The organism is Actinotalea sp. Marseille-Q4924, from assembly GCF_916618755.1.
Classification (GTDB): Bacteria; Actinomycetota; Actinomycetes; order Actinomycetales; family Cellulomonadaceae; genus Actinotalea.
On record NZ_CAKAKB010000004.1, the window covers coordinates 1 to 54,735 of the forward strand.

A 54,735-nucleotide genomic window follows, 5' to 3' on the forward strand; every position below is an offset into this window, starting at 1 on the left:
GGCGGGGAGCGCCGAGGGACGACGGCGGGCCGGGTGGTGAGGGCTCCCGCCGCCACCACCCGGCCGTCGCGTTACTCCGCGTCCTCGAGGAAGGCCTGGAAGGCCTCGTGCGCCGCCTCGGCGGAGCTGTCGACGTCCTCACCGGTGATGGCGTCGACGATCGGCTGGCCCACGATCTCGCGGGCCTCCGCGACCTTCACCACGAGGGGACGGTCGTGACCGATGCCCTCCTTGGTGCTGATCGCGATCGCCTCGACGAGGTCGGCGGGGTAGTCGGCGGTGCCCTCGGGGTCCTCCCACACGGACACGCGCGCCCCCGGGACGCCGGCCTTCTGGTTCTCCAGCGTCTGCTCCTGGCTCGTCGCCCACTCGATGAAGCGCCAGGCGTTCTCCTGGTTCTCCGACGCCTCGTTCACGCCGAGGGCCCAGGACGGGATGTTGTACGGCTTGGAGCCGGCGGGGCCGGCGGGGAAGGGCGCGAAGCCGACCGTGTCGGAGACCTTCGAGCTGGCCGGGTCGGTCGCGTTCTTGTAGAGCGAGTTGGCCTCCGTGTAGAAGGCCGCCTGGCCCTGCGTGAAGATGGCCATCGCCTCGGGCCAGCCCATGTCGGTGCTGACGTTCTCGGGGCCGTGCTCGCGGATGAGGCCGCCGTAGAACGCGTAGGCCTCCTTCGCCTCCGGCGAGCCGATCGCCGAGTTGCCCTCGTCGTCGATGAACTCGCCGCCGAAGCTGTAGAGGAAGCTCGAGAACTGGGTGACGGCCGCCGACTTGGCGGTGCGGGCGACGAAGCCCGCGATGCCGGGGTTCTCCTCCGCGATCTTCGCCGCGGCCTCCTCGAGCTCCTCGAGCGTGGCGGGCGGGGCCGAGTAGCCGGCCGCCTCGAGCAGGTCGGTCCGGTAGTAGAGGACCTCCTGCTCGGTGATGATCGGCACGCCGACGACGGCGTCCTCGTAGGTGGTCGCCTCGGCGGGGCCGGCCTGGAAGTCCTCCCAGTCCCACTCGGCGTTCTCGCTGACCTCGTCCGTGAGGTCGGCGAGGTAGCCGTTGTCCGCGAAGAGCTTCCCCTCCTGGAGCGGCCGGTACATCATCACGTCGATGTCGCCGGTCCCGGCGTTGAGCTTGACGTTGTACTGGTCGGAGAGCTGGTCCTCGCCGAGCTGGGTGAGCTCGACGGTGAGGCCGGTCTCCTCCTCGAACTCCGGGATGGCTTCCTTGATGTTGTCGGTCCACACGTGGTTGGCGAGCGTCACCTTGACGGTGGACGAGCCCTCGCCGCCGCTCTCCTCGCCGTCACCTCCGCCGCACGCGGAGAGGCCGATGGCCGAGACGACCGCCAAGGAGGTCGCGATTGCTGACTGACGCATCACGTCGGTCTCCGTTCGTCGCGGACGGCCCGTCGTTGGACCGCCTCTGGTGCGGACCACTACGTCCGCTGATTCCACGGAAGTTAACCATATTCATCTGACGTATGCAACACATGGCACCTGTCGCGTATGCTTTGATCATCACGACGGGCGACCCGACCTGCGGGAAGACGTCACCGAAGGGAGGCCGGTCGCGTGGCCACCACAGCGCCGTCGGGCCTGCACGGGCGGGTGCTCGACTCTCTCGGCCTGGCCGTGTGCGGCGGCGCCCTGCCCACCGGCACCGTCGTGTCGATCGACGAGTTCGTGGAACAGCACGGGGTCAGCCGGTCGGTCGTGCGCGAGGCCGTGCGGGTGCTGTCGTCCATGGGTCTCGTCGAGTCCCGCCGCAAGGTCGGCACGCTCGTCCTGCCGAGCTCGGACTGGAACGTCTACGACCCCCAGGTCATCCGCTGGCGGCTCGCGTCCCAGGGCAGGCTCGCCCAGCTGCGGTCGATCACCGAGCTGCGTGGCGCCGTCGAGCCGGAGGCGGCGCGCCTCGCGGCGGAGCGGGCCACCCCGGACGAGGCCAGCGACATCGTCGGCACGGCCGCGAAGATGTGGGCCGCCGGCCAGGGTGACGACGACGCCGAGTTCCTCCGCCTCGACGTCCAGTTCCACCGCCTCGTGCTCGCGGCGTCGGGCAACGAGATGTTCCTCAAGCTGCACGATCCCATCGCCGAGGTGCTCACCGGCCGTCACCAGCACGGGCTCATGCCCCACCACCCCCACGTCGAGGCGCTCCAGCTGCACGCCGACGTCGCGCACGCCATCCAGCGCCAGGACGGCGAGCACGCCCGCACCGCCATGCGGCGGATCATGGACCGGGCGATGGAGGAGATGAAGAGCATCTGGGCGCAGGACCCGGCGCCCCTCTGACCGACGCGTCCGCTACACCGGCAGCGCGGCCGAGGACGGCACCCACGCGTTCCACGGCGCCCGGTCCGCCAGGTCCTGCTGCACGCATACCCACCCCGGGGCGGTGGCGATGACGTAGAGCTGGACGCGCACCGTCCAGCCGCCGTACGTCCGCGTCCGGACGACGGCGCGCCGGGGCCGGTCCAGCATCCTCGTGGCACCCGGCGGGTCGCCGTGGTTGACGACCCACGAGGCGTAGGGCGCCGCGCTGCTCTGCATGGCGTCCAGCATGCGCCCGGGCACCGACACCCGGCACCCCCGGGCACGGCGTCCCGGCGGTCGGCCTGCCGCCGTCAGGGGTTGAGATAGCTGCCCGGGTCGTCCTCGGTCGGGTTCGGCTGGGCGGGCATCGACCGCATCTCGTACGGGTCCTCCGCGTCGCCGGCCACGTCGTCGTCGGCCGCGGCGCGCGCCTCGTCGACCTCGGGGTCTCCCAGCGGGTCCGGGCTGTCGTCCGGGACGTCCTCGGGGACGCCGGTCTGCTCGGTCATCAGGTCCTCCTCGGCTCGTGGCGTCGTCGTCGGCGCCCGTGCTCCCGACCGTAGGTCGACCGCTCCGACCCTGCACCCGCAGGCGTTGCAGCGGCGTTGCGACGCCGTGCGCGGCGCCCCGCGAGGTCCCTCCGGCCGGGACGCTCGACACGTCACCCGGTCCCCCTCGCACAGGAGCAGCTCGCCATGACCCTCAGCCCCGCCACCCTCAGCCGCCCCCGCACCGTCGGCACCGTCGGACGCACCGACGTCGTGACGGCAGTGGCAGCCCTCCGCGGCGCGCTGCCCGGCGCCGTGCACGCCCCCGGCGACGCCGCCTACGACGCCCTCGTCACACCGTGGAACCTGGCCGTCACCCTGGCCCCGGCCGTCGTGGTCGCCCCGACCACCGGGCAGGAGGTGGCGCTCGTCGTCCGCACGGCGGCCGCGTACGGACTGAGCGTGGGCGTGCAGTGCACCGGTCACGGTGCGGACGGTGCCGCCCGGCCCGACGTCCTCGTCTCGACCCGCCGGCTCGACGAGCTCGCGGTCGACCCGGCAGCGGCGACGGCGCGCGTCGGCGCCGGCCTCACCTGGGCGCCCGTCGTGCAGGCGGCCGCGGCGCACGGCCTCCTCCCGGTGACCGGCTCGTCGACGGGCGTCGGCGTCGTCGGCTTCCTCACCGGGGGCGGGGTCGGTCCGTTCGCCCGCACGGACGGGCTCGCGGCGGACCGGGTGCGTGCCCTCGAGGTCGTCACCGGTGACGGCGAGCTGCGTCGCGTGACGCCCACGCAGCACCCGGATCTCTTCCGGGTGCTCCGCGGGGGCAAGGGCGCGGCCGGCATCGTCACCGCGGTCGAGCTGGACCTGGTCCGCCGCTCCCACTTCTACGGTGGCGCCCTCTACCTGGACGGTGCGCACGCGGCCCAGGTCGTGCACGCGTGGCGACGGTGGGCGGCCGGGCTGCCGGAGGAGGCGACGACCTCCGTCGCCCTCCTGCAGCTGCCCGAGCTGCCGACCGTGCCACCGCCGCTGGCCGGGCGCCTGTCGGTGTCCCTGCGGTTCGCGTGGACCGGGACCCCGGCCGACGGCGAGAGGTGGCTGCGGCCGATGCGCGAGGTGGCGACCGTGCTCCTCGACGACGTCGCGCTCAAGCCGGTGACCGCTCTCGACTCGATCCACGCGGACCCGCAGGACCCGATGCCGGGGCTCGAGCGCGGGCTCCTCCTCCGTGAGCTGACCGCCGAGGCCGTGGACGCGCTCCTGGCGGTCGCCGGCCCCGGCTCCGGCTCGCCGCAGGTGGTCGTGGAGCTGCGGCACCTCGGCGGGGCGCTCGCCAGGGAGGGAGCCCACCCGTCGGCCTTCGACCACCGCCACGCGGTCTGCAGCGTCCTGACCGTCGGGATCGCGATGGACCCGGCCGTCGCCGGGCACGCCGAGACGGTCCGCGGCGCGCTCGCACCGTGGGAGGACGGCGGGGTGTGGCCGAACTTCGGGCCCGCTCACGACGACGCCTCGGCTCGCCGCGCGTACACCCCGAGCACCCTGCGTGCTCTCGCTGCCGCCGTCGCGGACCACGACCCCGACGGGGTGCTGGCCGGCGGGCGGTACCTGCGTGCGCTCCCCGCCGTGCCGTGAGCGGACCCGGCCCCCGCCTGCGCACGGCCGACGGCGCACGCGACGGCGCGACCGCCGTGGTGGCGCTCCTCGTCGAGTGCCTCGACGCGGCGCGCGCGGCTGCCCGGCAGGAGCCCCGTTCCGCCGACCGCCTCCGGGCGGCCGGCGAGCGGCTCGACGGGGCCCTCGCGGCGCTGCCCGCGCTGGCCGCCGACGCGCGCGACCGGGCCGCCGACCTCGTCGTCGGCCTGTCCGCCGCGGGGGTCGCGCCGGCGGAGCGGGACGGCATGGCCGTGGAGCTGCTGGGGGTGCTCGGGGAGGTGTCCGCGGCCCTGCGGGCCCCGGCCGTGCGCGGGCCGGCTCCGAAACCGCCGCCCGGGTCGGCGTCCGGGGCGCCGCCGGGGTCTTGGCAGCGGGGTGGGGCAGCGCCACACTGAGCCCGTCGCACCGTGTCCAGCGCGGAGGGCGCGCGGCCGGGGCCCGGGCAGGAGTGGGCGTGAGCAGCACCGTCAGCACCGTCGGGATCGACCTGCTGGGCCCTGTCCGCGTCGTCGTCGACGGCCGACCGGTGGAGCTCGGCGGCCCCAAGCCGCGCGCCGTCGTCGCGGCGCTCGCCCTGGCCGCCGGTCGACCCGTGAGCGGTGAGGAGCTGGAGCGCGCGGTCTGGGGGGAGGACCCGCCGCCGAGCGCCGGCGGCACCCTGCGGGCCTACCTCTCCCGCCTCCGCGCGGTGCTGCCCGACGGGACGATCCTGCGCGCCGGCCCCGGTTGGTGCCTCGCGGTGCCACGGGTCCAGGTCGACGCGGTGCGCGTCGAGGAGCTGCTGAGCCTGGCCGCGCGGTCCGACGACGGCGAACGCCGGGGGCTGCTCGAGGACGCCGCGGCCCTGGTGACGGGCGAGCCGCTCACCGGGCTCGGCGACCTGCCGGTCGTGCACCAGCACCGCGACCGCCTCGCCGGCCTCGCGGCCGACGTGCAGGAGGCGCTCCTGGACCTGCGGCTGACGGCGGGGGAGCACCGCGAGGTGGTCTCACCGGCGACGGCCCTGGTGGACGACCACCCCCACCGCGAGGGTCCCGTGCGGCTCCTGGCGCTCGCCCTGGCTCGGAGCGGGCGGCACGGCGAGGCGCTCGCCGCCCTCGACGCGTTCCGGGTCCGCCTGGCAGACGACCTGGGCCTGGACCCGTCTCCGGAGCTCGCGGACCTGCGGCAGGGCCTCGTCGTGCACGACCCTTCGGTGCTGCGCACGACGCGAGGGCCCGCCACCGAGGACGGCCCTCGTCGCCCCGCCGTCCCCCTGCCGCTCACCTCGTTCGTGGGGCGCGAGCAGGACGTCGCCGCCGTCCACGCCGCCCTCGGGACGTCGCGAGCCGTGACGCTGGTCGGCCCGGGCGGGTGCGGGAAGACGCGCCTCGCGCTGGAGGCGCTGCGCCGGCTCGGCCGTGAGGACCTGGACGGGCCGTGGACGGTCGAGCTGGGCCACGTCGCCGAGCCCGGGCGGGTCGTCGACACGGTCGCCCAGGTGCTGTCCGTCTCTACGGCCGAGCGCGGCGACGCGCGGGCCGTCGCGGACGCCGTCCGCGGTCGCCGGATCCTGCTGGTGCTCGACAACTGCGAGCACGTCGTCGCCGAGGTCGCGGACCTCGTCGCCTTCCTCCTGCGGTCCTGCGCAGGGCTGCAGGTGCTCTCCACGAGCCGGGAGGCGCTCGGCATCGACGGCGAGTGCGTGCTGCCCGTCCAGCCGCTGCGCTGCGGGCGGCCGGGGCGCCCGGACGAGGCCGAGGCCCTGTTCGCCGAGCGCGCCTCGAGCACCGAGCCGAGCTTCGTCCTCGACGGGAGCACGACGGGCACGGTGAGCCGCCTGGTGCGTGCGCTGGACGGGATCCCGCTGGCCCTCGAGCTGGCGGCCGCCCGGCTGGCGGTCATGGGGCTGGACGACCTCGTCGCGGTGCTCGACGACCGGTTCGCCGTCCTGGAGGGCGGCTCGCGCTCGGCCCTGCCCCACCAGCGCACGCTCGCCACGGCGGTGGAGTGGAGCTACGACCTGCTCGACGAGGAGGAGCGCCGCCTGTTCACGGTCGCGTCCTTCTTCGACGGTCCCTTCACCCTGCCCGCGCTGCGCGGGCTCGCCGAGGCCGAGGTGAGCCGGCCGGTCCTGGGTGTGCTCGCGTCGCTCACCGCGAAGTCGATGGTGCAGGTGGACCGGTCCACCGACGCGAGGGCCAGCAGGTCCTACCGGCTGCTGGAGACCCTCCGTGTCTTCGGCCGGCAGCGGACGGAGGCGGCACTGGCACAGCGCCTGGCGGTGCGCCACGTCGAGCTCTTCGCGAGCGACGCGGCCGACGCGTACCACGGGCTGCGCGGGCCGGAGGCGAAGAGCTGGCTCGCACGCCTCGACCTGGTGCAGCCGGACATGCGCGCGGCGCTGCGGGCCGCGGTGGACCACGGTGACCGGTCCTCGGCCCTGCGGCTCGTCGGCGGGCTGTCGATGTACTGGTTCCACCGCGGGCACCTCCAGGAGGGGCTGTCCTGGGCGGAGGCGGTGCGTGCGCTGCCGGGGGAGTCCGACGAGGTGACGGAGGCGCGGGCCGCGCTCGGCTCGGCGCTGCTGGCGTACGGGCGTGGCGAGGCGTCGAACGTGGACTCACGGTTCCTGTCCGACCTCGGTCGCGCCGCCGCGAGCACGGACGACCCGAGCACGGCCGCCGTCGCCGCCGTCTACGCCGGCTACTTCCTGGCCGCGTTCGGCGACCTGGAGCAGGCGGGCGGGCACTTCCACCACGCCGGTGAGCTGCTCGCCACGGGAGCCGTGGAGCCGTGGGCCGCCACGGAGGTCCTCTTCGCGCAAGGACAGCTCCTGCGGGCGCAGGGCCGGCCGGCCGAGGCGCTCGCGGCGCTCGACGCCGCGTCGTCCGCCGGCGCAGCGTGCGGGCACGCGTGGGCGGCGGGCAGTGCCCGGTACATCGCCGCCAAGCTGCGCGTGGACCAGGCGCAGGGCGGTCATGCGCTGCTGCTCATCGCGCAGACGCTGCCCTCCACCCTCGACCTCGGGATCCACACGTCGACGCTCGCCCTGCTGCACGTGGCCGCGGCAGCGACCGCGCTGCTGGAACGGCACGTCGAGGCGGCGGCGCTGCTGGGCACGGTGGACGCCTGGGGGGAGCGGCTCGGCTACCACCCCTCGCGGATGGACCCCGTCGACGCCGCGCGGCACCGGACCCTCGTCCAGCAGGCCCTCACGGCGGAGGAGTTCGACGAGGCGTGGCGGAGCGGGCGCAGCACGACGCTCGCCGCGGCAGCACGGGGCGTCATGGCGCTCGCTGAGGGCGCGAGCGCGTCCGGGCCGGCCAGGCGCCGGGCCGTCCGCGGGTCGGCGCCTCCCGCCTGACCGGTGCCCTGACCGCGGCGGCACCAGGCCCGCTGCCAGGGGGCGTTGCAGGGGCGTTGCACCGCGTCGCGCGTCGCTCCGCGGCCCGGGTGACACGGGGATCGTCGTGCCGTACCGCAGGACCGACATCCCAGGAGAGATCACCATGACCGCACGACTCGTCCCGTCCGCCGTCCTCGCCGTCGCCCTCGCCGCCACCGGCGCCGGTGCGGCGTCCGCCCACGGCCCGTCCGAGGGTGGGGCGCACACGGCCGACTTCCCCGGCCGGGTCGCCGCCCAGGCCCGCGCGGCGACCGCCGCCTTCCACGACCCGCAGGCCGCCATCGCGGCCGGCTACCTGCCCAGCTCGCACTGCCTGCCGGGCATGGGCCAGCACTGGGTGAACCCGGCGAACCTCATGGACGGCGTCAACGACATCGCCAAGCCGGACGTCCTGCTGTACGAGCCCACGCCGGACGGCCCCCGCCTCGTGGGCGTCGAGTGGCTGCAGGTGGACGCCGACCAGGACACGACGACCGACGACGACCGCCCCTCCCTCGGCGGCGTCCCGTTCGACGGTCCGATGCTCGGGCACGAGCCCGGCATGCCCGTCCACTACGACCTGCACCTGTACGTCTGGGAGCACAACCCGCTGGGTCTGGCGGCGGTGCTCAACCCCAACGTCACCTGCTGACGCGCGAGGCGCCCCCGGGGCGTCCGGCCGGTGCTCCGCACCGCCGGGCGCCCCGACGCGTCGGTGGGGGCCGACGCGGCTGGGCGAGCCGGCCCGGCGTCCTGCGACGCTGGGCGCCCTCAGCCGCGGACCGAGGTCGGCTCCCCGGGCCCCATGTCGAGGCGGAACGGCGGGTACTGGTCCGTCATGAGCGAGACGTAGACGCCCACCCGGTACAGCCAGCGGTTCAGCCCGACCAGGAGGTCGTGCAGCCCGCCGGGGTACCGCCCGCTGAAGAGCAGCACGACGCCCACGACGAGCACGAGGACGCCGATGAGTCCGGTCTGGTTCTGGTGCTGGACGACGCCCTCGGCGTCCTCCCACCGCACCTGCGGGCCGGTGAGCAGGGCGACCACGACGTAGTGGGGGATCGCCAGCAGCCACCACTTGACCAGGGCCAGCCCACGCGAGAGCTGCTCGGGGTAGGCGACGTCGAGACGTGCGGGGTACTCGGGCACGTCCTGGAGCGTGAAGGGCGGGTACACGTCGGTGCCGAGCGCGCCGTACCCGTAGTACGCCACCCGCCACGTCCACCGCAGGACGCCCACCTGGTACTCGAAGATGCCCCGCGGGTACCGCCCCGTCACCACGACGGTGACGAGGACGACGGGCCACAGCAGGACGTAGCCCAGCCACAGGAACGCCAGCACGACGGCGTGCGGGATGAGCAGGAACCACTTGACGAGCCACATCCACCGCGACACCGCCGGCGGGGGGAACCCCTCGAGCCGGAGGGGGTGGGCCGGCCCGGCCGGTGGTGGCGGAGGTGGGGCCGATGGGGGTCTGGGCTGTGGCGCTGGTCATGAGGTCCTCCGCACCTCGGCCGGCGGTCCTGCGGCGCAGGGCGCTCGTCGTCGGGTCCACCGACCAGGCTGGCACCGCGCCGCGGTGGACGGACGAGACCAACGGCCCAACCGCCCGCCGCCCCCCGCCCCGAGCGACAACGGGGAAGGTCGGTGGCGCATGCCGCAACCGACCTTCCCCGTTGACTCGCGTGGGGAGGGCGAGGGCGGGGACGCCGGCGCGCGCCCTGGCTGCGTGCCGGGTCAGGAGTCTGCGGCGTGCCCGTCCGTTGCGGGCGGCGCGTCGTGGCGGCGGTAGACGTCGCTCATCCGGCCGGTGGGGTCCAGGCGCTGGAGCACCGCGTCCGTGATCGCCGTCAGCTGCTGGATCTGCTCGGGTGTCAGCGCGTCCACGACGTGCTCGCGCACCGTGGCCACGTGGCCCGGTGCCGACGCCTGCACCGTGCGCCACCCCTCCGCGGTGAGGCGCGCGTTGGTGGCGCGCGCGTCCTCCGGGCAGGGGAACCGCTCCACCAGCCCGCGCTCCTCGAGCCGGCGCACCACGTGGGACAGGCGCGGCAGGGTCGCGTTGGTCTGCGCGGCCAGCGCGGTCATGCGCAGCGTGTGCTCGGGGGCCTCGGACAGCATGGCGAGCACGTAGTACTCGAAGTTCGTCAGCTGTGCGTCGCGGCGCAGCTGCTGGTCCAGCCGGCCCGGGAGCAGCTCGAGCACCGCCGCCAGCCGCACCCATGCCGCGAGCTCCTCGCGCGTCAGCCACCTCGTCTCCATGGCCCCAGTGTGCCCCAAGGTTGTCGGAACAACCAACACGGTGGTACGGTTCAGTTGTAGCAACAACCAATTCGGCGCAGCAGCGCCCGACAGAAGGAGAACCGCCATGACGAACGTGAGCATCCTCGGGACCGGCAACATGGGCTCGGCCATCGCGGGCATCGCCGAGAAGGGCGGGCACACCGTCCAGCTCCTCGGCAGCGCCGACGCCGCCACCCCCGTCACCGGCGACGTCGTCGTCCTCGCGGTCCCCTACCCCGCCGTGGAGCACGTCCTGGCGCAGCGCGCGGCCCAGCTCGCCGGCAAGGTCGTCGTCGACATCACCAACCCGCTCAACTTCGAGACCTTCGACTCCCTCACCGTCCCCGCCGACTCGTCCGCCGCGGCGGAGATCGCCGCCGCCCTGCCGACCGCCCGCGTGGTCAAGGGCTTCAACACGAACTTCGCCGCCACCCTGGCCAGCGGTGTCGCGGGCGACACGCCCACCACCGTCTCGCTCGCGGGCGACGACGCCGAGGCCAAGTCCCTCGTCGCCGAGATCGTGACCTCCGGTGGCCTGCGTGCGGTCGACGCCGGATCCCTCCGCCGTGCGCGTGAGCTGGAGGCCCTCGGCTTCCTGCAGATCACGCTCGCCGCGGCCGAGAAGACGTCGTGGACCGGCGGGTTCGCCCTGCAGTCCTGAGCCTCCCGGCTCGACGCACGACACGCCCCGCCCTCACCCCGGAGGATCCTGTGACCGCCTTCCCCCAGCCCACGGTCGCGTGGGCCCACGCCGACGAGCCGGACCGGCCGCTGGTCGTGCTGCTCCACGGTCGGGGTGCCGACGAGGCGGGGATCGTCGGGCTGGCGGGACACCTGCCGCCGACGGCGTCCTACGCGGCGGTCCGGGCACCGATCGGTGAGGGCGGGGCCTACGCGTGGTTCGCCAACCGGGGGATCGGCCGGCCCGTCCCGGAGTCGCTGGCCGCGACCATGGCGTGGTTCCGCGGATGGCTCGACGAGGTGGCGCCGGCCGGCCGGCCGGTGCTCCTCGTCGGGTTCAGCGGCGGCGCCGCCTTCGCCGGAGGGCTGCTGCTCGACGAGCCGTCACGGTTCGCCGGGGCCGCCGTCCTGCACGGCACGCTCCCCTTCGACGCGGGAGTGCCCGCGACGCCGGGCCGGCTGGAGGGCGTCCCCGTCTTCCTGGCCCGCGGCGACGCCGATCGTGTCATTCCCGCGGAGCTGCTGGACCGCACGTGGGCGTACGTCACCGGGGACTCCGGGGCGGCCGCGCGCACCCACCGGGACCCCGGCGGCCACGGCCTCACCGCGCCCGCCGTCAACGCGCTCGCCGCCTGGGTCGAGGAGCGCCTGGCCCGGCAGGTCCTCCGGGAGGAACGGACGGCGCACCAGCGCAGGTGAGCCTCCAGGCGGTCCGCCGCGGCGCGGGTGCCGCCCAGGGAGCGCAGCTCGGCGGCGAGCCGCGCTGCAGCACCCCGGTACGACCGGGTCCGAGGCGGCCGCCCGGTGGGCCCGCGCGACCGCGTCCGGCCGCGGCGTACCGGTGCGCAGGTCGACACCGGCACCGTGCCAGCCGATGCGCGCCGCGTCGCGGCTCCTGAGCCGTACCCCGTGGCTAGCCTGCGACCATGCCCGCCAGCCGCAGCCGCCAGGTCCGCTACGCCCGGCGGCGCCGTCGGCGGATGGCGGCCGTCGAGCACGACCTGCACCCGGAGCAGTGGGCTGCGCTGGTCGTGGCGTGGGGCGGCTGCGCGTACTGCGGCGCGACAGGCGTGCCGCTCCAGCGCGATTGCGTGCTGCCGATCTCCCGCGGCGGGCGGTACACCCTGGAGAACATCGCGCCCGCCTGCGCGTCGTGCAATGCCAGCAAGTGCAACGACGAGGTCACCGGGTGGCTACGGCGAAAGCGCCTTGACGAGCGCGCGTTCCTCGAACGGCACGGACGGATCCAGGCGGAGCTGCGGACGCGGTCGTCCGGCTGAGACCCGGCGTGGGCGGTGCCAGCGAGCCGTCGACGCCGACCCGCCGGGGCCATCGGCACCGAGGCGGGCCCAGCGTCCCCTTCGACGACGGCACGGGGAGCAAGGACCGTCCTGTGCTCGTGCTGTCCGTCGGCGCTCGGAGGTGCACCGTGGCGCGCTGCACGTCGACGGACCGCGGGGCGCGGCGCGACCACGTCCGGATGCCCGACGGCATGCCGGGCCTGTCCCGGGCGACCTGGGTCAGCCTGCGTCCGCTGCGGCTCCGCCGGTCCGCCCTGCGGCGGCGTGCCGGACGGCCCGGCCACGGCCTCGTGACCTGGTACGAGGAGGTGTCGGCCGGCGCTGCCGGCGGTCCGGGCCGATGACTTCGAGCCGCGACCCCGGTCTGTCCCACCATGGAAGGCGGGCGACGTCGTCGCGTGGCTGGCCGAGGACTACGGCCTCGGCCGTGGTCACGCGATGGCGATATGGCACGTCATCACCAAGGGCCCGGGGATCGGCACCAAGCACGTCGGCACGGACGGGGCCCATCGCGACGCCACCGACACCCTGTGGCTCGACGGCAAGGCGTCGCGGCCCGCGACCTGACCGTCCGCGGCTGCGGAGCGGGGCCGGCACAGGACGCGCACCCCCGTCCCCGCGCGTACCGTCCGGGACATGAGCTCCGACGAGCAGCGCAGCGGCCACATCGTCGACGTCCTCTCCGACGCCTTCCGTGACCTCATCGACGCGGACCCGCGGGCGTTCCGGCGCAAGTTCCGCGCCATGGCCGCCGACCCGTTCGCCTTCTTCCGGGGGACCGCGTGCCTGTTCTACGCCGACGTCGCCGGCGAGGAGGACCGCTGGGCCGATGAGCGCACCGGCCGCGTCTGGATCCAGGGTGACCTGCATGCGGAGAACTTCGGCACCTCCATGGACGGTCACGGGGTCCTGATCTTCGACGTGAACGACTACGACGAGGCGTACCTCGGCCCCTTCACGTGGGACCTGCGGCGCATGGCGGCGAGCCTGGCGGTCCTGGGCTGGACCAAGGCGCTGCCGGACGCCGTGATCCGCCGGCTGATCGAGGTCTACCTGCGGGCCTACCTGGACCAGGTCCACCACTTCGTCGACAGCGACCGGGACCACGAGTGGTCCCTGCGGCTCGGCACCGCCCGGGGGGCCGTCCACGAGGCGCTGCTCGACGCGCAGCTGCGGACACGGGTGGGGCTGCTCGACTCGATCACCGTCGTCGAGGACTACCGCCGCCGGTTCCGCGAGTCGCCGCACCTGCGCGTCCTCGAGGACGAGGAGAAGGACGCCGTCGTGCGCGCGTACGAGGCGTACGTCGAGACGCTGCCCGGCTCCAAGCGCCTGGGCAGCATCACCTACGAGCTCAAGGACGTCGTCGGCGCCTCCGGCTTCGGGATCGGCAGCGCCGGGCTGCAGGCCTACAACCTCCTCGTCGAGGGTCACACGCAGGCGCTCGAGAACGACGTCGTCCTGAGCATGAAGCAGGGCGCCGTCCCCGCTGCCGGGCGGGTGGCCCCGGACGAGGAGGCGGAGCGGTACTTCGAGCACCAGGGCCACCGCACGGCCGTGTCCCAGCGGACGCTCCAGGCGCACCCCGACCCGTGGCTCGGCTGGACGCGCATGGCGGGCGGCCCGCTCGACGGCGCCGGGTTCGTGGTGAAGGAGCTCTCCCCGTACGAGGCGGATCTCGACTGGGAGGCCCTGTCCGAGCCCGACGAGCTCGCGGAGGTGCTGGAGCAGCTGGGTCGCGCGACAGCCAAGGTGCACTGCGTCTCCGACGTCGACAGCCCCGACGTGCCGCTCGTCGACTTCCAGACCGAGGACGCCATCGCCGAGGTCGTGTCCGGCGCCGAGGACGAGCTCGTCGAGGACGTCGTCGAGTTCGGCCTCGCCTACGGCGAGCGGGCCCGCGCGGACCACGCGCTCTTCGTCGACGCGTTCCGCAACGGCCGGTTCGAGCACGTGGACCCGCAGGCGGGCTGACGCCGGTCGCGCGTCGCAGCCCGTCCTCGCCCACCTCGCACGTCGGGGCGCCAGCCCGCATGCTGGACGGAAGGGGGCTGCACGCCGGCCCCGGCACCCGACGAGAGGAGTGGACCGTGACGACCCAGGTCGAGAAGTCCGTGATCGTGAACGTGCCCGTGTCCGTGGCGTACAACCAGTGGACGCAGTTCGAGGAGTTCCCCCACTTCATGAGCGGGGTCCAGAGCGTCGAGCAGCTCAGCGACACCCGCCTGCGGTGGGTCGCCGAGATCGGCGGCGTCAAGCGCGAGTGGGAGGCGGACATCCTCGAGCAGGTCCCCGACCAGAAGGTCGCCTGGGCTGCCAGCGAGGGCGCGACGAACGCGGGTGCGGTCCGGTTCGAGGACATCGGTGGCGGGCAGACACGGGTCCACCTGTCGCTCGAGTTCGAGCCCGAGGGCCTGGTCGAGAAGGCCGGTGACGCGCTCGGCGTCGTGGAGCGCACCGCGCAGAACGACCTCGACCGCTTCAAGGCGTTCATCGAGGACGAGGGCTACGCGAGCGGCGCGTGGCGGGGCACCGTCGTGACGCCCGGCCAGGTGGGCGGGACGCCCGACGTCGACGACGCCGCGGCCTCCCGGGGCGACTCGGGCAAGGCGGGCATCTCGAAGAAGGCCGCCGCCGCCGGTCTGGGTCTTGCCGCCGCCGGGATCGCCGCCGTCGCCTCGGCGACCGGCTCGTCCGACAAGGGCAGCGGCACGACCACCGGGACGACGGCCGGACCGGACGACGACCTGCCCTACGACCCCGCGACGCCGATCGGGGTCGCGGCCGGTGACCTGCACCCCGGTGACCCGAGCACCCCGGTGGCGCCCGAGGACCGCCCGGGTGTCGTGGACCCGGACGAGGGTCAGGACTCCACCGAGTCGCGCCTCTGAGGCGACCTCCGGGCAGCGGTGAGCGACGAGGGCCGGGGCGACGCCCCGGCCCTCGTGGCGTCCGGCCTCGGTCGTCGGTGCGCCGTCAGTCGACCGTGGCGAGCTGAACGACGCCCATGTTCAGCCGGTCGAGACGGCTGAGGTAGGCGACGAACTCCTCGGTCGCCGAGAGGGGCGGAGGCGAGTCCAGGCCCACCGTGAGCACGGCCCAGCCGCGATCCTCCGCGGCGTCGCACCAGTCCCGCTCGCACCCGGTCGTCGCGACGGGGATGCCCCAGAGGGTCAGGTGTGCGACGTCGCCGTCGACGACGATGCCCGCCCGCACGACGTCGACCGGCTCGAGTCGTGGCGCGGTGGCAGGCGGGAGCCGGAGCGCAGCGGCGAGCTGGTGGGCCTGCCCCCGGTGCTCGGGATGATCGGGATGGACCGCCAAGCAGGCGACCGGCGCGCCGTCGCTCGGGAGGGTGCCCACCCACGTCACGGACGCGAGCCCTTCCGCACCACGCAAGCCCGCTCGGGAGGCCATCTCCTGAGGATAGGTCCGCGGAGCCCGATATGCCCGGGTTCCCCCCGTCCAGCGGATGCGTCCGATCTGGCGAGACGGCACGCTGCGGAGACACCCGACTCGAGGAGCACCGTGCCCGCGCCGCGCTACCACGCCCCCCGCCTGAGCCTCTGGCATCGGCTGTGGCGGCCGTTCTGGGTCCTTCCGGTCACCCTCACGGTGGCGTCCGGCGTGCTCGGGGTCGCGCTGCCGGCGCTCGACCGGACGCTGAGCGAGTCGGTGCCCTGGCTGTTCCAGGGCGGGCCCGACGGGGCGCGCTCGCTGCTGAGCACGATCGCCACCGCCATGATCTCGGTGACGGGCCTCGTCTTCTCGATCACCATGGTCGTCCTGCAGCTCGCGAGCAGTCAGTTCACGCCCCGCGTCCTCGGGTCGTTCCTCGAGAGCCGTGTCACCCAGTCGACCCTCGGCGTCTTCGCGGGGACCTTCGTCTACGCCCTGACCGTGCTGCGGTCCGTCCGGGGGGAGAGCGACGAGCTCGCCGCGTTCGTCCCGCAGACGTCGATCACCGTGGCGTTCCTCTTCGTCCTCGCCAGCGTCGGGTGGTTCCTCGCCTTCATCCAGCACATCACGGCCTCCATCCGTGTCTCCGAGGTGGTGCTCGGAACGGCCGACGAGACCCGGCACGTCGTGGACCGGCTCTACCCTGCGGAGCCCCCGGGGGCAGCCGCCGACGACGGGCCGTCGCGCGCTGCGTCCCGCACCGTCACCTGCGGGGACCGCTCCGGCCACGTGCGCGAGATGGACCTGGCCGGGCTCGTGCGACTGGCCGCGGACCACGACGTCCTCGTCGAGGTGACCGTCCAGCTCGGCGAGTTCCTGCCCGAGGGCGGCCGCATCGCCGTCGTGCGCGCGGCCACGGGCGAGGCCCTCACGGACGACCTCCTGGAAGACGTCGGACGCACCGTGAGCATCGCGAAGGAGCGGGGCGTCGACCAGGACCCCGCGTTCGGGCTCCGCAAGCTGGTCGACATCGCCGAGCGGGCGCTGTCGCCGGCGGTCAACGACCCGACGACGGCGAGCCAGGTGGTCGACGGTGAGCACCGCGCGCTGCGACTCGCCGTGCAGCGCCACGACCCGCCGGCGCGCCTCACGGACGACCAGGGCCACCTGCGCGTCGTCCACCGGCCGCAGACGGTGGCCGTCCTGCTGAGCCTCGCCGTGCGCGAGATCGCCCACTGGGGCCGGGACTCGCTCCAGATCCCCGTCCGGCTGAGGTCGATGCTCGACGACCTCGAGGGCGTGGCGCTGCCGCAGCACCGGGCGGCGATCGCCGACGTGCGTCGAGAGATCCCGCCGGACCCGCCGGGGCAGACGGCATCCACCGACTGACCGGCGTGCGTGACGCACGCCACATTGCGCCGGATGACCCCGTGACAAAGGTCTCAGGCGGACAGCACACCGGGTCCCTAGCGTGAAGTCAGGAAACGCGACGCAGGAAGCGCGATTCCGGGGACGAGGACGTGCGGTGCAGCGGAGCTCCGTACGCGACGCACAGGAGGCGATGATGTCCACCACGACCGCCCGCCCCGCGGGCACCATGAGCACCACGGTCTTCCAGGAGGAGATCGTCACCCGGCCCGGCGCGCGCTACGCGCTCGCCTTCGGCCGCATCGTCATCGGCTGGATCTTCCTCTGGGCCTTCGTCGACAAGCTCTTCGGCCTGGGCTACGCGACGCCGGCCGAGCGGGCCTGGCTCAACGGGGGCACCCCGGCCCAGGGCTACATCGGCGGTGCCGAAGGTCCCTTCGCCGGCTTCTTCCAGTCGGTGTTCCAGAACTCGTTCGGCGACATCCTCTTCATGGTCGGCCTGCTCGGCATCGGCCTTGCCATGATCCTCGGCATCGGGCTCAAGGTCGCTGCCGTCTCCGGCACGCTCCTGATGATCTTCATGTGGATGACGCAGATCCCCTGGGTGATCGGCGGCAACAACCCGGTCACGACCTCGCACTGGGTCGAGGCGGCTCTGCTGATCATCGCCGCCACGACGCTCGCCGGTGACACGGCAGGCCTCGGCAAGAGGTGGGGCGGCATCGTCGGCAACAGCTGGCTGCGCTGACCCCGCACGCACCACCCCGCACCACGACGGCGGGGCTCGGGACGGTCCCGGGCCCCGCCGTCGTCCGTGCTGTTCGCGGCCCACGGCGTCCACGCGACGCCGATCGAGGGATCGCCGATGCGGCGGGTTTCACGTGCGGGGGCGTTCTCCTCCAGCTTCGAGAGCAAGACGGAGCTGTCTTCGCACTGGCCGAGCGGGAGTGGCGGCTCCGGCTGGACCACCCCCGTGCGACGTTCGACCGCCTGCTGTCGGCCGACGCCATCGACGGCGACCGCCTGGAACCCGATGTCGTGTGGCTGATGCCGGAGATCTTCGAGAACCCGCCCGACGACCGGCTCTGGCACCTCGTCCACGCGGAGTTCGCGCTGCTCGCGATGCGCGACCCCGAGGTCGCGCCGCGCTTCCTCGCGAGCACCGAGACGGCCCAGCGTGAGCTCGCGGCGCTCCTGGACACCACCGTCCGCTCCCTCGGCCTGCGCTTCGTCCTGGACCCGGCGGACCTCACGCGCCTCACGGAGCCCCTGGAGGGCTGAGTGCCGCCGTCTGCCACGGTCGGGCGAGGAGGCGCCGACCCCGCGCCGCAGCCGAGGATGGGTCGGTGACCGACCCCGACTGGAACCCTCGTGGCCCGCGCGTCCGCCGGGACGCCCGCTCCGCCTACGACGAGCTGCGGGCGCGGTGCCCCGTCGCGCACGGCGCGGACGGCTCCTGGACGTTCCTGTCCCACGCCGACGTCGCGCGCGCAGCGCTCGACCACGAGACGTTCAGCAACGCCGTGTCACGCCACCTCCAGGTGCCGAACGGCCTCGACGGGCCGACGCACACCGCGTACCGGGCCGTCGTCGAGCGCTACTTCACGCCGCAGCGCATGGCGGCCCTCGAGCCGCGGCTCCACGAGGTCGCCGTCGCGCTCGTCGAGGAGGTGGACGTGCCCGGACGTGTCGACGTCGTCCGGCTCGGCTCCCTCTTCGCCGTCCGCGCGCAGAGCGCCTGGCTGGGGTGGCCGGCCGCGCTCGAGCCGGTCCTGCTCGCGTGGATGGCCGATCACCGCGCGGCGGCCCGGTCGGGCGACCGCGCGCGCACGGGGGAGGTGGCCGGGAGGTTCACCGCGATCATCCGCGGCCTCACCGACGCCCGACGTGCCGCCGGCGACGACGCCCCCGACGACGTGACGACCGAGCTCGTCCGCGACCGCGTCGACGGCCGTCCGCTGACCGACGACGAGATCGTCTCGGTCCTGCGGAACTGGACGGGGGGCGACCTCGGGTCGATGGCCCTCGCGGCGGGCGTCGTGGTGACCTACCTCGCCGACCACCCGGACCTGCAGGGCCGGGTGCGTGAGGGCGTGTCGGACCGTGAGCTCGACGCGGTGCTCGACGAGGTCCTGCGCATCGACGACCCGTTCGTCAGCAACCGGCGCGTCACGACCCGGCCCGTCACGGTCGGTGGGCGCGAGATCGGGCCCGGTGCCCGGGTGGTCCTGCACTGGACCGCCGCGAACCGTGACCCGCGCGCGTTCGGCGACCCCGACGCGTTCGCCCCGGAGGCCAACGCGCCGTACAACCTCGTGTGGGGCATCGGGAAGCACGTCTGCCCCGGCCGGCCGCTCGCGACGCTCGAGCTGCGCGTGCTCGTCAGGGCCCTCCTCGTGGCGACCAGGGCCATCGAGCCCGACCCCGATCGACCCCGCTTGCGTGAGCTGCCGCCCGTCGGCGGGTTCTCCGCGGCTCCGGTCGTCCTCCGGTGACGCGCCCGGTCGGGCGACCCACCGCGCCGGGGTGAGGTCGACCGTCAACCCTGGGTGGGTGCCGGCGACGCGCCGTCGTCCTCCGTCCGGCCGGCGGCGAGCGTCTCGGGGTGCTCGTCCCTCGCCTCCTGGGCGTGCAGGTACCGCCACGCGAGCAGCGCGCACACCCCACCGTTGAGGGCGCCGACCACCACGTCCGACAGGTGGTGCATGCCGCGGTACAGCCGTGCGTACGCCACGAGGACCGGGACGAGGAGGAACAGCGCCATGAGTGCCGTGCGCAGCGCGGCCGACCGGATGCGCGAGGCGAGGAGCGCCAGCGTCAGGTAGAAGGCGGTCGAGGCACCCACGTGCCCGCTGGGGAACCCCGACGTCGGCGGTGCCTCGTCGAGGAGCTCGACGTCGGGCCGCTCGCGTCCGACGACCGCGGCCGCGGTGACGAAGACCGTGGCCTGCACCGAGATGGCGATCGCCGGCACGAAGGCGCGACGCCACTGGCGCGTGCGCCACCACAGGGCAGCGACCACCACGACGCACCCTCCGACGATGAAGGCCGTGGCGCCGATGTTCGACCACACCGACGTGACGCCGTCCATCACCGGGGTCCGCTGGTCCACCAGCGCCTCGTTCAGCGCCACCTCCGCGGGGAGCGAGTCGAGCGGGCCGACGACGAGCAGGCCAACGGCCACGACGCCGAGCCACAGCACCAGCACCGGGACGGCGGCGCGCCGCACCATGTCCCGCCGGGTCCGCGCGCTCAGCGGACGGGTCCGCCCCTCCTCGGGGGTCGTCGGGTAGGACACCGTGCCTCCTCAGCCGGGAGCACGGGGGGCGGTGGTCGCCTCCGCCCCGGTCGCCGGGTCGGCGGGCACCTCCCGGGGCAGCGCACGGTCTCCCCAGCCGCGGTACCCGAGGTAGGAGGCCCCGGCCATCGCACCGCCGAGCGCGATCCCGGCCACCACGTCCGAGGGGTAGTGCGCGCCCAGCAGGACGCGGTCGGCGGCGGTCGCCACGACGGCGACGGTGGCCAGGCCGACGGCGGCCGCCCGCCCTCGGCGCCCCAGCAGGGGCCACAGGAGCAGGACGACGACGACGCCCGTCGCCGCGGTGTTCATCGCGTGGCCGGACGGGAAGCTGTACCCGGGGGCGCGCGTGAGCGCGTCCTCGAGAGCGGGGCGTGAGCGCGCGACCAGCACCTTGAGGGCGTTGCCGAGCCCCCACGTGAGGAGCACCGTGGCGAGCGCCCACAGCACCCGACCGCGCAGCCCCCGGCGCGTCCACACCCAGACGCACAGGGCCGCCGCCGCGAGGTTGACCCATCGGGCCTGGAAGGCGTCCTGCCACAGGAGCAGGCCGCGGTGGAGCTCGGGGTCCGCGCCCGTGAGGCGGGTGGCCGCTCTGACGACGGCGACGTCCGCCCGGTGCACGCCCGACGCCTCGGAGCGCACGACGACGGCGAGCACGGCGACCGGCAGCGCGGCGGCGGCCGCGAGCGCAGCGGCCCCCGCGAGGCGCCCTCGGCGCAGCCACCGGCCCATGAGCGGAGCGTAGGACTGCCGGCACCCGGCCGCCCCGTGGGGGTCGGGGCCGGGCGCCGCTGCTCGCCGTCGTGGCGGACGGGTGCGGTCCGGCTCCTGCCCTGGTGGTAGGCAGGACCCGTGGACGTCGACCTCGACACGGGCTGGCTGCTCAGCGAGCTCATCCCCGGGTCCCTGCGCGCCCTGGACCTGGTCGGCGTCTTCCTCAACGGCGTCCTCGGCGGCACCATCGCACGGCAGCGGCGGTTCGACCTCGTCGGCTTCGCCATCCTCGCGATCGTCTCGGCGCTCGGCGGCGGCATCCTGCGCGACACGTTGCTCCAGCAGGGCCCGCCGGTGGCGCTGACCGACCCCTGGTACCTCACGACGGCCCTCGTCGGTGCGCTCGTCGCGTTCGTCGTGCGGCTGGAGGGCCGCTGGTGGAACCGGTCCTTCCTGGTGGGCGACTCCCTCGTGCTCGGCTGCTGGGCCGCGGTGGGCGCCGGCCGCGCCCTCGAGGCCGAGCTGGGCGTGCTCCCGGCGGTGCTCCTCGGCGTCACGACGGCCGTCGGGGGCGGGATGATCCGCGACGTCGTCGTCGGGCAGGTCCCGGCCGTCTTCGGCGGGAACACGCTCTACGCGACCTCGGCCGTGTTCGCGTGCCTCGTCCTCATCCCGCTGCACGAGGCAGGGCTCGAGACGGCCGGCGTCTACGCGGCGATCCTGGTCGGCTCGGGTCTCAGCCTCGTCGCCCGGTGGCGCCGGTGGATGCTGCCCGACGCGGACACGCTGCGGCTGCGCCCTCCGTCGCGGCTGCTGCCGCGGCACCGGCGCAAGGGCGACCCGCAGTAGCGCGGGCCGGCCTCGTCAGCCGGCGACCGCGACCGTGCGGGCGACGGAGAGAGCGGCGTCCAGGCCCTCGGGCGTGGGGGGCGTCTGCAGGACGATGCGCGTGACCTGGTCCCCGACGCCGACGAGGACGTGCGCGGTCGTGACCGGCGCCTGCCAGACACGGCGGCCCTCGCGGTCCCTGCTGCTGTGCCCCTCGGTGTCCGTGACGACGTGGACGACGGCCGCGTCGGCGCCCGGGACGTCCAGGGTGTAGACGGTGGAGGTCACGCCGTCCAGGGCGGGTGAGAGCGACTCGCTGAGTCGCTGGGCCCAGGCCGCGTCGGTGACCGGCGGGTAGACCTGTGCGCCGGAGGTCGCGGACCGGGTGCCCCGGATGACGGGGCCCGCGAAGAGCTGGACGCCGTCGAAGGCGCCGGCGGACCGGTACTGGGCGGGGACCGTCAGCGAGACCGTCCCCGACGTCACGACGGTTCCGGCGGCAGGGGCGATGTCAGGGAGGGGCTCCGCGGGGAGCGCGGCGACGACGTCGGCCACCTGCTGCGGGGCGTCCGGAGCGATCTCCTCGGTGGGGGTCTCGGCCTCGGCCTCGCCCGCGACCGTCCCGGCGCCGCCCTCCGCGTCCTCGCCCGTCGGGGCGGTGACCTCCGGGCTGCTCGTCGGTGCGGCGGTCGGCTCCCGGTCCTGCCCCACGGCGCAGCCGGCCAGCAGGCCGACCGTCATCGTGACCACGACCAGGCGCGTGGCGGTGCTCATGACGCTCTCCTTGCGGTGCCCGGTGGAGGCACTGTGCGCGCCCCCACCGGGACTATCGGCACCCGTACGGGGCCTCACAAGGTGTAGGGCGACTCGGATGCTGTGGCGCTGGGCACTTCGGGTGACGGGCGGGCTTAGTTCAGCGTCTATACAAACCACCGTCGGCCGCCTACCGTGTCGACCGTCCGCCCAGCCCCGAGCCGGCACAGGAGCACGACGTGATCACCCCGCGACCCGCCGCACCCCCCTCGTCCTCCACCTCGTCCGTCGTCTCGGTCGCCGACCCCGGCGCGGACCTCCGGCACCGCGTCACCGGGACGACGATCACCGTCACCGGCGCGGACGGCGCGCCGCTGCGGGAGGCGGAGGTGACCGTCGAGCAGCTCCGCCCAGCGCTCGCCATCGGCAACATCGGCTTCGACCTCATCCCGCTCGCCAACGGTGAGACGGAGCTCGACCCGGCGGAGGTCGAGACCTTCGGCGGCGCGTCCGTGGAGCAGCTCGAGCACCTCGGTGCCCTCTTCGTCCAGGTCTTCGACACCGCGACGCTGCCCTTCTACTGGGGCCGGTTCGAGCCGGTGCGCGGCGCGCCGGACACCGACCGCCTGCGCCGGACCGCGCAGTGGTTCGCGGACCGCGGTGTGCGGCTCAAGGGCCACCCGCTCGTGTGGCACACCGTCACGGCGCCGTGGCTGCGCGACCTGCCCGTGGACGAGGTGGAGCGCGTGCAGCGCGAGCGGATCCGGCGCGACGTCGGCGACTTCGCCGGGCTGATCGACACCTGGGACGCCATCAACGAGGTCGTGATCATGCCGGTCTTCGACAAGGAGGAGAACGGCATCACGCGCCTGTGCCGCGAGCGCGGCCGCAGCGCGACGGTCCGGATGGCGTTCGAGGAGGCCCGTGCGGCCAACCCCGACGCGACCCTCCTGCTCAACGACTTCGACATGTCCACCGCGTACGAGTGCCTCCTCGAGGGCGTGCTCGCCGCCGGCATCCAGGTCGACGTCCTCGGGCTGCAGAGCCACATGCACCAGGGCTACTGGGGCGAGGAGAAGACGCACGCGATCCTGGAGCGGTTCTCCCGCTACGGGCTGCCGATCCACATGACGGAGTCCACGCTGCTGTCGGGTGACCTCATGCCGCCGCACATCGAGGACCTCAACGACTGGCAGGTCGACCACTGGCCCTCCACGCCGGAGGGGGAGGAGCGGCAGGCCGACGAGGCCGTGCGCCACTACCGGACCCTGGCGTCGCACCCGGCCGTCCAGGCGATCACCTACTGGGGCATCACCGACGACGGCGCGTGGCTCGGCGCACCGGCCGGCCTGGTCCGCTCGGACGGCACGCCCAAGCCCGCGTTCGAGGCGCTGCGGGACCTCGTCCGCCGCGACTGGTGGCTGCCGCAGACGACGACGCGCACCGACGCCGACGGTCGGCTCACCGTGCGGGCGTGGGCGGGGGACTACCGGGTCAGCGCCGTGGGCTCTGCCGCTGAGGCCACCCTCGGTGCGACCGACGGCGTGACGGTGCGGCTCGCCGGCGACTGACCGCCGACGGCGGCGATGGCGTCCCGGAGCATCCGGGCGAGCAGGGCGTCGGCGTCGTCACGGCCGAGCCGGACGACGACGACGACGGCGTGCTCGGTGAGCGCGGCCGCGGGGTCGTGGACGGCGTGCAGGCTCACGAGCCCGGCGGTGAAGTCGAGCGCCCACGCGGTGGCCTCCGGCGTCGTCCGCAGCGCAGCGAGCGTCGTCGCCCTCACCTCGGCCGTCGCCGTCGGCTCGGTACCCGACGGGGGCCGCGGGATCGTGGTCGAGCGCAGCGCCGTGGTCGAGCGCAGGGCGCGGAGGCGCTCGCACGTCAGCACGCCCGCCGCGAGCGCGCGCTGGTCGTCCTCGCCGGCGACCGGCAGGGCGACGAGCGCGGCGGCGATCGCCACGTCGTAGGTCCAGCGGGGGTCCTCGCTAAAAAGGCCGACGACCGACGGCACGAGCGGGGCCAGCGCGCCGCGGCCGGCGTCCGTCGTCGCGTCGTTGACCATGCGGGCCAGGTGCGCGAGCAGCGGGTGGGTGCAGGACGGGTGGTCGCTGAACCGCTCGCCCGCGAGCAGGCTGGCCCACTCCATGAAGCACGCGCCGGAGCGCGGGGTGCGGTGCCGGCCCGCCGAGAGGACAGGCAGGGCGTCGGGGACCGGCTGCGGGGCCTGGGGCCGCGTCGTCGAGAACCAGGGCATGGGGCTCACCTCATCGGGTGGTGGACCGGTCGTCGTCCGGTTCGTCCCAGTCTCCGTCCGTGCGCAGGATCGGGCAACGCGGGGGGCCGGTCGGGCCCTTCGGGGCTCAGCGGGCTGTCAGCGTGCGCGCCGACGCCGTGGCCAGGCCTGTGCGGGTGCCGACGCCGGCGCGGTGCCCGCGCGCCCTCTCGCGCTTCACCGGGCGGCGCGCGTGCGCCGGTCGTTCTCCTTCTGGATCGCGTCGACGAGCTCGTCCTTGCTCATCGAGGACCGGCCGCGGACGTCGAGCCGCCTGGCGAGGTCGTACAGGTGCTTCTTGGAGGCGTTGGCGTCGACCCCGCCCGCGGTCTCGGCGCGCGTGCCGCGCCCGCCCTCGGCCTTGCGGTCCGACGGGCCCTTCTCGTCCTTCGCCTCCCAGTGGTCGCCGACCTTCTCGTAGGAGTGCTTGAGCGCGGCGTACGCCACACGGTTGGCGCGCTCGGCGTCGTGGTACTGCTCCTCGGCGGCGTCGTGGGCCTTGGCGAACGTGCGCTGGGCCTTCTCGTCCGAGCGGCGCAACGTGCTCGGCAGCTCGCTCTGGCGGGCCTTCCCGGCCTTCGTCGTCTTGGGCATGGTGACCTCCTGCCGGTCCGTCCCGACGGGTCACGCCCCGCCGGGCCTGCCCTGCCATGGTCGGACGACGGCACGCGCGCCGCACGCCGACGGCACCGCGCCCGGGTGCGGGGCCTGCCGGCGTCGGGCGCAGCGCGGACCCGCACCGGCGGTCGCCCCGGACGGGGCAGGATGAGCCCGTGCGCGACGCGTGGCTCACCTTCCCCGACGTCGTCGCGGCGCGCCGTCGGACGTTGCAGGTGCTGGTCACCGCTCAGGTGGTGGGCGCCCTGGGCTACGGGGCGGGGCCGTCCGTGGGGGTGCTGCTGGCCGAGGAGGTCACGCGGTCGGAGGCGCTCGCCGGGATCGCGCGGGCCTCCACCACGATCGGGGCCGCGGTCATCGCGCTGCCCCTGGGGATGCTCGCCGCGCGCGCGGGACGTCGTCGGGCGCTGACGCTCGCCTGGGCCGTGGCGGCTGCCGGCTCGGCCGTCCTCGTGGCGTCCGCAGCGCTGTCCTCGACGCTGCTGCTCGTCCTCGGCATGGTCGCGATGGGTGCCGGGACGGCCGCCGGCCTCCAGGCCCGGTTCGCCGCGACGGACCTCGCCGAGCCGGCTCACCGCGGCCGGAGCCTGTCGCTCGTCGTGTGGGTCGGCACGGTCGGCGCGGTCCTGGGCCCGAACCTCGGGATCCCGGGGGAGGCCCTGGAGGCGCGCACCGGCCTCCCGCCCCTGTCGGGGGCGTTCGCCCTCGCGGCGGTGCTGCTCGGGCTGACGGCGGTCGTGGTCGGGCTGTTCATGCGTCCGGAGCCGCTCGACGTCGTGCGCCGTCACACCACGGCGGCGCCGACGCCGGCCGGGCTCCCCGTGGGCACGGTGGACGCCGTCGAGCTGTCGTCCACCGAGGCAGCGGCCGGCGCAGGACCCGACCCCGGGACCGGAGCCGTGCGCCCGACGTCGCCGCCGCCGCTGCGCCTGCGGCCCGCGCTGCGGGAGGTGCGGTCGAGCCCCGCCGCCTCGTTCGCCCTCCTCGCGCTCGTCCTCAGCCACCTCGCGATGGTGTCCGTGATGACGATGACGCCGGTGCACCTGGCCCACCAGGGCCACGGCATCACGGTCGTCGGCCTCACCATCAGCCTGCACGTGCTCGGGATGTTCGCGTTCGCGCCGGTCATGGGCGCCCTGGCGGACCGGCTCGGCGCCGTCCCGACGATCCTGCTGGGACAGGTCGTGCTCCTGGCGTCGGCCGTCGTCGGCGCGGTGGAGGCGGACCGCACCGGGGGCGTCGTCGCGGCCCTGTTCCTCCTGGGCGTCGGGTGGTCGATGGTGACCGTCCCGGCCGCCACGCTGCTGTCCGGGGCCGTCGCGACGTCCGCGCGGCCGCTCGTGCAGGGGGCGAGCGACTCGGCGATGAACGCGGCGGCGGCGGTGGGTGCGATCGCGTCGGGTCCCCTGCTCGCCGTCGTGGGCTTCGCCGGGCTCGCCGCCGGCTCGGCGCTGTGCGTGGTGCCCGTGGTCGTCGCGGTGCTCCGGCGCCGGGACCTCGTGCGGGCCTCACCGACGCGCTGACCTGCGGCGACGCAACCCGTCGTGGCGGCGGTCCCGCTCCCGGCCCGGTCGGCGGGGCCGCCCCGAAGATCGTCCTCGACGTGCGGACGCGGCGCAGCCGTCGCATCCTGCCCTTCCCGGTGCGTGTGCACCGGGCCTGCCGTGCAGGTGTCCGAGAAGAGGTCTCACCGTGGGATCCCCCCGACTCACGCGCCGTGCCCGCACCTCCGTGGCCGTCGCCGCCTCCGCCGCCCTCGTGGGCGGCTCACTGCTCGTCGCGTCGCCCGCGCTGGCCGGCGCGCCCACGCCCGCAGCGGTCCCGGCAGCCGAGCTCCCGCTCGTGGACGTCTCCCCGCCCGGGGCCAACGACTGGTCGTGCCGGCCCACAGCCGAGCACCCCGAGCCCGTCGTCCTCGTGCACGGCACGTTCGAGGACATGCTCAAGAACTGGTCGACGCTCGCCCCCTACCTCGACGCGCAGGGCCTGTGCGTCTTCGCGCTCAACTACGGGGACAACGCCACCGGGCCGATCCGTGACTCCGCGCGCGAGCTCGCGTCGTTCGTCGACGCCGTGCTGGGTGCGACCGGTGCCCGGAAGGTCGACGTCGTCGGCCACAGCCAGGGCGGCATGATGCCGCGCTACTGGATGCACCACCTGGGCGGCGCCAAGAAGGTCGACGACCTCGTCGGCATCGCACCGTCGAACCACGGGACGCAGGGCGTCCTCGTCGCCTACCCGGACGGGACCATGGCCACCGTCGCCGGCGAGGAGAACCCGCTGTGCCCCGCCTGCAGCGACCAGGTCGCCGGCTCGGCGTTCATGCAGGAGCTCAACGCCCCGGGCGACACCGTCCGTGGACCGTCCTACACGGTGATCTCGACCGTCTACGACGAGGTCGTGACCCCCTACACGAGCCAGTTCCTCGAGGGACCGGCCCGTCAGGTCACGAACATCACCATCCAGGACCTCTGCCCGGCCGACCCCATCGAGCACGACCAGACGCCGAACGACCCGGTCGTGCACCAGCTCGTCGCGCACGCCCTGGTCGAGCCGGGTCCGGCCGACCCGGCGTACCGACCGGCCTGCCTGCCGCTGCCCTGAGCCGACGCGCCCCGGCGCCCCGGTCCGTGACGCGGGTCGTCACGCCGACCGGGGTGCCGGCCGCCGCAGCTCGCGGCCCGGCGGGGGCGACGGCGGAGCGCCGACGTCGCCCCGGGGCGGCACGCCGCGCACGGCCGTCGTCTCCTCGGCGCTGAGCAGGACGCGGTCCCCGTGGTGCACGAGCTCGAGCACCGCGCCGTCCGGCAGGGGGTCGAGGAGCTGGTACGTCGCCTTCTCGGGCTCGATCGCGACGCGGAGGCGCACACCGCGGTGGCGCACCCCGAAGCGCAGCCCCGTCAGGCCCGGGGGCAGGTGCGGCGCCAGGTGCAGCGCCGCACGATCGGCACCGTCGGCGTCGCCCGGCCGGGCGGTCCGCAGACCGCCGAACCCCATGACGAGCCCGTCCCACACCCCCGCGAGGGCGGCGACGTGCAACCCGTCGACGACGTCCCGCTCGAGGTCGTGCAGGTCCAGCAGCGCGGACTCCCGCACGTGGTCGTGCGCGAGCTCCGGCCACCCCACACGCGCCGCCACGACGGCGTGCGGGGTCGACGACAGGGAGCTGTCCCGGACGGTGAGCGGCTCGTAGTACGCGAGGTCGCGTCGCTGCTGGTCGAGGGGTACCGCCTCGCCGGCGAGCCAGTGCGCGGCCACGACGTCCGCCTGCTTGAGCACCTGCCGGCGGTAGATCTCCGCGTACGTGTGGTGGTCCTGGAGCGGGTAGGCGTGCGACGACGTCCGGGCGAAGTCCCACGCGCGCCGCGAGAGGAAACCGGCGGACTGCTCGGTGACGCGGGTCCGCGGGTCGACGAGGACGGTCATCCGGTCGGCGGCGCGCTGCCAGGCGTCGCGCTCGGCGTCGGTGACGCCGAGCCGTGCGGCGACGTCCGCGTGCCGACCGGCCAGCACGACGGCGGCGCGCAGGTTCCGCGCCGCCATGCGGTTGGTGAACGCGTTGTCGTCGACGATCCCGGTGTACTCGTCCGGCCCGGTGACCCCGTCGACGTGGAAGTCCCCGTCGGGCGTGTGGTGGCCGAGGGACACCCAGGTGCGCGCCGTCTCCACGACCAGCTCGACCGCGACGTCGCGCTCGAACGCCGCGTCACCGGTGGTGGCGACGTACCGGCACGCCGCGTCGGCGACGTCGGCGTCGACGTGGCGCGCGGCGACGCTCGCGGGCCAGTAGCCGGAGCTCTCCGGCCCCGACACGGTCCGCCACGCGAAGGCCGCGCCGGCCTGGTCCAGCACCCGCGCGTGGTCGCGCGCCCACGGCAGGGTGCCGTGGCGCCACCGCAGGTGCGCCCGCGCGGCGTGGGGCAGCAGGTGCTCGAGCACGGGCAGGACGTAGCTGTCCGCGTCCCAGAACGTGTGGCCGTGGTACCCGAGGCCGGTGAGGCCCTTCGCCCGGATGCCCGTGCCCTCGGCGAGCGCGGCCGCCCCGAGCACGTGGAGCACGGCGAACCGGACCGCCTGCTGCAGCTGCGGGTCGCCGTCCACCTCGACGTCGGCCCAGTCGAGCGTCTCGGCGAGGGCGTCCCGATGCTCGGCGAGGAGGGCGTCACGACCGGCGGCTCGCGCGTCGTCGAGGACCTGGTGGGCCTGCGCCAGCAGTGCCGCACCGCCGTCGGACGCCTCCTCCGCACGCCTCTTCTCGGCGGTGAAGGCGACGAGGAGGTCCAGCGTGACCTCGTCCCCGGCCCGCAGGTCCGCCGCGACGGTCGTGGCGTGCTCACCCGTGGCGACGTGCGCCGGCCCGTGGACGACGGTGTCGGCCGCGACGGCAAGGTGGACGTCGCTGCTGGGCACGTGCTGGACGGTCCAGGCCCGACCGGTCGAGGCGGCGGCGGTGTGGGCGCACCACGTCACCGTCCGGGAACCGGAGCCGTCGTCCGGGACGTACGCGGGGCGCACGTGCGGGTCGTCGTCGGCGTGCGCGCGCAGCGGCGAGCGGTCGCAGCACGGGAAGAGGCGCAGGGCCACGTGCGCGTCGGTCTCCGCGCGCACCGTGTACCGGACGACGACGAGCTCGCGCCGCCGCATCGAGGCCAGGCGGCTCGTGGTCACCGCGACGGTGGCGCCGTCGGGCGCGCTCCAGCGGACGACCCGGTCGACGACACCGGTGCGCAGGTCCAGCGTCCGGGTGTGGTGGTGGGTGGTCCCCGTCGTCACGTCCAGGGCGGACCCGTCGACCTCGAGGCGCACGGCCCATCCGTCCGGGGCGGCGAGCACCTGCTCCTGGCGCCCCGGGAACCCGTAGGCGCGCTCGGCGTACGAGAGGGGGACCTCCTCGTAGAGCGGGGCGAGGAGCGTCCCGGCGTGCACCGTCGGCACGAGCTCCTCGAGCGCGCCGCGGACCCCGACCCAGCCGTTCGCGACGGTGAAGAGCGCCGCAGTGGAGTCCAGCAGGGCGGGGTCGACGTCGGGGTCGTGCAGACGCCACGGCTCGACAGGCAGCTCCATGGTCGACAGCGTCACCGACGGAGCCCGTGCCCGCCACGGGAGACCGGCCTCGACCGGTCCTCCGTGGCGGACGTCACTGCGCGGTCGATCGCGCGGTCGACCGCGCGGTCAGCGGCGCGGACCCTGGTGCGGACCGCGCCGCGGGTCGGTCACGGCCGAGCGTCGGCGCTGCGCCACCTTGGCGAGCATCTCCTTGGCCCTGCGCTGGTTCTCGGGCTTGCTCATCTCGCGCTGGATGAGACGGGCCGCCTTGAGGGCGAGGCCGCTGCGGATGGCGGAGCGGATGAAGCTCATGGTTCCTCCTGGTGTCGCACCGGATCGTGCGGACCGACCGGGTCGGGGCCGGGCGGGATCGTCACGTCGCGGTGCACGGGGAACGCCCGACGGTCGCCCGGGGTTCCGGTGCGCCGTCCTGCCGGTGTGCGGCGGCGGTCGGCGTGCCGCCTCCGACGCTAGGCGCCCCCCGACCGCGCCGCGACCGCACACGACGTCGGCCCCAGCCGCCGTCAGGCACCACCCCCACCCGCCCACGACGGCGGCGTGGCGGCGGCGCGGTCGGTGGCGTGGGCGTGCTCTGGGTGGAGGGCTCTGGCCGGCGGGCGGGGAGGCCGGGGCGGTGGCACGGGACCGGACCCCTGCGGCGGCGTGTGCCCCGGGCCCGGCGGGGGCGGGACGGAGCCGGCGCCGGGCGCAGGGGGCGCGGCCGTCGTCCGCAGCGTCAGCGAGCGGAGCGCGCCCTGCTGCTCCATGCGTTCCAGGGCGGCGATCACGCGCCGCCGCTCGCCGTCGTCGGCGGGCCGGCTTGTCGCCTCCAGGTACGTCAGCACCCCGAGGTCCCGCAGGTGGGCGTCGGCGTCGCCCCCGGTGCCCGGGCCGCCCAGCCCCGCGCCGGAGAGCGCCGTGTCGGCCTTCGTGGCGAGCTCGTTCGCCGCTGCCTTGGCCTTGTCGAGGAAGCCCATGCGCGCTCCTTGCGGTGGTGCCGACCGACCCGCGCCGCAGGCTCGCTGCTCCCTGCGCCGGACGGGCGAACGGCCAGGTGGACGGGCTCCGGTGCCCGCCGACATCACCCACCGGAGAGCCTACGCAGGTGACCCCGGTCTCAGTAGACTCCGAACGGCCCGGTCCGGGGCCTCCGCTCGCGCCCCAGGGGGTCGGCATGCCCATCCACGGTTCGCTCTTCCAGGACTTCCGCGAGAACGCCTCGCAGGACCCGTTCTCGCTGCAGAACAAGAAGCTGCTCAAGATCCAGATGGGCTACGGCCCGGTCTGGGCGAAGACCGGCTCGATGGTCGCCTACCAGGGCGACGTGAAGTTCGAGAACAGGGGCTCCGGCGGCCTGAGCCGCATGCTCAAGTCGGCGGTGACCGGCGAGGGCGTCGACATGATGCAGTGCACCGGTCAGGGCGAGCTCTTCGTCGCCGACGAGGCAGCCGACATCCAGGTCATGTACCTCGAGAACGACCTCGTGTCGGTGAACGGCGCGAACGTCCTGGCCTTCTCGTCCTCGATCGAGTGGGACATCCACCGGATCCAGGCGCGCGGCGGGATGATGACGGGCGGCCTGTACAACGTGTCCCTGCGGGGGACCGGGTACGTCGCGGTGACGACGAAGGGCGAGCCGGTCGCGCTCGACGTCAGCGGTGCGCCGACCTTCGCCGACGCCCAGGCGGTCGTCCTGTGGACGTCCGGCGTCTCGATGGACGTGCGGGTCGACACCGGCGGGATCAAGTCGATGATCCGCGGCGGGACGGGCGAGCTGCTCCAGATGGCCTTCGGGGGACAGGGCTACGTGCTGGTCCAGCCGAGCGAGTCCGTCGTCGCCGGTGGGCACCAGGAGACCCAGGGCAGCCGCGGCGGCGGGCTGGGCGGGCTGCTCGGCGGCTGACCCCGCCGCCTCAGCGCCCCCGTTGTCCCAGCGCGGGCGAGGCGGTCAGGCGGAGATGGCCAGCTCCCCGCGTTCGCGCACCGAGGCACGCGAGGCCTCCACCACGACGAGCACCTCGACGCCGTCGTCGTCCAAGACCACGACGGCGCGTTCGCCGCACATGCAGACGAGCTCGCCGTGCCCCGGCGTCGAACCGTCCTCGAACCAGACGCAGATGTGTGTCGCCATGCCTGCGACGGTAGGCGCGACCTCCGACACGACGGCGACGCCACGCCCAGGAACGGTCACGCGCACCTCGGCGCCACGTCCGCCCGGGACCGCCCGAGGCGCTGGTGCCGGTCGTCCCGCGGCGGTCCGCTCCGGCGGGTGGGTCAGCCCGTCGGCCGGGTCACGTGCGCGGGCGCGCTGGGAGTCCTACGGTGGTGGCAGGACGTCCGGCAGAGGTCGTCCGTCTCGACGGCAGATGGGGCTGCCGTCGTGGGAGGTGCCGACGATGGCAGGTGCGCACCAGGAGAAGGTCGTCGCGGGGCTGCGCCGGTACTGGTCGACGCAGCAGCTCACGCCGGACCTGCTCGCACAGCTCCCGCCCCTGCGGCGCGCGGTGGTCCGTGCCGCCGCCCCCGAGTCCTTCGCCGCCGCCACGGTCAGCGCCGCCATGGTGCTGCACGCCGAGCGGTGCGGCACGGACCGCTTCGGCTGGATCGGCGACTCCCGCAGCCTGGTCCTCGCGCACTCGGCCGCCGCCATGGCTGCCGACCTCCACGTGGTCCCGACGCGGGCGCACCGGGACGAGCTGAACCTGGTCGCGGGGTGCGACCACCTCGTCATCGACACCTTCCGCGGGGCGCTCGGGACGGACCGGTGGGTGCAGCAGCGGATCCTCGACCTCGTCCGCCGGGCGCGGTGCGTGTACGTCCTCGCGCAGGCGGGCCAGGCCCTCGCCGACGCGCCGGCGCTGCGGGCGGAGTTCGGGTCGTACCCGGTCCTCGACTGCCGCATCCCGACGCCGACGACGACGGGCCGCGCGCCGCGGGTGGAGCTCCACGGCGCGGGCTGACCGTGTCCCACAGCGGAGGCCCCCCGTCCGACGGACGGGGGGCCTCGGGCACTGCTGGGCGCGACGGCCGGGTCAGAGCCGCACGCGGCGTGGGTTGCTCACCGACGTCGGGACGACCTCGTCCTCGTCGGTGCGCTGGGTGCTGTCCTTCGACATGTCCCGGACCTCCTCATCCGTGGGATGACTGGTGACGTGCTGAGTGTGCGTCCTCGACGCGGCGCGATGCACGTGCAGGACCAAGGTCCCGCCTGTGATGTGCGACACCCCGTCCGGTCGTCCGGGCGGGCCTGCGCGGCGCCCCGGCATCCGGGGGGCGTCTTCACGAGATCCTCACAGCACCCAGAAGATGCTCACGGTCCGAGCACTCAGGAGCCGCCGCGGACGCGCCGATACTGCGGGTGTGACGCCTCACGAGCTCCCGGGGCACGCCGCCGTGCCCCCCGCCGTGCCCTCCGCCGTGCCCGCGAACGCCTCGGCGCCGTCCGCGACCCCGTCCCTGCGGTCGGAGGTGACGTCGGCGCCGCCGTTGCCCCCGGCGCCGTCCGGCACGCACGGCTCCGGGGACTCCCCGCACCCGCCGGCACCCCGTGACGAGTCCGGCCGCCCGGCGGCCGGGACCCCCGGCGCGGCGACGCGGTCCCGGCGCTTCGGTCCCCGTCCCACGCGTCGACAGCTGGTCGTCGCCGCCCTCGTGACCGCCGTCGGCGTGGCCGGTGCCGTGACGACGGGCGTCCTCATCGACCGGGAGCCGGTCGCCGTCGTCGACCTCACGGAGGCCCTCGGGGCGATCGCCGCGGGCGACGTCGTCGGCGCCACCGTGCGGGACCGTGCGGCGACCGTCACGCTCGAGCTCGCGGACGGGGAGCAGGTGCAGACCCGCTACCCCGCCGCCTACGCGGACGAGCTCACCGACGCCCTCGTCGCGGCCGACGTCCCGCTGGAGACGCAGTCGGGCGCCCCAGGGTTCGCCGGCGAGATCACCCGCACGCTCATCCCGCTGCTGGTGCTGCTCGCCGTCGTCGTGTGGGTGCTGCGCAAGGCCGGCCCCGGCGGCATGGTCGGGGGCACGCGGAAGAAGGCCCTGGAGACCGGTGAGGTCCCCGACGTGACGTTCTCGGACGTCGCCGGAGCGGACGAGGCCGTCGACCAGCTGCGCGAGATGGTGCAGTTCCTGCGCGAGCCGGAGCGGTTCGAGGCGGTGGGTGCGCGACGCCCGCGCGGTGCGCTGCTCGTCGGCCCTCCCGGGACCGGCAAGACGCTCCTCGCCCGGGCCGTCGCCGGCGAGGCCGAGGTGCCGTTCTTCGCGCTCGCTGGCTCCGACTTCGTCGAGACCTTCGTGGGCGTGGGGGCGCGACGGGTGCGGGACCTCTTCGCCGAGGCGCGGAAGGTGGAGCGCGCGATCGTCTTCATCGACGAGATCGACGCGGTCGGCCGGGCGCGCGGTGGCGCCGGGTCCAACGCCTCGGACGGCGAGCGCGAGAACACCCTCATCTCGCTGCTCAACGAGATGGACGGCTTCGCCGGCTCGGGCGTCGTCGTGCTCGCTGCGACGAACCGACCCGACGTCCTCGACGACGCGCTCACGCGCCCGGGCCGCCTGGACCGGCAGGTCCAGGTGCCCAACCCCGACCGTCGCGGCCGCACCCTCATCCTCGAGGTGCACACGCGGCACCGTCCCGTCTCGCCCGACGTCGACCTCGTCGGCCTCGCCCGGCAGACTCCGGGCATGTCCGGCGCCGACCTGGCGCAGGTCGTCAACGAGGCCTGCATGGAGGCCGCGCGCCGCGGCGTCGCCGTCGTCGGTGAGGACTGCTTCCAGGCGGCCGTCGCGACGGTCGCCATGGGGCGCGCCCGGACGTCCGCCCTCGTGACCGACTTCGACCGCCGCGTGACGGCCTGGCACGAGGCCGGTCACACGCTGGCCGCGGCCCTCCTGCCCGACGCCGACGACCCCGTCTCCGTGACGATCGTGCCGCGCGGCCCCGCCGGTGGCGTCACCTGGATGAGCGGCAACGACGACGTCTTCCTGCCCCGCCGCAAGGCCCTCGCGCAGCTGGTCGTGGCGATGGCCGGACGGGCGGCGGAGGAGCGGCTCATGGACGGCGAGTACACGCAGGGCGCCATGGGCGACCTGCAGCACGCGACGAGCCTGGCCACGTCCATGGTGACCAAGTACGGCATGACCGGGTTCGGCTACGCGCAGCTCGACGACGAGACGCTGCGGGTCGGTGGCGCGGTCGCGGCCCGCGCGCACAGCGAGGTGGACCGCCTGCTGCGCGCGGCGCACGAGGAGGCGACGCTGCTGGTCGCCCGGCACGCCGCGACCCTCGACGCGCTCGCCGAGGCGCTGCTCGTCGAGGAGACGCTCAGCGGTGGACGGGTGCGGCAGATCGTCGCGAGCCACGGGAGCGCGGCGGCCTGACGGGCGAACCGCCCGCAGGCACGTGCCGTCAGCCGACGGCGACGTCGACGACGAGCGCGCGGTGGTCGGACAGGCCCAGGTCCAGGCTGCGCGCCGGCCCGGTCGCGCGGACCGGCCCGCGGCCGATGACGTGGTCGAGCTGCTCCGTCGGGGCCTCGGCGGGGAACGTCCGGCCGGAGGCGAGCGACGTCCACCGCGTCAGGCGCTCGGGGTGCGGCGGGTGCATGTTGAGGTCGCCCATGAGGACGGCGGGGCGCGGTGCACCCTGGTCCGCCGGCAGGCCGACGACGACGTCGCGCGCCAGCCGCACGAGCTGCCGGTCGTTCCACGACGGGATGAAGGTCAGGTGCGTGCCGACCACGGTGAGGACGCCGCCCGGTGACTCGACGTCGGCGACGAGGGCGACGCGTGGCTCGTCCGTGACCATGACCGGGTTGGTGTGCCCAGGGAACCGCACGGGGACGGGCCGGTCGAGCTGCGGCAGGCGCACCGCCCGCCACGCCAGGACGGGGAACCGGCTCAGGAGCGCGATGCCGTAGCGCCCGGTGTCCGGCTCCTCCTCGCCCGTCGCCGCCGTCCACACATCCGGGGTGCCGACGAGGGTGGCCGCGAACCGGTGGTCGACGGCGCCCATGGCCGCGGCCGCGACGGCGGTGAGGTCGGCGTGGTGCGAGCGGGCCTGGTCGTCGTCGACCTCCTGCAGCGCGAGCACGTCGGCGTCGAGGCGACGGACGGCGGCGGCGTACCGGTCGAGGTCGACGACGCCGTCGCCGGGCGACCGCCCGTGGAGGATGTTGAAGGTCGCGAGGCGCATCGCGTCGAGTCTCCCGCTCGACCTGCGGACCCGCACGTCGTCGTGTAGACCGAGGGGATGTCGACGATGTCCGTCTTCCACCAGGGTCGCCAGGAGCTCCACGACGGACTCCGCATGGCCGCTGTCGCGCTCGGCGACGCCGGGATCCCGTACGCCCTCTGCGGCGGCTACGCGGCGTGGGCGCGCGGTGCGCCGGAGCCCCAGCACGACGCGGACTTCGTGATCCTGGAGAAGGACGCCGACGCGGCACGGGAGGCCATCGCCGGGGCCGGCCTCGACGTGCGCGACCCCCCGGAGAACTGGCTCTTCAAGGCGTACCACCACGAGGCGCTCATCGACGTGCTGTTCCGGATGTGCGGGGAGCCGGTCGACCCGGCCATCTTCGAGCGCGCGGACACCATCGAGGTGCTGGCGGTCCGCATGCCGGTGCTGAGCGCGACGGACGTCATCGCCGGCCAGCTCCGCGTCCTCGGCGAGCACTACTGCGACTTCGCGCGGCTCCTGCCGAACGCCCGTGCGCTGCGCGAGCAGATCGACTGGCGCGAGGTGGAGCGCGCCGTCGGGGACAACCCCTACGCGCGGGCGTTCCTGTTCCTCGCCGAGGAGCTGGGCGTCATCGAGTCGCGACCCGCCGCCTGACGCAGCGACGCGCCGGTCGGCCGCGTGGCGGGACGGGGCTGAGCGGCCGTCAGTCGTCGAGCAGCGGGAAGCTGTCGATGTAGACGCGTACGGACGGCCTCTCGCGCCAGGCCGGGTCGTCGCGGCGTGCCCGGCTCCGTTGGACGTAGGGGTCGAGCGTCGCCTGGAGCGCGGCGTTGAGCTCTGCCATCTCGGCGCCGTCGATGCGCAGGGTGCTCTCGGCCGACATGATGGCCCGCCACTCCTCGGGGAGGTCCGCGCGCGTGACGAGGCGGCGCAGGGTCGCGGCCCGGTCCTCGACCATCCGGTCGAGGAGGAAGCGCATGGCGGGCTCGGTCGCGGGGTCGTCCAGCATCTCCGGGCCGACCTCGATCGAGCGGGACCGCCACCACCGCTCCCGCCCCGTGCCGCGGGCCGTGTCCTCCTCCGCGAGACCGTGCCGGGCGAGCTGACGCAGGTGGTAGCTCGTCTGGCCCGTGCTCTCGCCCAGCGCGGCGGCGAGCGTGGTCGCCGTCGCCGGGCCGTGGTCGTTGAGGTGCCTGATGATCTGCACGCGCAACGGGTGCGCGTACGCCTTGAGCGCCGCCGGACCGATCCCCGTGCGCGCGGCGGCGTCGGACGGCGCGTCGCGGCTCTTGTCATCCGTGCCCATGCAGAGATACCTTTGCAGAGTTGTCTTTGCAAACAGTTCTTGGTCCGAGCGTAGCGGAGCGCACCATGACGACGACGCAGATCCCCGGCGCGACCGGCACGGCCATGACCGGCGCGGGCCTCGGCCCGCGCTTCGCGCACCTCCTCGGCGCTACCGGCCTGTCCAACCTCTCCGACGGCATCCTCCAGGTCGGCATCCCCCTCTTGGCCCTCACCCTGACCAGCTCACCGCTGGACCTCTCGCTCGTCGCGGCGGCCGCGGGCCTCCCGTGGCTGCTGCTGAGCCTCCACGTCGGCGTCCTCGTGGACCGCCACGACCGCAGCCGGCTGCTCGCCCTCGCGACCTCGGCCCGCGTCCTCGTGCTCCTCACCGCGACGGTCGGCGCCGCGACGGGGGCGCTGAGCCTGCCGCTGCTCGTCGCGCTGGTCCTGGCCTTCGGCGTCGCCGAGGTCGTCGCCGACTCGTCCGCCACCGCCATGATCCCGTCCGTGGTCGCCGCCGACCGGCTCAACGCGGCGAACTCCCGCCTCATGGGGGTCCAGCAGGTCGCGAACGCCTTCCTCGGCGGGCCGGCCGCGGGGCTCCTCGTGGCCCTCGGCGCCGGCTGGCTGTTCGGGGTCCCCGCCGCGCTGTGCGCGGCGACCCTGCTGCTCGTCCTCCGCGGGCTGCACGGACGGGTGGACCACCCGGTCCGGCCCGCCGCCGGCGACGACGTGCCTCCCGCACGACCCTCGGCGCGTGCGGAGATCGGCGAGGGCCTGCGGTTCCTGCTCGGTCACCGTGTCGTGCGCCCGCTCCTGCTCGGTGCGACCGTCCTGAACTTCGCGAGCGCCGGCTACTTCGCCGTCTTCCCGCTCTGGGTCGTCGGGCCGGGCTCGGCGGTCGGGCTCCCGGCGGCGATGTACGGGCTGCTCACCGCCGCGCTCGCGGTCGGCGCCGTCGCGGGCGCCGTCCTCAGCGGGCGCCTGGGCCGGCGCCTCGCGGAGATGCCGGTGGTCCGGGTCTGCTGGACCGCCCAGGCGGCGCTCCTCGTGGTCCCCGTCCTGGTCCCGCACGTCGCGGTCCTCGTGGCGACCGCCGTGCTCATCGGCTTCACCAACATGGTCGGCAACGTGGTCACGCGGTCGATGCGGCAGCGGATGATCCCGCGGCACCTGCTCGGCCGCGTCGGGGGTGCGGGAACCCTCCTCGGGTACGGCTCGATCCCCCTGGGCGCCTTGCTGGGCGGGGTCGTCGGCGAGACGCTCGGCCTGCCGGTCGTGCTCCTGGGCGCCGCGGCGATCTCCCTGGCGGCCGTGGCGCGGGTCGCCGTCGCCGTCCCGCAGCGCCTCGTGACCGAGGCCGACGAGGCTGCCGCGGTCGCCTGACCGACCGTGCCCCGTTCCGGCACGGTGCGGGGCACCCCCGCGCACTGCGGGGCGCGTCAGCTCACGTACTGGCGCGCCTCGCTCGTGGTCTGCACCTCGGCGAGGGCCCGGAAACGCTGCTCCACGCGGTCGGGGAGGGGCCGCCGCTCCCTCAGGACCCACGGTGCGCCGCGCACCGCGGCGAGCACGCCTGCGAGGGAGACCCGGTCCCGCGGGAGCGTGCGCAGGACGTCCACCGTGCGCTGCACGGCTGCCGGCAGCGGACGCCGGAGCCATGTGAACCACAGGGTGTTGCGGATGCCGTCCCGCCGCCGGCGGTGCGGGTCGCGGGCCTGCGACGGCTGGTGGTGCACGGAGAGGTCCGCCAGGTAGCAGAGCTCCCAGCCGGCGGTCGCGAGGTCGGCGGCGAGCAGCTCCTCCTCGCCGCCCAGCCACAGGCGGGGGTGGAAGCCGCCGACCTGCTCGAACGCGGTGCGTCGCACGACGGAGGCCCCGGCGAGGAAGGAGCCCAGCGCCGGCCCGGGCAGTCCGGCCCGTCCTTGCACGGGCGAGTCCCGCAGCTCGGCCACGATCGGGTCCTCGCGCGCGCCCGGCTCGACGAGGATCCGGGCGGTGAGCACGGCGACGTCGGGGTGGGCGTCGAGCACGTCGGCCGCGTGGCGCAGGGAGCCGGGCTCCCACCAGGTGTCGTCGTCGCAGAAGGCGACGTACGGCGTGCTCAGCCGCGCGACGGCGACGTTCCGACCGACCGCGCCGAGGTTCTCGCGGCTCGCGACGAGCTCGGCCCACGGGTGCGCGGCCCGGATGGCGTCCGCGGTGCCGTCGCTCGAACCGTTGTCGACGACGACGACGTGCGGCCGCTCCGGGAGGTCCCTCAGCCGCGCGAGAGCCTCGAGGACCTCCGACCGGCGGTCGTGCGTGATGACGACGACCGAGATGCGCCCGTCGGAGGTGTGCTTCACGACCCCTCAGACCAGGGCGACGAGGCGCGCCGTGGTCCCGTGCCGGCCGGTGTGCAGGACGAACCGGTCCGCGAGCCGCCGGGCCATCCACAGCCCGCGGCCCCGCTCGGAGTCGGCGGTGGGCGGGCGGCTGCCCACCTCGTGGTCCGCGATGTGCCCGCTGTCGGAGACCTCGACGACGACCGACCCCTCGTCGTGCCACGTGCGCAGGGAGCCCCGGCCACCACCGTGGTCGACCGAGTTCGCCGCGAGCTCGCTGGCTGCCAGCACCAGGTCGTCGGTGCGGCCGGCGTCGAGGCCGGCGCTCACCGCGCACCGGCGCACCGTGCGCCGCACAGCGGCGAGGTCCCCTCGTTCGAACGTCATGGTGTCCCCTGGTCGGTAGCCGGTCGGGCGACCGTGCGGACGACTGCGACGCCCGGCGTCACTGTCGCTGACGTCCATGGTGGCGCAGGTCGTCCCATGGCGCGCGGCGAGGCAGGGGTCACCCGTCCCGTTCGGCGGTTACGGGACCACGGACCCCTCCCGCGCAGGCGGATGCAGGAGCACGATGGAGGAGGTCCCACCGGAACGACCGAGGCGGAGGAGGACGGCGATGAAGGCGTCAGTGGGTGACCGGCTGGTCCAGGCATCGAGCGTCGTGGACGGCACGGTCCGTGACGGCAGGGTGGTCGAGCTGCGGCACGCCGACGGGTCACCGCCGTACGTGGTCCGGTGGTCCGACACGGGCGAGCAGTCGCTCGTCTTCCCCGGGCCCGACGTGCACGTCGAGCACCACGGCGAGGGCGAGGGTGCGGCTCCGTCGGTCAGGCCCGACGTCGCGACGACGTGGCGGGTCCAGGTCACCGTGACGCACGAGGGCCGCGAGACCCTCGCACAGGCGACCCTCGTGTCCGACGCCGAGCACGTGGACGCCGTCGGGCGCTCGCGTCGGGACCCGGGTGACCAGCCCGTGGCGGTGATCGGCGAGGAGGTCGCCGTCGCGCGGGCGCTGCGGCACCTGGCCGACCGGCTCACGGACATCGCCGAGGACGAGATCGAGGCGCGCACGGGCACACCGGCACGCGTGCACGGCTGAGTCGTCGCCCGTGCGATCGGGCGGGTGGGTCAGCCGGTCAGCTCGTCGCCGGTGCGGTCCGCGCCGCTGACCGGCAGGGAGTCGGCGAACGCCTCGTCGCGCGCGGCGACGTTGCGCGCCAGTGACAGGTGCGCACCGAGGAAGCCGCTGAACCCCGCGGCCGCGCCGCCGAGCAGCCCCAGGGCGACGCCGCGGGCCTGGTGCCCGCGCCCGCGCGCCAGCCACGACGCGCCGAAGAGGAGCAGCCCCAGGCTGTTCCCGGCGGCGTGCACGACGCCGACGCGCTGGTCGCGGCGGCCGACGTGCTGCCAGTCCGCGAGCCCGGCGACCGCCGTCGGTACGGCCGCGAGGATCCCGATGCCGATGAGGCGGCGGGCCGCGGGCCGCGACTGCCGGCCGCCGACCATGTCCAGCGCGAGCGCGGAGACCCACGCACCGATCGGCACGTCGGTGAAGACGGGGTGCAGCGAGTGGCCCATGACCTTGCCGAGCAGGACGTCCCGGCGCGCGGGGTCGGCGACGAGGGCGTCCGCAGCCGGCTGCAGGGCGTCGACCGCCGCGTCGAGCCTGCCGTCCTCCTCCAGGCGCAGGGCGAGCCCCACGAGGGCCGGCTCGCCGGCGCGGTAGCGGCCGCGGGCCGCCTCGAACGCGTCGTCGGAGGGGGTCTGCGGGGCGGTGGTCATGGTGCCTCCGTGCTCGTTGCGTGCTCCTTGCCTGCGCGCGCGTGCTCGTGCGTGAGGAGCGGGCGGGCGGGACCTCATCGAGTCTCCTGCGCAGGCGCGTCTCCCGCCCGTCGAAGGCGGTGCAGGCCTGCTCTGCTCGTCACGTCGTCCGCACGCGCGCCGGCGGGCCCGGGCCTCGCCCGCAGTCGTGTCGGCCGGCGCCGGCCCCGCCCGTCGACCGTGTCGGCGGCCTCCCGTACGTTTCCCCCATGACCACGCCGGTGCCGTCGTCGCACGCCCCTTCGCCGCGCCCGCTGCTCCTGCTCGACACGGCGTCGCTGTACTTCCGCGCGTTCTTCGGCGTCCCGGACTCGGTGAAGGCGCCTGACGGCACGCCGGTGAACGCCGTCCGCGGTCTTCTCGACATGGTGGCGCGCCTGGTCACCGCACGACGTCCGGCGGGACTGGTCGCGTGCTGGGACGACGACTGGCGACCGGAGTTCCGGGTGCGGGCGATCCCGACCTACAAGGAGCACCGCCTCGCCGCCGACGGCGCCGAGGAGGTGCCCGACGCGCTCACGGCGCAGATCCCCGTCATCGTCGAGGTGCTCGAGGCGTTCGGCATCGCCCGGGTGGGGGCGCCGGGGTTCGAGGCGGACGACGTCATCGGCACCCTCACGGCACGGGAGACGGCACGACCGGACGCCGAGCGACGGGCCGTCGAGGTCGTCACGGGTGACCGCGACCTCTTCCAGCTCGTCGACGACGCCGCGCCCGTCCGCATCCTCTACACCGCCCGCGGGATCGGCGACCTCGACGTCGTCGACCAGCCCCGGCTCGCCGAGAAGTACGGCGTGCGCGACGGCGCGGCGTACGCGGACCTCGCGACCCTGCGGGGGGACAGCAGCGACGGCCTGCCAGGGGTGGCCGGGATCGGCGAGAAGACGGCGGCCGCGCTCCTGCACCGCTACGGCACGCTGGACGGCGTCCTCCGAGCGCTCGAGCACGGTGACCCCGGACTGACGACGGCGCAGCGACGTCGCCTCACCGAGGGCCTGGAGTACCTCGCGGTCGCGCCGGCCGTCGTCCGCGTCGCCCGGGACGCCCCCGTCGCCGACGCGGACGACGCCGTCCCACGGACGCCTGCCGACCACGAGCGGCTCGTGGCCCTGGCGCAGCGGTGGGGCCTCACGTCGAGCGTGACCCGCCTGGTGGACGCACTCGCCGCTGGGTGAGGGACGCCGTCGCGCCTCAGCGGCTGAGCGCCCCGAGGTCTCGGCCCCACGCCCGCGCTGCGTCGAGCTCGCCGTCGAGCAGCCCGTCCGCCTTGCCGTGGACCTTGAACGAGTGCGGCGGAAGGACCTCGTGCGCCCCGATCGCCCGCAGCCGCTTGGCTGCCGCGCGTGCCGCCGATCCGGGCAGCGCAGGCTTGGCGACCTTGGTGTCGAAGGTCGCCACGGGCAGCCGGCCAGGGATGCGGAGGTGGTCGATCCACTCCCGCACCCCGGTGCGGTCGGAGATGACGTGGCCGCCCGGCGCCTCCTTCGCGGCGTCCGCGCGGGTGGTGTCGCGGCTCATCGAGAAGGCGTGCGTCGGTCCGCCGACGACGAGCAGCGTCACGTCCTCGGGCAGGCCGCCGCCCGCCTGCTCCGCGGCGAGGTCACCCACCTCGACGACCCGCGTGGGGACGTCGGCGTCGACCAGGCCCGCGCCGACCGCCTCGGCGACCGCTCGCGTGCTGCCGAACATGGACTCGTAGACGACCAGCGCAGTCATGCGGCCAGGCTGCTCCGGCCGCGGACCGGCGGGAAGGGCCGGAGGTCCCGCCCGTCGCCGCCGCGGGTCGGAGGCCGCCCGCTCACCGCATGCCTCCCACCGCATGCCCCCCACCGTGCGACCCGCTCACCGCATGCTCGCTCGCTGATCGGTGGACAATGGCGCGTGACCTCGACGCCGAGCCCCGACTCCCCACCTGCCCGCCGCATCCCCGTCCGCGCCGCGATCGCCCGGACGCTGCTCCGCTGGGCGCGCTGGACGAAGGTCGGGTCCGCGCCCCGGACGGGCATCTTCATCGGTGCGCCGCACACGTCCAACTGGGACTGGGTGCTCACGCTCCTGGTGCTCTGGGCGGATCACGTGAGCCCGCGCATCCTCATCAAGCGCGAGCTCTTCTGGTGGCCCATGAGCGCGGTCCTGCGCGCGCTGGGTGGCATCCCGACCGACCGCGGGACCCGCGGCGGACTCGTCGACCGACTCGTGGAGCAGGCGCGGTCCGCCGACGACTTCGTCCTCGTCATCGCCGTCGACGGCACGCGCGCGAAGACGGACCACTGGAAGTCCGGGTTCTACCGCCTCGCCCAGTCCACGGGGCTGCCGATCACGCTCGGCTTCGTCGACGGACCGACCCGCACCGCCGGACTCGGCCCCACCATGCATCTCACCGGCGACGTCAGGGCGGACATGGACGTCATCCGCGCCTTCTACGCCGACAAGCACGGCGTCCACCCCGGTCGCGGGAGCAACCCCCGGCTCCGCGAGGAGGACCGGGCGGACGACGCGGCGGCCGACGAGACCCGCAGCTGAGGCGCGAGCGCGGCGGCTGCGTCAGCCGGGGATGAGGACGACCAGCGGCGTCGTCGTCGGCTGCTCGCTCCCGCCCGCCGGCTCGACGGACAGCGCGACGCCGTCGCCGGCCCGGTAGTCCTCCAGCACCTCGCTGGCGCTCGCGCCGTCCGTGTCGAGGAAGCCCGCAGGCACGGGGGTGCCGTCGCGCATGGCCCAGACCTGGTAGACGCGGTCGTCCGCGAGGTCGGGCAGGTCCTCGACGACGACGGCGCCACGCGCCTCGGTCAGGATCGCGACGGCGTCCCCACCTCCGGTGACGGAGCCGCTGAGCACCCTCGCGCCGGGTTCGGCCAGGAGGTCGGTGAGGAGGTCGGCCCGCGCCTCGGCACGGACCGCACGGTCGTGCTGCTGCCAGGCGACGACGCCGGGCACGGTCACCGCGACGACGGCCGCTGCGGCAGCGGCGAGCCCCCAGCCGACGACCCGCGGCGGTCGGCGTCGCAGCGGGACGACGTTGCTGTCGCCGCCATCTCCACGACCAGTGGCCCCCCGTGCCGCGTCCTCAGCGCGAGGATCGCCCCGACCCGCATCCGCGATGCGCTGCGGAGGGGCCGTGAACCCGGAACGGTCAGGCCGCGGACCCGCTGCGTGCGGTCCAGCCGACGTCGGTGCTGAGGGTGCCGACCGGGGACCGCCCTCGAGCAGGCTCCCCGACGGCGCCGTGAGCTGCGGGATGCGCGCGATCTGGTCCAGGACCGTCGCACGGAGGGCAGGGGGCGGGGCGACCGCGTCGGCATCGGCGATCGCCGCGGCGACAGCGCGCAGCTCGTCGAGCTCCGCTGCGGCGTCGGCGTCACGGGCGACGAGGTCCTCGACAGCGCGCCGCTCGTCGTCGTCGACGGCGTCGAGCGCGTAGGCGGCGAGGAGGGAGCGCACGTCGTCGTCGGTCATGACGCCACCCCCAGGCAGTCGCGGAGACGGATGAGACCGTCACGGATGCGGGTCTTGACGGTGGGGAGGGCGGCGCCGAGCTCCTCGGCGACCTCGCGGTAGGTGCGCCCGCCGTAGTAGGCGAGCACGACGGCGTCGCGCTGCGTCTCGGTGAGGCTGCCGAGGCAGCCCCGCACGCGGGTGCGTTCCATGGTGTCCTCGACCTCCTCTGCGACTGAGTCGAACGGGATGTGGTTGTCGGCGTCCGCGACACGCTGGTCGCGGTCGCGCTGCGCCTGGACGGCGCGGACCCTGTCGACCGCGCGGCGGTGGGCGAGCGTCAGGACGAACGTGCGGGCGGAGCCGCGGCCGGGGTCGAACCGTGGCGCCGTCCGCCAGACCTCGAGCATGACCTCCTGCATGACCTCCGCCGCGAGGTGCGGGTCCCGCAGCACCGCTCGTGCGGTGCCGTGGACGGCGGGGGAGAGCAGGTCGTACAGGGCGGCGAAGGCGTGCTGGTCACCCGCCGCCGCGGAGGTGAGGAGGGCGTTCGCATCGCGAGCCGGCTGCGGTGACCGGCCCTCCTGGGTGTCCGCGCGTCGGGCGTCCCCCCCGGCGGGCGGCGCGGCGTCGTCGTCGCGGGTGGCCCAGGTCACCCGCTCAGTCTGCACCACGGTCATCGGTTGTCCCTCCACCGTCCCGGGCCGCCGTCCTTCCCGTGCGCGTCCCGGGCGGCCGGTGGGACCAGCGCCGACCCGTCCGACGACCCTCCGTCGCCGGACGGGCCGTGCTGACCCTCGCCCCAGCACGTCCCACCGGACGAGGACCGGGACAGCGGAGCCGTGCCCGACCAGGTCGGGCAGCGGCCCCGCGTCCGCTCGCTTCGGCGCCCGCGGACGGGCGCCGCGGCGTCCTACTCCGTCGCGCTCTCGACGAGCGCGGCGTCGAGGGAGTCGATCGCCCCGCCGAGCGTCTCGACGTGCATCGCGAGACCGTCGGCGACGGCGTCGGCCGGCAGCTCACCACCGCTGACCTCCTCGAAGAACGCGCCGGCGGATGCCCGGTACGCGTCGAGGTTGCTCAGGGCCTCCTGCTTGCCCTGCTCGTCATCGCCGGCCGCGGCGACCGCGTAGTCGACGAAGTCGGAGATGTGGGCCCGCCACAGCTCGAGGAACTCCGCGCCCTTCTCCTCGCCCGCGAGCGAGGTGACGGCCTCGGACAGGGCCACGCTGTTCTCGTCCAGCACTCCGGCCGCGGCGGTGAACGCCTCGGACTCGGGGCCGCCCTCGGCCGTGTAGGCGGTGAAGACGGCGATGCTCGCGAGGTAGACGTGCTCCTGGAGGAGGTTCGTCAGGGTCGTGCGGAGGGTCGACGCGGCGTCGGCCGGGTCGCCCTCGAGCTCGAGGGCCGTGTCGAAGCCGCCCGCGATCGTCGTGGCGGACTCGCTCACGTGGGCGGCCGCCTCCTGGAGCTCGGCGTACGCGGACGGGTCGCCGGCGGCGAGCGCGTCGATGGCCTCGGTCAGGGTCGTGACGTGCATGGAGAGCGAGCCGGCGATGGCGTCGGCCGGGAGCGCGCCGTTGCTGATCTGCTCGAAGAACCCGCCTGCGGTCTGCGTGTAGGCCTCGAGGTCGGACAGCGCCTGGTCGACGCCGGCCTGGTCGTCACCGGCACGGGCCACGGCGTAGTCGACGAAGTCGCCGATGTGGGCGCGCCACACCTCGAGGAACGTCGCTGCGTTCTCCTCGCCCGCCAGGGAGCCGATCGCCTCGGAGAGGTCCACCGAGTTGGTGTCGAGCGCAGCCGCAGCCGCCTCGAACTCGCCCGAGTCCGGGCCGGTCGTGTAGGCCGTCGCGACGGCGATGCCGGCAAGGTAGACGTGCTCCTGCAGGAGTGCGGTGAGGCCGGCGCGCAGGTCGGCGGCCGGTGAGTCGACCTCACCGGCGGCACCCGTGGCGGCGGCGAGGCCGGTCGCGAGGGTCAGGGCCGTGTCCGGCATGTGCGCCGCGGCGGTGCGCGCGTCGACGAACGGGTCGCCCGTACCCATCGGCATGAGGGAGGAGAGCATCTCTTCCGTCTCCTCGGCGGTCGGCGTCTCCTGCTCCTCCATGGCCCCCTCGGCGGCGGCGGGCGCCTCCTCGGTGGTGCTCGCGGAGCACGAGGTGAGCGCGAGAGCGGCGGTGACGGCGGCGGCCGCGGCGGCCGAACGGGTCCGGGTCGTGCGAGTGGTACGCATGAGAGCTCCTCGGTCTAGCGGATGGTTCGGGGGTGGTTCGGAGCCCCGGCCGGAGTGGATGGGTGGCATGGGACGACTTCTCGACGAGCGCGCCGCTGGGGGGCGGGGTGCGCCGGGCGTAGGGACAGCGGGGGTCCCGTCCGTCCTTCCTGAGGGTGCCGTCGGGGCCAGCCGCTGCGCCGGCGGCCGACCACGACGTACCGTCGTCGTGACGACAGGAGGTCGACGTGGCGTACGAGGTGACCAAGCGCGACGAGGAGTGGCGGCGCGAGCTGTCCCCGGAGGAGTACCAGGTGCTCCGGCTGGCGGGCACGGAGCGGCCGTGGACCGGCGAGCTGCTCGAGGAGAAGCGTCAGGGGACGTACTCGTGCCGCGCGTGCGGGCAGACGCTCTTCACGGCGGAGACGAAGTTCGACTCGCACTGCGGGTGGCCGAGCTTCTACCAGCCGGGGGAGGGTGACGCCGTCGAGCTCATCGAGGACCGGAGCCTGGGCATGGTGCGGACCGAGGTGCGGTGCGCCCGGTGCGGGTCTCACCTGGGGCACGTGTTCGACGACGCCCCGCAGACGCCGACCGGCGACCGGTACTGCATGAACTCGGTCTCGCTCACCTTCGAGCCCGAGGCCGGCACGTCCTGATGGTGGTGCGGCGCTGATGTCCGACGGTCCCCGCAGGCCGCGACGTCCGGCGATGCTCGACCCCCGGCAGGCGGACGAGATCCCCGGCGACGTGGACCCGGCGCTGCGCCAGGAGGTCGCGCACACGACGGCGAACGTCATCGTGCAGCAGGGGCGCGCGGCGGAGGACCCCGATCTCGTCGACCGGCTCGTCCGGCTCGTGGAGACCGAGGGCCTGGACACGGTCGCCGCCATGTGGTCGGACAGCGCGCCGAACACGCTGCCGGGCGCCCTGTGGCGGTTGTACGTCCTGCGGAGCTGGGTGCTGCGGGACCCGCGGACGGTCGCGGAGCGGTACCGCATGGGCGTGAGGCATGCCGAGGTGCACGACGTCGTCGCCGGGGTCGTCAGCCCGCCGGGGCCGCAGGACGTGTCGCGGCTCGTCGACGCCGTGCTGTCCGGCGTGTTCGTCGGCGACCTGGCCGTCGCCCTGGAGCGGGCGGCAGCCTTCTGCAGGGTGCTGGCGACCGGTGCTGCCTTCGACGCCGACCACGTCGAGGAGCACGACACCGAGCTGGCCCGGACCATGACCCACGGAGCGTCCGGGCTGGTACGCACCGCGGAGGAGCTCGAGCACGCGGCCAGCTTGTGGAGGTCGGGGCACCTCGACTGACGACAGGGGTGGTGCCTCAGGTCGCTGAGCGGTGAGCATGACCCCTGAGGTCCGTGCGAACCCTTGGACTGACGGGCTCGGTCGGCCCGTCAGAACGGCGGCTCGGGGCTGAGGGTCCTCTCGGTGGGTGCGGTCGACGGTGGGCCCGGCTCGAAGGGCACGGCGACGGGGTCGCGGGTGTAGACCTGACCGGTCCTCGAGCGCCAGGTCGTCACGCCCGTCGCAGGGTCCCGCTCCGCCGACCACCGGCCGTGCGTCTTCATGACGTGGTGATGTCGGCAGAGAGGGTGAAGACCGCTCGTCCGGGTCTGCACCTCGTCCCGTCGGGCGTGGTCGTACGGGGTGATGTGGTCGATGTCGCACCAGGACGCCGCGACGCCGCACCCGGGGAACGTGCACGTCGGCGCCCTGTCGACGACGGCGGACACGACCGTCGGCGAGGGCCGGTAGCCCTTCGACGCCCGCTCGAGCACCTCACCCGTCCGCGGGTCGACCAGCGTGAACCGCCACGTCCCCTGCGCGGCGACTTCACGCGCCATCTGCGCGCCGATCGGCCCATAGCCGGCGAGGACCGCCGGGTCGTCCCTCAGCCCGAGCAGGGTGGACACGTTCAAGGTGACGTTGAGGTGCGGCCGGCGGCGCTGCGAGACCGGGAGGTCCACGCCGTCCGGCCCCACGCCGCGGTCGAGCACCCGCGCGAGCACGTCCACCATCGCATCCGCGCGGCGCGCGTCCACACCCCTCCCGTCGTCCTGGGCGGCGGCCGCGGCGACCGCGTCGACGGCCGTCATCACGCGCATGGCGTCGGTCGCCGGAAGGTAGGCGTGGACGTAGGCCATGCAGTCGTCCGCGGGCTCCATCCAGACGCCCCGCGTCCGGCGGGCGGCCTCGTGGCGGCCCGCAGCGGCCTCCGGGGCGATCTCGAGCTCCACGCGGCGCGCCGTAGCGCGGATCTGCGGAGCGGTGAGCCTCGAGCCATGAGCGAGGACCGCCCGCCTGACCACGGCCGCCTGGCCCACCGGGAGGTGCGCCGTGACGCGGCACAGCGTGTCGGCCTTGCGGGTGGTCAGGGTGCCGTCGGCGAGGTTGTCGTGTACGTCCGGGGCGCGCACGAGTGCAGCGGCGCGGTCGACCAGCACGCGTCCGGCGCGAGGCGTGACCCCGGTGGCCGCCGCGATCTCGTCCGCGAGGAACCCCTCCTCGCGCGGACCGCAGGTGCGCCTCAGCATCTCGGCGACGGTGCGGGACTGGGCCGCTGTCGCCCAGGAGAGGACGCGCTCCCAGGCAGCGGTCATCTCGACGAGCCCGGCGTCGTCGACATCCGCGGGGACCAGGTCGACGAGCGTCTGCACCAGGGCCAGGGACGGTGCGGCGTCGACGAGGAGAGCGGCGACGGGATGGCGCTCGGCCCACTCCATCGGTGGACGCAGGACCTCCCGCTGGGCGCGGAGCCGCCCGACCTCCCGCGCCCTCTCGAGCACCTCCGCGACCGTCGGCACGGCGCCGAGCGGGACCGCCGGATGCTCGTCGCCGCACGAGCATGCGCATGTCGGCACGTGTGCTACGTCGCCGAGCGAGCCGCCCGGCGCGTGGGCTGTCGACTCGTCCGCCGACGGCTCCGATGCCTGCTCATGCTCGAACATGTGTTCGAGACTAGACCCGGGATCCGACACGGCCCCGGTGGGACCCGCGACCTGTGGATCACTGGGCCGGCCGTCCCCGGTGAGCCGGGAGCATCGCGCCGTCGTGCATTCCCGCGGAGCCGATGAGAATCCTCACCGTGCCTCGGGCTGTGCTGATGGAGGCCGCCGCGTAGAGTGAGCGAGGCGTCGGGCCGCGGTAGCCCCGGGCTCCACACAATGCCGCTACGAGCGGCCTTCGCGCCGACAGGCGCTCCCGGCCCGACGCCCTCACACCTGGCTGCGCCCACGCCGCCGGCCGACCCATGACCCGTAGCAGCATCCCGGCCTCGGCGAGACGTGCGCGACACGGAGCCCCTCGGCGCCTCGTGCACGGCCCTTCGCCCCAGCGATCGAGGTCCGCGCGGCCCTACGCTGTGGCGCCGCCCACGACCGTGGGCGCACCGCCTCGGCCCACGGAGCTCCTCGTGCGTCTGCGACTCACCCCCCGCAACGAGTCCTTCTTCGACCTGCTCGCCGCCACGGCGGACCAGCTCGTCACCGGAGCAGACCTCCTGGGCAGGCTGGTGACGGCCCCGGCCGTCGAGCGCCCTCAGCTCGCCGGCGCCCTGCGCGCCGCCGAGCACGCGGCCGACGAGTCCACCCACGCGATCATGCGCCGCCTGGACACGACGTTCGTCACCCCGTTCGACCGGGACGACATCTACGGCCTCGCCTCCGGCCTGGACGACTGCATGGACCACATGGAGGAGGCGGGCGACCTCATCGTCCTCTACCGCGTGGACCGCCTCCCCGAGCTCGTCGCGGCCCAGGCCGACATCCTCCAGCGATGCGCGCTCCTGACCGCCGACGCGATGCCGCGGCTCCGCTCGCTCAAGGGCCTCACCGAGTACTGGGTCGAGACCAACCGGCTCGAGAACGAGGCGGACCGGATCTACCGCCGGCTCATCGCGGACCTCTTCCACGGCGGCGCGGAGGCCATCGAGGTCATGAAGCTCAAGGACGTCATCATGGCGCTCGAGGACGCGGCCGACGCCTTCGAGAAGGTGGCGAACCTCGTCGAGACGATCTCGCTGAAGGAGTCCTGACTCCGTGGAGATCGCGCTCGTCGTCGTGGTCGTGGCCTTCGCCCTCGGCTTCGACTACACCAACGGCTTCCACGACGCGGCCAACGCGATCGCGACGTCGGTCTCCACCCGGGCGCTGACCCCGCGACGCGCGCTGCTCATGGCGGCCTTCTTCAACCTGCTCGGGGCGCTCCTCGGCACCGGTGTCGCGGAGACGATCGGCTCGGGGATCATCGACGTCAGCGACCGGCCCGCGCAGACCGGCCTGGTGATGGTGCTGGCCGCCGTCATCGGCGCGATCGTGTGGAACCTGACGACCTGGTGGTTCGGCATGCCGTCGTCGTCGTCGCACGCCCTCATCGGCGGGCTGACCGGCGTGGGCCTCGCCGCGGGCATCACCGTGCACTGGGACGTCATCGTCACCAAGGTCCTCATCCCGATGGTCCTCTCGCCGCTGGTGGGCTTCGGCCTCGCGTTCGCCCTCATGGTCGGGGTGCTCTGGGCCTTCCGGAACGCCAACCCGCACCGCGTGACCCGCCGGTTCCGTCACGCCCAGACCGTCTCGGCAGCGGCGATGGCGCTCGGCCACGGCCTGCAGGACGCGCAGAAGACGATGGGCGTCATCGTCCTCGCCCTGGTGGCGGGCGGCGTCCAGGAGGACTTCACCATCCCGCTGTGGGTCAAGCTCTCCGCGGCGCTGGCCATCTCGGCGGGCACGTACTCGGGCGGGTGGCGCATCATGCGAACCCTCGGTCGGCGCGTCATCGAGCTCGACCCCGCCCGCGGCTTCGTGGCGGAGACCGTCGCCGCGAGCGTGCTCTACACGGCCGCGTTCGCCTTCCAGGCCCCGATCTCCACGACCCAGACGATCACGTCGGCGATCATGGGGGTGGGTGCCACGAAGCGACTCTCCGCCGTCCGCTGGGGCGTCGCGGGCAACATCGCCGTCGCGTGGGTGCTGACCATCCCCGCCGCAGCGGGCGTCGGCGCCCTGATGTTCGTGATCCTGCACGCCGTGCTCGTCTGAGCACTGCGGGCCCGACGGCCCGTCCTGCCGGCGGGAGGTCCGGGCGGGTCAGTCGCCGTTCGCCGCGCCCCGGTGCCGCTCGACGGCCACGACGCGCGCCGCCGCCCCGGACCCCGTGACGTGGGCGACGAGTGCCTCACCCGTGCGCAGCCACGGGTCCCGCTCCGGCAGCGCACCGATCGTCCAGCGCCGCGTGCACTCGCCGACGGCGTCCATCACGGCCCGCAGCACCGGGCGGTGCGTCGACAGCACGACGTTGCGAGGCTCGTGCAGCAGCTCGTCGACCACGTGTGCCGACTTGCCGGGGTCCTCCTTGAAGGCCGCCTCCGTGAGCGCGTCGACGGTCCGCACGGGCAGGCCGGTCCGCTCCGCGTAGGGCACGACGGTCCGCAGGCACCGCTCCCACGGGCTCGTGACGATCTCCGCGACGCCGTACGCGGCCAGCACCGGCACGAGCGCCTTCGCCTGGGCGCGGCCCTGCCCCGTGAGCGGCCGGGTCTCCTCGCCGCCCTTCCACGCCGACCGGCGCTGCGCCCGTCCGTGCCGCGCGACGACGACGGCGCTCGTGGCCAGCCGCCCGCGCTCCCACAGGGTCAGCAGCGCCTCCAGCGGCGCCCGGTCCGCCCGTCGCGTCAGGAGGTCGGCTGCGGTCGCGGCGCTGACCCAGACGACGTCGTCGATCTCCTCCATCGGCGCCTGGGCGACCGGCGGGCGCACGGCGACCGCGGCGCCGTCGTCGTCGGTCGCGCAGCGGGCGGCCCAGTAGTGCACGCGCTTGGTCCGCCCGTCCGAGGTCGTGTACCGCAGCGACGGCAGCGGGACGCCGAGCACGACCTGCTCCCCGATCTCCTCGGCGACCTCGCGCACGGCGGCGGTCGGCAGGAGCTCGCCGGGGTCGAGCTTGCCCTTGGGCCAGGACCAGTCCTTGTACCGGGGGCGGTGCACGACCGGCAGCTCCAGGCGCCCGTCCCGCTCCCGCCACACGAGGGCGCCCGCGGCCTCCACCACGCCGCGCCCGTTCGTCTCCTGGCTCACCGGGGGACCGCCTGCCGCTCGCCGCCGATGGCCCGGGCCGTCGTGCGGGTCACCGGGACCCGGCCGGCCGACGACGACGACGCGCCACCAGCAGCTCCTGCAGGTCGCGCAGCGGCTCGCCGTCCTCGCCCCGGCTGTGCCGGGTCCACTGGTCGTCCGGCCCGAGGTGCCACGTCGCCGTGGCGTCGTCCATCGACAGGTCGAGCAGCTCGAGCAGCTCCTCGACGTGTCCCGGGTCCCCGAGCCGCACGAGGGCCTCGACCCGGCGGTCGAGGTTGCGGTGCATGAGGTCCGCCGAGCCGATGAACACCTCCGGCTCGCCGCCGTTGGCGAAGGCGAAGATGCGCCCGTGCTCGAGGAACCGGCCCAGGATCGACCGCACCCGGATGGTCTCCGACAGCCCCGGGACGCCCGGGCGGACGGCGCAGATGCCCCGGACCACCAGGTCGACCGGCACCCCGACCTGCGACGCCCGGTAGAGCGCGTCGATCGTCTCCTCGTCCACGACGGCGTTGACCTTGAAGCGGATCCATGCCGGCAGTCCGGCGAGGTGGTTCTCCCGCTCGCGTTCGATCCGCTCGACGAGTCCGGACCGCGCCGTGCGCGGGGCCACGAGCAGGCGGTGGAACCGTGACTTCGGCGCGTAGCCGGAGAGCTGGTTGAACAGCCGTGTCAGGTCCTGGCCGACCTCCGGGTCGCACGTCAGCAGGCCCAGGTCCTCGTACAGGCGCGCCGTCTTGGGGTTGTAGTTGCCGGTCCCGACGTGGCAGTACCGCCGCAGCCCGTCCGCCTCCTGACGCACCACGAGCGAGAGCTTGCAGTGCGTCTTCAGCCCGACGATGCCGTAGACGACGTGGACGCCCGCCTGCTCGAGCTTGCGGGCCCACGAGATGTTGTTCTGCTCGTCGAAGCGGGCCTTGATCTCGACGAGGGCCAGCACCTGCTTGCCCGCCTCGGCGGCGTCGATGAGCGAGTCGACGATGGGGGAGTCGCCCGACGTGCGGT

The 54,735-nt window shown here is 74.8% G+C and carries 58 protein-coding genes and 1 pseudogene (1 of these 59 only partly in view); 32 read left to right on the plus strand and 27 right to left on the minus strand.

Annotation, left to right across the window (positions count from 1 at the left end):
• Positions 1-71 precede the first annotated feature (71 nt).
• Positions 72-1,364, minus strand: coding sequence for a sugar ABC transporter substrate-binding protein (locus tag LG379_RS12735; RefSeq protein WP_225754971.1), 1,293 nt, complete (start codon positions 1,362-1,364; stop codon positions 72-74).
• 195 nt (positions 1,365-1,559) lie between these two features.
• Here LG379_RS12735 and LG379_RS12740 point away from each other — a divergent pair, with 195 nt between their 5' ends.
• On the plus strand, positions 1,560-2,282 hold the full coding sequence (locus tag LG379_RS12740) for a FadR/GntR family transcriptional regulator (RefSeq protein WP_225754972.1): 723 nt from the start codon (positions 1,560-1,562) through the stop codon (positions 2,280-2,282).
• Positions 2,283-2,294: 12 nt separating this feature from the next.
• Here LG379_RS12740 and LG379_RS12745 read toward each other — a convergent pair whose 3' ends face one another.
• Both LG379_RS12745 and LG379_RS12750 read right to left on the minus strand, forming a co-directional pair.
• Positions 2,295-2,540, minus strand: a complete 246-nt coding sequence (locus tag LG379_RS12745; protein WP_225754973.1) for a hypothetical protein — start codon at positions 2,538-2,540, stop codon at positions 2,295-2,297.
• 74 nt (positions 2,541-2,614) lie between these two features.
• Positions 2,615-2,812, minus strand: coding sequence for a hypothetical protein (locus tag LG379_RS12750; RefSeq protein ID WP_225754974.1), 198 nt, complete (start codon positions 2,810-2,812; stop codon positions 2,615-2,617).
• A 186-nt stretch (positions 2,813-2,998) separates the two neighbouring features.
• Here LG379_RS12750 and LG379_RS12755 point away from each other — a divergent pair, with 186 nt between their 5' ends.
• The 4 genes from LG379_RS12755 (at position 2,999) to LG379_RS12770 (ending at position 8,469) form a co-directional block, all read left to right on the plus strand.
• Positions 2,999-4,429: an FAD-binding oxidoreductase gene (locus LG379_RS12755; RefSeq protein ID WP_225754975.1), complete on the plus strand. Its 1,431-nt coding sequence runs from the start codon at positions 2,999-3,001 to the stop codon at positions 4,427-4,429.
• Positions 4,426-4,845, plus strand: a complete 420-nt coding sequence (locus LG379_RS12760; RefSeq protein ID WP_225754976.1) for a hypothetical protein — start codon at positions 4,426-4,428, stop codon at positions 4,843-4,845. Before LG379_RS12755 ends, LG379_RS12760 begins: the two co-directional genes overlap by 4 nt.
• Positions 4,846-4,904: 59 nt before the next feature.
• The gene (locus LG379_RS12765) at positions 4,905-7,796 is read left to right on the plus strand and encodes a BTAD domain-containing putative transcriptional regulator (protein WP_225754977.1); all 2,892 of its coding nucleotides are present in this window, start codon (positions 4,905-4,907) and stop codon (positions 7,794-7,796) included.
• 145 nt (positions 7,797-7,941) lie between these two features.
• Positions 7,942-8,469, plus strand: coding sequence for a hypothetical protein (locus LG379_RS12770; RefSeq protein WP_225754978.1), 528 nt, complete (start codon positions 7,942-7,944; stop codon positions 8,467-8,469).
• Between the two features lie 119 nt (positions 8,470-8,588).
• Here the strand turns inward: LG379_RS12770 and LG379_RS12775 are convergent, their stop codons facing one another.
• Positions 8,589-9,200, minus strand: a complete 612-nt coding sequence (locus tag LG379_RS12775; protein ID WP_225754979.1) for a DUF4389 domain-containing protein — start codon at positions 9,198-9,200, stop codon at positions 8,589-8,591.
• A 354-nt stretch (positions 9,201-9,554) separates the two neighbouring features.
• The gene (locus tag LG379_RS12780) at positions 9,555-10,079 is read right to left on the minus strand and encodes a MarR family winged helix-turn-helix transcriptional regulator (RefSeq protein ID WP_225754980.1); all 525 of its coding nucleotides are present in this window, start codon (positions 10,077-10,079) and stop codon (positions 9,555-9,557) included.
• Positions 10,080-10,185: 106 nt separating this feature from the next.
• Between LG379_RS12780 and LG379_RS12785 the strand changes: the two genes are divergently transcribed.
• From LG379_RS12785 to LG379_RS12815, 7 genes and pseudogenes are all read left to right on the plus strand, one after another.
• Positions 10,186-10,761: an NADPH-dependent F420 reductase gene (locus LG379_RS12785; RefSeq protein WP_225754981.1), complete on the plus strand. Its 576-nt coding sequence runs from the start codon at positions 10,186-10,188 to the stop codon at positions 10,759-10,761.
• A gap of 50 nt (positions 10,762-10,811) precedes the next feature.
• On the plus strand, positions 10,812-11,480 hold the full coding sequence (locus LG379_RS12790) for an alpha/beta hydrolase (RefSeq protein ID WP_225754982.1): 669 nt from the start codon (positions 10,812-10,814) through the stop codon (positions 11,478-11,480).
• A 227-nt stretch (positions 11,481-11,707) separates the two neighbouring features.
• A complete protein-coding gene (locus LG379_RS12795) occupies positions 11,708-12,061 on the plus strand; it encodes an HNH endonuclease (RefSeq protein ID WP_225754983.1) in 354 nt (117 codons plus the stop codon).
• Between the two features lie 149 nt (positions 12,062-12,210).
• Entirely contained in the window at positions 12,211-12,426 is a 216-nt protein-coding gene (locus LG379_RS12800) for a hypothetical protein (protein ID WP_225754984.1), read from the plus strand.
• 25 nt (positions 12,427-12,451) lie between these two features.
• Positions 12,452-12,649 (plus strand): annotated as a pseudogene (locus tag LG379_RS12805) (DUF4287 domain-containing protein); the annotation flags it as partial.
• A 69-nt stretch (positions 12,650-12,718) separates the two neighbouring features.
• Positions 12,719-14,056 carry a DUF2252 domain-containing protein gene (locus tag LG379_RS12810; protein ID WP_225754985.1) on the plus strand — a complete coding sequence of 446 codons (1,338 nt, stop codon included), beginning with the start codon at positions 12,719-12,721 and terminating at the stop codon, positions 14,054-14,056.
• Positions 14,057-14,172: 116 nt separating this feature from the next.
• On the plus strand, positions 14,173-14,973 hold the full coding sequence (locus LG379_RS12815; RefSeq protein WP_225754986.1) for an SRPBCC family protein: 801 nt from the start codon (positions 14,173-14,175) through the stop codon (positions 14,971-14,973).
• Positions 14,974-15,058: 85 nt separating this feature from the next.
• On the opposite strand, the gene LG379_RS12820 is transcribed toward LG379_RS12815, so the two are convergent.
• On the minus strand, positions 15,059-15,499 hold the full coding sequence (locus tag LG379_RS12820) for a tellurite resistance TerB family protein (RefSeq protein WP_225754987.1): 441 nt from the start codon (positions 15,497-15,499) through the stop codon (positions 15,059-15,061).
• Positions 15,500-15,610: 111 nt separating this feature from the next.
• On the opposite strand from LG379_RS12820, the gene LG379_RS12825 reads away from it, so the two are divergent.
• The 4 genes from LG379_RS12825 (at position 15,611) to LG379_RS12840 (ending at position 19,344) form a co-directional block, all read left to right on the plus strand.
• Complete coding sequence (locus LG379_RS12825; RefSeq protein ID WP_225754988.1) at positions 15,611-16,870, plus strand: DUF2254 domain-containing protein; 1,260 nt, start codon at positions 15,611-15,613, stop codon at positions 16,868-16,870.
• A 175-nt stretch (positions 16,871-17,045) separates the two neighbouring features.
• On the plus strand, positions 17,046-17,597 hold the full coding sequence (locus tag LG379_RS12830; RefSeq protein WP_225754989.1) for a DoxX family protein: 552 nt from the start codon (positions 17,046-17,048) through the stop codon (positions 17,595-17,597).
• Between the two features lie 299 nt (positions 17,598-17,896).
• Positions 17,897-18,130, plus strand: coding sequence for a hypothetical protein (locus tag LG379_RS12835; protein WP_225754990.1), 234 nt, complete (start codon positions 17,897-17,899; stop codon positions 18,128-18,130).
• Positions 18,131-18,195: 65 nt separating this feature from the next.
• Positions 18,196-19,344, plus strand: coding sequence for a cytochrome P450 (locus tag LG379_RS12840; protein WP_225754991.1), 1,149 nt, complete (start codon positions 18,196-18,198; stop codon positions 19,342-19,344).
• Positions 19,345-19,388: 44 nt separating this feature from the next.
• Here the strand turns inward: LG379_RS12840 and LG379_RS12845 are convergent, their stop codons facing one another.
• The gene (locus LG379_RS12845; protein ID WP_225754992.1) at positions 19,389-20,147 is read right to left on the minus strand and encodes a phosphatase PAP2 family protein; all 759 of its coding nucleotides are present in this window, start codon (positions 20,145-20,147) and stop codon (positions 19,389-19,391) included.
• 9 nt (positions 20,148-20,156) lie between these two features.
• A complete protein-coding gene (locus LG379_RS12850; protein WP_225754993.1) occupies positions 20,157-20,882 on the minus strand; it encodes a phosphatase PAP2 family protein in 726 nt (241 codons plus the stop codon).
• A 120-nt stretch (positions 20,883-21,002) separates the two neighbouring features.
• Here LG379_RS12850 and LG379_RS12855 point away from each other — a divergent pair, with 120 nt between their 5' ends.
• A complete protein-coding gene (locus tag LG379_RS12855) occupies positions 21,003-21,713 on the plus strand; it encodes a trimeric intracellular cation channel family protein (protein WP_225754994.1) in 711 nt (236 codons plus the stop codon).
• A gap of 15 nt (positions 21,714-21,728) precedes the next feature.
• On the opposite strand, the gene LG379_RS12860 is transcribed toward LG379_RS12855, so the two are convergent.
• On the minus strand, positions 21,729-22,466 hold the full coding sequence (locus tag LG379_RS12860; protein WP_225754995.1) for a hypothetical protein: 738 nt from the start codon (positions 22,464-22,466) through the stop codon (positions 21,729-21,731).
• A gap of 221 nt (positions 22,467-22,687) precedes the next feature.
• Here LG379_RS12860 and LG379_RS12865 point away from each other — a divergent pair, with 221 nt between their 5' ends.
• A complete protein-coding gene (locus LG379_RS12865) occupies positions 22,688-24,016 on the plus strand; it encodes an endo-1,4-beta-xylanase (protein ID WP_370634538.1) in 1,329 nt (442 codons plus the stop codon).
• Here LG379_RS12865 and LG379_RS12870 read toward each other — a convergent pair.
• Positions 23,932-24,702 (minus strand): hypothetical protein, encoded by a 771-nt coding sequence (locus LG379_RS12870; protein WP_225754996.1) that lies wholly within the window; start codon positions 24,700-24,702, stop codon positions 23,932-23,934. The genes LG379_RS12865 and LG379_RS12870 overlap by 85 nt on opposite strands.
• 195 nt (positions 24,703-24,897) lie before the next feature.
• Positions 24,898-25,314 (minus strand): ChaB family protein, encoded by a 417-nt coding sequence (locus LG379_RS12875; RefSeq protein WP_225754997.1) that lies wholly within the window; start codon positions 25,312-25,314, stop codon positions 24,898-24,900.
• Between the two features lie 179 nt (positions 25,315-25,493).
• Here LG379_RS12875 and LG379_RS12880 point away from each other — a divergent pair, with 179 nt between their 5' ends.
• Positions 25,494-26,861, plus strand: a complete 1,368-nt coding sequence (locus LG379_RS12880) for an MFS transporter (RefSeq protein WP_225754998.1) — start codon at positions 25,494-25,496, stop codon at positions 26,859-26,861.
• A gap of 169 nt (positions 26,862-27,030) precedes the next feature.
• Complete coding sequence (locus LG379_RS12885) at positions 27,031-27,942, plus strand: alpha/beta fold hydrolase (RefSeq protein WP_225754999.1); 912 nt, start codon at positions 27,031-27,033, stop codon at positions 27,940-27,942.
• Between the two features lie 39 nt (positions 27,943-27,981).
• Here LG379_RS12885 and LG379_RS12890 read toward each other — a convergent pair whose 3' ends face one another.
• The 3 genes from LG379_RS12890 to LG379_RS12900 form a co-directional block, all read right to left on the minus strand.
• Positions 27,982-30,402, minus strand: a complete 2,421-nt coding sequence (locus LG379_RS12890) for a glycoside hydrolase family 65 protein (protein WP_225755000.1) — start codon at positions 30,400-30,402, stop codon at positions 27,982-27,984.
• 108 nt (positions 30,403-30,510) lie between these two features.
• Complete coding sequence (locus LG379_RS12895) at positions 30,511-30,696, minus strand: hypothetical protein (protein WP_225755001.1); 186 nt, start codon at positions 30,694-30,696, stop codon at positions 30,511-30,513.
• A 212-nt stretch (positions 30,697-30,908) separates the two neighbouring features.
• Positions 30,909-31,361 carry a hypothetical protein gene (locus LG379_RS12900; RefSeq protein ID WP_225755002.1) on the minus strand — a complete coding sequence of 151 codons (453 nt, stop codon included), beginning with the start codon at positions 31,359-31,361 and terminating at the stop codon, positions 30,909-30,911.
• A 197-nt stretch (positions 31,362-31,558) separates the two neighbouring features.
• Between LG379_RS12900 and LG379_RS12905 the strand changes: the two genes are divergently transcribed.
• The gene (locus LG379_RS12905) at positions 31,559-32,287 is read left to right on the plus strand and encodes an AIM24 family protein (RefSeq protein WP_225755003.1); all 729 of its coding nucleotides are present in this window, start codon (positions 31,559-31,561) and stop codon (positions 32,285-32,287) included.
• 45 nt (positions 32,288-32,332) lie between these two features.
• Here the strand turns inward: LG379_RS12905 and LG379_RS12910 are convergent, their stop codons facing one another.
• Positions 32,333-32,515, minus strand: coding sequence for a hypothetical protein (locus tag LG379_RS12910; protein WP_225755004.1), 183 nt, complete (start codon positions 32,513-32,515; stop codon positions 32,333-32,335).
• A gap of 265 nt (positions 32,516-32,780) precedes the next feature.
• On the opposite strand from LG379_RS12910, the gene LG379_RS12915 reads away from it, so the two are divergent.
• Entirely contained in the window at positions 32,781-33,344 is a 564-nt protein-coding gene (locus tag LG379_RS12915; protein ID WP_225755005.1) for a hypothetical protein, read from the plus strand.
• Positions 33,345-33,744: 400 nt separating this feature from the next.
• A complete protein-coding gene (locus LG379_RS12920; protein ID WP_225755006.1) occupies positions 33,745-35,766 on the plus strand; it encodes an ATP-dependent metallopeptidase FtsH/Yme1/Tma family protein in 2,022 nt (673 codons plus the stop codon).
• A gap of 28 nt (positions 35,767-35,794) precedes the next feature.
• On the opposite strand, the gene LG379_RS12925 is transcribed toward LG379_RS12920, so the two are convergent.
• Positions 35,795-36,580, minus strand: a complete 786-nt coding sequence (locus tag LG379_RS12925; protein ID WP_225755007.1) for an endonuclease/exonuclease/phosphatase family protein — start codon at positions 36,578-36,580, stop codon at positions 35,795-35,797.
• Between the two features lie 57 nt (positions 36,581-36,637).
• On the opposite strand from LG379_RS12925, the gene LG379_RS12930 reads away from it, so the two are divergent.
• Entirely contained in the window at positions 36,638-37,219 is a 582-nt protein-coding gene (locus LG379_RS12930) for a nucleotidyltransferase family protein (protein ID WP_225755008.1), read from the plus strand.
• A gap of 49 nt (positions 37,220-37,268) precedes the next feature.
• Here the strand turns inward: LG379_RS12930 and LG379_RS12935 are convergent, their stop codons facing one another.
• A complete protein-coding gene (locus tag LG379_RS12935) occupies positions 37,269-37,871 on the minus strand; it encodes a helix-turn-helix domain-containing protein (RefSeq protein ID WP_225755009.1) in 603 nt (200 codons plus the stop codon).
• Between the two features lie 65 nt (positions 37,872-37,936).
• Between LG379_RS12935 and LG379_RS12940 the strand changes: the two genes are divergently transcribed.
• Positions 37,937-39,238 (plus strand): MFS transporter, encoded by a 1,302-nt coding sequence (locus tag LG379_RS12940; RefSeq protein ID WP_225755010.1) that lies wholly within the window; start codon positions 37,937-37,939, stop codon positions 39,236-39,238.
• Positions 39,239-39,294: 56 nt separating this feature from the next.
• Here the strand turns inward: LG379_RS12940 and LG379_RS12945 are convergent, their stop codons facing one another.
• Complete coding sequence (locus LG379_RS12945; protein WP_225755011.1) at positions 39,295-40,200, minus strand: glycosyltransferase family 2 protein; 906 nt, start codon at positions 40,198-40,200, stop codon at positions 39,295-39,297.
• A 6-nt stretch (positions 40,201-40,206) separates the two neighbouring features.
• Complete coding sequence (locus tag LG379_RS12950; protein WP_225755012.1) at positions 40,207-40,566, minus strand: ATP-binding protein; 360 nt, start codon at positions 40,564-40,566, stop codon at positions 40,207-40,209.
• Positions 40,567-40,795: 229 nt separating this feature from the next.
• Here LG379_RS12950 and LG379_RS12955 point away from each other — a divergent pair, with 229 nt between their 5' ends.
• Positions 40,796-41,278, plus strand: a complete 483-nt coding sequence (locus tag LG379_RS12955) for a DUF1918 domain-containing protein (protein ID WP_225755013.1) — start codon at positions 40,796-40,798, stop codon at positions 41,276-41,278.
• Between the two features lie 29 nt (positions 41,279-41,307).
• On the opposite strand, the gene LG379_RS12960 is transcribed toward LG379_RS12955, so the two are convergent.
• Positions 41,308-41,961: a DUF2231 domain-containing protein gene (locus LG379_RS12960; protein ID WP_225755014.1), complete on the minus strand. Its 654-nt coding sequence runs from the start codon at positions 41,959-41,961 to the stop codon at positions 41,308-41,310.
• A 248-nt stretch (positions 41,962-42,209) separates the two neighbouring features.
• On the opposite strand from LG379_RS12960, the gene LG379_RS12965 reads away from it, so the two are divergent.
• Complete coding sequence (locus tag LG379_RS12965; protein WP_225755015.1) at positions 42,210-43,175, plus strand: 5'-3' exonuclease; 966 nt, start codon at positions 42,210-42,212, stop codon at positions 43,173-43,175.
• Between the two features lie 16 nt (positions 43,176-43,191).
• Here the strand turns inward: LG379_RS12965 and LG379_RS12970 are convergent, their stop codons facing one another.
• The gene (locus LG379_RS12970; RefSeq protein WP_225755016.1) at positions 43,192-43,716 is read right to left on the minus strand and encodes a flavodoxin family protein; all 525 of its coding nucleotides are present in this window, start codon (positions 43,714-43,716) and stop codon (positions 43,192-43,194) included.
• A gap of 165 nt (positions 43,717-43,881) precedes the next feature.
• Here LG379_RS12970 and LG379_RS12975 point away from each other — a divergent pair, with 165 nt between their 5' ends.
• Complete coding sequence (locus LG379_RS12975) at positions 43,882-44,523, plus strand: 1-acyl-sn-glycerol-3-phosphate acyltransferase (protein WP_225755017.1); 642 nt, start codon at positions 43,882-43,884, stop codon at positions 44,521-44,523.
• Positions 44,524-44,544: 21 nt separating this feature from the next.
• Here LG379_RS12975 and LG379_RS12980 read toward each other — a convergent pair whose 3' ends face one another.
• The 3 genes from LG379_RS12980 to LG379_RS12990 form a co-directional block, all read right to left on the minus strand.
• Positions 44,545-45,456, minus strand: a complete 912-nt coding sequence (locus LG379_RS12980) for an anti-sigma factor (RefSeq protein ID WP_225755018.1) — start codon at positions 45,454-45,456, stop codon at positions 44,545-44,547.
• On the minus strand, positions 45,453-46,091 hold the full coding sequence (gene sigK / locus LG379_RS12985) for an ECF RNA polymerase sigma factor SigK (RefSeq protein ID WP_225755019.1): 639 nt from the start codon (positions 46,089-46,091) through the stop codon (positions 45,453-45,455). The genes LG379_RS12980 and sigK overlap by 4 nt, the downstream gene beginning before the upstream one ends.
• A 257-nt stretch (positions 46,092-46,348) precedes the next feature.
• Complete coding sequence (locus LG379_RS12990; protein WP_225755020.1) at positions 46,349-47,671, minus strand: hypothetical protein; 1,323 nt, start codon at positions 47,669-47,671, stop codon at positions 46,349-46,351.
• Between the two features lie 227 nt (positions 47,672-47,898).
• Between LG379_RS12990 and msrB the strand changes: the two genes are divergently transcribed.
• Together msrB and LG379_RS13000 are read left to right on the plus strand one after the other, a co-directional pair.
• Positions 47,899-48,309 (plus strand): peptide-methionine (R)-S-oxide reductase MsrB, encoded by a 411-nt coding sequence (gene msrB / locus LG379_RS12995; RefSeq protein ID WP_225755021.1) that lies wholly within the window; start codon positions 47,899-47,901, stop codon positions 48,307-48,309.
• A 52-nt stretch (positions 48,310-48,361) separates the two neighbouring features.
• On the plus strand, positions 48,362-48,961 hold the full coding sequence (locus LG379_RS13000) for a hypothetical protein (protein WP_225755022.1): 600 nt from the start codon (positions 48,362-48,364) through the stop codon (positions 48,959-48,961).
• 89 nt (positions 48,962-49,050) lie between these two features.
• Here the strand turns inward: LG379_RS13000 and LG379_RS13005 are convergent, their stop codons facing one another.
• Positions 49,051-50,460, minus strand: a complete 1,410-nt coding sequence (locus LG379_RS13005; protein ID WP_225755023.1) for an HNH endonuclease signature motif containing protein — start codon at positions 50,458-50,460, stop codon at positions 49,051-49,053.
• A 608-nt stretch (positions 50,461-51,068) separates the two neighbouring features.
• Between LG379_RS13005 and LG379_RS13010 the strand changes: the two genes are divergently transcribed.
• Complete coding sequence (locus LG379_RS13010) at positions 51,069-51,689, plus strand: DUF47 domain-containing protein (protein WP_225755024.1); 621 nt, start codon at positions 51,069-51,071, stop codon at positions 51,687-51,689.
• A 4-nt stretch (positions 51,690-51,693) separates the two neighbouring features.
• Positions 51,694-52,695, plus strand: coding sequence for an inorganic phosphate transporter (locus LG379_RS13015; RefSeq protein ID WP_225755025.1), 1,002 nt, complete (start codon positions 51,694-51,696; stop codon positions 52,693-52,695).
• A 48-nt stretch (positions 52,696-52,743) separates the two neighbouring features.
• Here the strand turns inward: LG379_RS13015 and LG379_RS13020 are convergent, their stop codons facing one another.
• Together LG379_RS13020 and LG379_RS13025 are read right to left on the minus strand one after the other, a co-directional pair.
• Positions 52,744-53,730 (minus strand): NUDIX hydrolase, encoded by a 987-nt coding sequence (locus tag LG379_RS13020; RefSeq protein WP_225755026.1) that lies wholly within the window; start codon positions 53,728-53,730, stop codon positions 52,744-52,746.
• Between the two features lie 49 nt (positions 53,731-53,779).
• On the minus strand, positions 53,780-54,735 hold the final stretch of the coding sequence (locus LG379_RS13025) for an RNA degradosome polyphosphate kinase (protein ID WP_225755027.1). Its footprint extends 1,264 nt past the window's final position; only the last 956 of its 2,220 coding nucleotides appear in the window; its start codon lies beyond the right edge, outside the window; its stop codon occupies positions 53,780-53,782.

What these genes read in the sequence shown, in the direction of transcription:
- LG379_RS12775 (WP_225754979.1), bottom strand. Translation starts at nt 9,200, where the DNA reads ATGTGGCTCGTCAAGTGGTTCCTGCTCATCCCGCACGCCGTCGTGCTG.
- LG379_RS12870 (WP_225754996.1), bottom strand. Translation starts at nt 24,702, where the DNA reads ATGCCCTGGTTCTCGACGACGCGGCCCCAGGCCCCGCAGCCGGTCCCC.
- LG379_RS12965 (WP_225755015.1), top strand. Translation starts at nt 42,210, where the DNA reads ATGACCACGCCGGTGCCGTCGTCGCACGCCCCTTCGCCGCGCCCGCTG.
- LG379_RS12830 (WP_225754989.1), top strand. Translation starts at nt 17,046, where the DNA reads ATGTCCACCACGACCGCCCGCCCCGCGGGCACCATGAGCACCACGGTC.
- LG379_RS12915 (WP_225755005.1), top strand. Translation starts at nt 32,781, where the DNA reads ATGGCAGGTGCGCACCAGGAGAAGGTCGTCGCGGGGCTGCGCCGGTAC.
- LG379_RS12955 (WP_225755013.1), top strand. Translation starts at nt 40,796, where the DNA reads ATGAAGGCGTCAGTGGGTGACCGGCTGGTCCAGGCATCGAGCGTCGTG.
- LG379_RS12875 (WP_225754997.1), bottom strand. Translation starts at nt 25,314, where the DNA reads ATGCCCAAGACGACGAAGGCCGGGAAGGCCCGCCAGAGCGAGCTGCCG.
- LG379_RS12925 (WP_225755007.1), bottom strand. Translation starts at nt 36,580, where the DNA reads ATGCGCCTCGCGACCTTCAACATCCTCCACGGGCGGTCGCCCGGCGAC.
- LG379_RS12770 (WP_225754978.1), top strand. Translation starts at nt 7,942, where the DNA reads ATGACCGCACGACTCGTCCCGTCCGCCGTCCTCGCCGTCGCCCTCGCC.
- LG379_RS12850 (WP_225754993.1), bottom strand. Translation starts at nt 20,882, where the DNA reads ATGGGCCGGTGGCTGCGCCGAGGGCGCCTCGCGGGGGCCGCTGCGCTC.
- LG379_RS12785 (WP_225754981.1), top strand. Translation starts at nt 10,186, where the DNA reads ATGACGAACGTGAGCATCCTCGGGACCGGCAACATGGGCTCGGCCATC.
- LG379_RS12900 (WP_225755002.1), bottom strand. Translation starts at nt 31,361, where the DNA reads ATGGGCTTCCTCGACAAGGCCAAGGCAGCGGCGAACGAGCTCGCCACG.
- LG379_RS12940 (WP_225755010.1), top strand. Translation starts at nt 37,937, where the DNA reads ATGACGACGACGCAGATCCCCGGCGCGACCGGCACGGCCATGACCGGC.
- LG379_RS12930 (WP_225755008.1), top strand. Translation starts at nt 36,638, where the DNA reads ATGTCGACGATGTCCGTCTTCCACCAGGGTCGCCAGGAGCTCCACGAC.
- LG379_RS12780 (WP_225754980.1), bottom strand. Translation starts at nt 10,079, where the DNA reads ATGGAGACGAGGTGGCTGACGCGCGAGGAGCTCGCGGCATGGGTGCGG.
- LG379_RS12750 (WP_225754974.1), bottom strand. Translation starts at nt 2,812, where the DNA reads ATGACCGAGCAGACCGGCGTCCCCGAGGACGTCCCGGACGACAGCCCG.
- LG379_RS12890 (WP_225755000.1), bottom strand. Translation starts at nt 30,402, where the DNA reads ATGGAGCTGCCTGTCGAGCCGTGGCGTCTGCACGACCCCGACGTCGAC.
- LG379_RS12735 (WP_225754971.1), bottom strand. Translation starts at nt 1,364, where the DNA reads ATGCGTCAGTCAGCAATCGCGACCTCCTTGGCGGTCGTCTCGGCCATC.
- LG379_RS12795 (WP_225754983.1), top strand. Translation starts at nt 11,708, where the DNA reads ATGCCCGCCAGCCGCAGCCGCCAGGTCCGCTACGCCCGGCGGCGCCGT.
- LG379_RS12835 (WP_225754990.1), top strand. Translation starts at nt 17,897, where the DNA reads ATGCCGGAGATCTTCGAGAACCCGCCCGACGACCGGCTCTGGCACCTC.
- LG379_RS12935 (WP_225755009.1), bottom strand. Translation starts at nt 37,871, where the DNA reads ATGGGCACGGATGACAAGAGCCGCGACGCGCCGTCCGACGCCGCCGCG.
- LG379_RS12970 (WP_225755016.1), bottom strand. Translation starts at nt 43,716, where the DNA reads ATGACTGCGCTGGTCGTCTACGAGTCCATGTTCGGCAGCACGCGAGCG.
- LG379_RS12755 (WP_225754975.1), top strand. Translation starts at nt 2,999, where the DNA reads ATGACCCTCAGCCCCGCCACCCTCAGCCGCCCCCGCACCGTCGGCACC.
- LG379_RS12910 (WP_225755004.1), bottom strand. Translation starts at nt 32,515, where the DNA reads ATGGCGACACACATCTGCGTCTGGTTCGAGGACGGTTCGACGCCGGGG.
- LG379_RS12820 (WP_225754987.1), bottom strand. Translation starts at nt 15,499, where the DNA reads ATGGCCTCCCGAGCGGGCTTGCGTGGTGCGGAAGGGCTCGCGTCCGTG.
- LG379_RS12745 (WP_225754973.1), bottom strand. Translation starts at nt 2,540, where the DNA reads ATGCAGAGCAGCGCGGCGCCCTACGCCTCGTGGGTCGTCAACCACGGC.
- LG379_RS12980 (WP_225755018.1), bottom strand. Translation starts at nt 45,456, where the DNA reads ATGACCGACGACGACGTGCGCTCCCTCCTCGCCGCCTACGCGCTCGAC.
- LG379_RS12960 (WP_225755014.1), bottom strand. Translation starts at nt 41,961, where the DNA reads ATGACCACCGCCCCGCAGACCCCCTCCGACGACGCGTTCGAGGCGGCC.
- LG379_RS12895 (WP_225755001.1), bottom strand. Translation starts at nt 30,696, where the DNA reads ATGAGCTTCATCCGCTCCGCCATCCGCAGCGGCCTCGCCCTCAAGGCG.
- LG379_RS12860 (WP_225754995.1), bottom strand. Translation starts at nt 22,466, where the DNA reads ATGAGCACCGCCACGCGCCTGGTCGTGGTCACGATGACGGTCGGCCTG.
- LG379_RS12905 (WP_225755003.1), top strand. Translation starts at nt 31,559, where the DNA reads ATGCCCATCCACGGTTCGCTCTTCCAGGACTTCCGCGAGAACGCCTCG.
- LG379_RS12950 (WP_225755012.1), bottom strand. Translation starts at nt 40,566, where the DNA reads ATGACGTTCGAACGAGGGGACCTCGCCGCTGTGCGGCGCACGGTGCGC.
- LG379_RS13000 (WP_225755022.1), top strand. Translation starts at nt 48,362, where the DNA reads ATGCTCGACCCCCGGCAGGCGGACGAGATCCCCGGCGACGTGGACCCG.
- LG379_RS12810 (WP_225754985.1), top strand. Translation starts at nt 12,719, where the DNA reads ATGAGCTCCGACGAGCAGCGCAGCGGCCACATCGTCGACGTCCTCTCC.
- LG379_RS12990 (WP_225755020.1), bottom strand. Translation starts at nt 47,671, where the DNA reads ATGCGTACCACTCGCACGACCCGGACCCGTTCGGCCGCCGCGGCCGCC.